Origin of the sequence: Acidiluteibacter ferrifornacis, from assembly GCF_009909615.1 — a bacterium.
Taxonomy (GTDB): Bacteria; Bacteroidota; Bacteroidia; order Flavobacteriales_E; family Vicingaceae; genus Acidiluteibacter; species Acidiluteibacter ferrifornacis.
In genome coordinates this window covers 230,687-288,357 of sequence record NZ_WWNE01000004.1, presented here as the reverse complement: position 1 = coordinate 288,357, position 57,671 = coordinate 230,687, and the positions used below count along the sequence as shown (strand labels likewise).

Below are 57,671 nucleotides of genomic sequence, written 5' to 3'. Positions count from 1 at the left end.
AAGCATAGTCGTTAGACATGTCTTTAAATACTACCATTCTATAGTTGTCTGGGTGGATATCATTCTTCATCTTATTCCTCTTTAAAAATTTTAAGGACGCAAAGATATGAATAATCTATTTTTTACAAGTCTTTTTTAATAAAAAAATGAATTATATATATTTTATAATTATTTAATCCTTAAATGGCTTTTCTAATTCACTTTGTGCAAAATATTTTGCAATTTTGAAGGAAATATAAAAACAACTCATCATGACTAAAGTTCACAATTATAGTGCAGGACCTTGTATACTGCCACAAGAAGTATTAAAACAAGCATCTGAGGCTGTAATCAACTTCAATAATTTAAACCTATCTATTTTAGAGATATCTCACAGAAGCAAAGATTTTATTGAGGTAATGGACAATGCAATTGCATTAGTGAAGGAGTTATTAAATGTTCCTAGTGGATATAGCGTGTTATTCTTGCAAGGTGGTGCAAGTTTAGGTTTTTACATTTCCGCAATTAACGTCATGAAAAAAGATGGAAAAGGCGCCTACCTTGACACAGGTGTTTGGAGCGCGAAAGCCATTAAAGAAGCAAAAAGGCTAGGATCCGTTGAAGTGATCGCTTCTAGTAAAGACAAAAATTACAATTCTATTCCAAAATCATTTGAAGTTCCTGGAGATGCAGATTACTTGCACTATACTTCTAACAATACCATATATGGAACACAGTTCAAAACTGTTCCACAATCCAGCATTCCTTTGATTTGCGACATGTCTTCTGATATTTTCAGCAAAGAAATTGATGTCAGCAAATACGACATGATCTATGCCGGAGCACAAAAAAACATGGGTCCAGCTGGAACAACCTTATATATTGTAAAAGATGAATTGCTAGGTAAGACAGGAAGAGACATCCCTTCAATGCTAGATCTACAGGTGCACATTGAGAAAGAATCTATGTTCAACACCCCACCCGTATATCCTATTTATGTTTCTATGCTGAACTTACAGTGGTTGAAGAAAAACGGTGGTGTAAAATGGATAGAAGGAATCAATAATCAAAAAGCTGAATTACTGTACGCAGAAATCGACAGAAACCCCTTATTTAAAGGTATTGTTGAAAAAGAAGATCGTTCGAATATGAACGTAACATTTGTTTTAACTGACGAATCTAAAAGCGAGGCTTTTGATGCAGCTTGGAAAGCAGCGAACATTAGTGGTATTAAAGGTCATCGATCTGCAGGTGGTTATAGAGCATCTATGTATAATGCATTGCCACTAGAAAGTGTACAAGCATTAGTTGATGTAATGCAAGCATTTGAAAAAACTAATGGTTAATTATAAATAGACACCCAAAACTATAAAAATGAAAATTTTAGCAAACGATGGAATCGCTCCATCAGGCAAAAAATTATTAGAGGATAACGGATATACAGTCATCACTGAAACAGTTCCTCAGGATCAATTGGCAGATGCTATTAACAATGAAAACTATGAAGTAGTATTGGTTAGAAGTGCTACTACCGTTAGAAAAGAAGTGATTGATAATTGTCCAAATCTAAAAATGATTGGACGAGGTGGTGTTGGAATGGATAACATTGATGTCGCATATGCTGAAAGCAAAGGTATTTATGTATTCAATACTCCTGCAGCATCTAGTCAAAGTGTAGCTGAATTAGTTATGGCTCACTTATTTGGTGCTGTAAGATTTTTAGACGCCTCTAACCGCGCTATGCCAACTGAGGGAGCCGAAAATTTTAAAGGCTTAAAGAAAGCCTATGCTAAAGGAATAGAACTTAGAGGCAAAACAATAGGAATCATTGGGTTTGGCAGAATTGGCCAAGCGGTAGCTTCCTACGCATTAGGTTGCGGAATGAAGGTGATGGCATCAGCACCAGGACTAGAAACTACTAATGTCAGTATAGTGATTGAGGGACACGGAACAGTGTCTGTTGCAATTGCTCCTTCAACAATGGAAGAAGTTTTGAAAAACAGTGATTTCATCAGTATGCACACCCCTGCTCTAGCAAAACCAATTATTGGAAAAGCACAGTTTGACTTAATGAAAAGCGGTGCGATTCTAGTAAATGCAGCAAGAGGTGGTGTAGTTGATGAAAATGCACTAATCGAAGCACTTGACAATGGTAAATTAGCACACGCTTGCTTAGACGTTTTTGAAAACGAACCCAAACCTAGAGTTGACTTATTGCAACACAACAAAATTTCACTAAGCCCTCATATTGGAGCTGCTACAGTGGAAGCCCAAGACAGAATAGGCACTGAATTGGCAGAATTAATCATGGCTAAAAAAGCGGAACTAGTTTAATAACTAGTTCCCTTACTGTTACATTTTAATCTTCATCAATTGGCAGAAGTAATTCCTTTTCGCGCCTTCAGACCAGTGCGCGACAAAGTTCATTTAGTAGCATCACGTTCTTATGTGTCCTATAAAAAAAGTGACCTTAAGAATAAATTGGACGAAAATCCTTTTACCTTTTTACATGTTATTAATCCTGAGCACACCTTAAAAGTAGGTACAAAGGCAAATAGTGCAGCTCGCTTTAGATTAGTAAAAACAAGATTTGATCAATTTGTTGCGGAAGAAACCATAAAGCAGGATGACAAGGCCGCTTATTATTTGTATCGACAAATCAAAAATGGTCATCCTTATATTGGTATTATTGCTTGTGCCAGTGTTGCTGACTATTACAACAATGTGATAAAGAAGCATGAAGCAACCATAACCAAAAGAGAAAAACTTTTTAAAAACTACTTGGGTTATGTAGAAATTAATGCAGAGCCGGTTTGTTTTACCTATCCAAACGAACCGAAAATTGATGAAATTTCAGCTAGAAAAATGACACATACTCCTGAATATGACTTCACGACCACAAATCGTGTACGTCATACGTTTTGGGTGATTGATAACGAAAAAGAGGTTTCTGAGATTAAGTCAGCTTTCACACATTTACCCGCAGTATACATTGCCGATGGACACCATCGCTCTGCTTCATCGGCACTTCTTGGAAAGGAAAAAAGAAAAAAGCACTCGGGTGGAGCAATTCCAACCGATTATTTTATGGGAATTTTTATTCCTGAAAGCAACTTAAAGATCTACGAATTCAACCGCCTTATAACCAACATTGGAAACCATACAAAAGACACATTAATCAATGCTATTGAAAAACAGTTTATAGTTTCAGCAAAGGGATGTGAACAGTATCAACCTCAAAAGGTACATGAAATTAGCATGTACATTGAAGGCGAGTGGTATTGTTTAGAGCCTAAAGAGGGCACCTTCCAAGAGGCAAACCCTGTAGAAGTTTTGGACGTATCAATTTTATCGAATAATATTCTAGAACCAATTTTGGGTATTAATGACTTAAAAACTGACCCAAGAGTATTGTTCATGGGAGGACTGGAAGGTTTACATCGACTTCAACAAGAGGTTGATCAAAAGCGAGCCAAAGTAGCGTTTGCTCACTACCCTGTTACTATAGAACAATTAAAAGCTGTGGCAGATGCCGATCTGATAATGCCACCCAAAAGTACTTGGATCGAACCAAAACTAAGAAGCGGATTGACTGTTTATAGTATTGAAAACAGAATGGAATGAGCATAGCAGAAAATTTATCATTTTATAAAGAAGAAGTTGGTCCGGAGGTGACTTTAGTTGCCGTTTCAAAAACAAAGCCCAATGAAGACATTTTAGCAGCTTACGCAGCTGGACAGCGGATTTTTGGTGAAAACAAAGCGCAAGAAATGACAACGAAGTATGAAGCGCTGCCAAAAGACATTGAATGGCATATGATTGGCCACTTACAGCGAAATAAGGTGAAATATATAGCTCCTTACGTTTCCCTTATTCATTCTGTTGATAGTCTTCGACTTTTAAAAGAAATCAATAAAGAAGCTCAGAAAAATAATCGCACCATCCCTTGTTTGTTACAGGTCTACATTGCTAAAGAAGAAAGCAAATTTGGTTTAGACGAGACAGAGGTGGTTGAACTTCTAGACAACCACTTACTCGAGTTACCCAACATCAAAATTGTTGGTCTGATGGGTATGGCCACCAATACAGACAACGAAGCAACAATAAAAAATGAATTTATTTCGTTGAACGTTTTTTTTAACCGATTGAAACAAACCCATTTTAGTAATGATCAAGGCTTTCAAGTTCTTTCGATGGGAATGAGCGGAGATTATTCTTTAGCAATTTCTTGCGGATCTAACATGGTACGGATTGGAAGTGCTATATTTGGCAGTAGAAACTATATCAATTAAATAAGCATAACGACTATTCGTTAACTAAAAATTATCATGAAAGAAGAAAAATCAGGAAGCAAAAAGTTAGAGCATTTAAAAACTCAATTGCTTTCTAATAGTGAACACACCGTTATTGAAGCCTTAGACGAAATCAGAACGGAAGGGGAAGCAGAAATTTTGCCAACCGTATTGGAATTACTTGCTGAAACCGACAATCCAGACATAGAGGCAGGAATTATTCAGCTATTGTTTGACTTACAAAGCGAAGACGCAGTTCCTTACCTTGTGGACGGCCTCAATAATCAGCGACTAAAGTACTTTCACAATTTTCTAATCTCTGCATTTTGGCAATCTTCATTAGATGGATCTGAGCACCTTACTTTGTTTGTGAACAAAGCTGTAAAAGGCGATTATATGATTTGTCTGGAAGCTCTTACAGTCATTGAAAACTTTGATTCGGTGTTTACCGTTGAAGAAGTCCAACATTGCGCCTCTATCCTCTCTGAAGGAATTGATCGTGAGAAACAAAAGGAGAAAAAAGAGTTACTGAAAAGTATGTTGGAGGTGGTAGAACAACTTGCAACAGAATAACAATGGAGAAAGATTACGATAATTTAAAGAACAAACTCGAAAAAGACTTCAGTTGGCCAAGCGTATACATGTTCAAATTTATTGTGCCGAGTGACAATCAAAAAATAGCCTTAGTAGAGAAAGAATTTGGAGATGAAGCCACTATCAATATTCGCCAATCCTCGGGAGGAAAATTCACAAGTATCACTGTAAAAGAATTGATGCTTAACCCAGAAGAAGTTATCAAGCGCTATCAAAAATTAGATGGAATCGAAGGAATCATGTCGTTGTAAAACGATGTGATTTTTTTTTGACAGCTAAAATTATTTCAATTCTTGTGTTCTTTTGGTTTGATTGTGGGTATTTAATACCGCATCATTAAATTTTCAAAAAATATCCTCATCCAATTAAAAACTCACTCCAAATCTCGAATCTTAGATTTCAATTGTAAATTCTTCCCTTCTATGCCATTAACTCTAGCCTTAATGGAACCCACTAAAATTGGTGTATCAATTAGTAATGGAATTTTATCCGCATCATCTGTCACCCAGACCGTCATGTCTTCGCCGGCGTTAAAAATGGTTCCTTCAATTAGCAAAGGCTTAAACTTAATGGTGCGAAAGACTCCCATACCTTTTACTTCTAACTCTTCTCGACCTAAAAAACGGATATATGACGAATGTTCTTCATTGTCCAAGAAAATGGTAATGGGAATGACATCGTTTACTTTCAGGCCAGAATAATCAATGTTTCTCGCGTGATAAATCATACTCAACACATCAAATGCACACTTTGAAAAATTAACAGTGTCTTTTTGTAATTCCGATTTTTTATCTGGCTTCCTCAAAGTAATGACTTTCCCACTTTTGTGATTGAAAACATAGTCTTCATAAATTTCATTGCTCCCCTCCTTCACATCCCGCTTAAACCGAATTGGTCGAAATGGAGCAACCTCAGCAATCACTTCATAGTTATCTCTCACTTTATATAGCCAATCGTATTTTTTGAAGGTCTGACCAACTCCTGAAATTTTAAAAAATGGCTTGGAATTTATGGCGGTAGAATCCACTCTAAAAGTAACGCTCCCAGCAGCCACCCACATAGCTCCCCAATTGCAATATATGGTGTAATCTACTTTTTCTCCATATGTGAATACATTGGACTTGTTTTTACACTCAATTGTTCGCGCTTGCCCATGAGCAAAAAAACAGCACATGATTAGAATAGAAATGAGACCAACTTTTAAAGTTTGCATAGCTTTACAAAATAAACAAAACCAACTGATGGAATTTAAAATAACCACTGAATACATAGAACTCATTAAACTCTTAAAAGTTTTAGGAATTGCAGAAACTGGTGGTCACGCCAAAGCTATCGTTGACGATGGTGAAGTTAAGTACAATGGAGTTGTAGATTATAGAAAACGACTAAAAGTTAGACCAGGCGACAAAATAGAAGTGGACGGAGAAACTATCAACGTTGTTTAATGCACTAAAAACTTTTTCAACGTATTCAATTCCTTCTCGGACCAATCATTTGACAAAATCACATTTCGGATCATCAACTGATACATCGTTTGGTTGTAGAAATGTTTAACTGTTCCATTCAACGGACCTCTTAAACGCGAATTTGGACTAAACAGTCCATCAATCAAATGAGTGATACCTTGCTCATTCATCACATTCATTCGCTCTAAAGCAGCTGCTGCATTTGTTCGTGTAATAAACTCATAAGAGTTGGATAAATACGAAATCAGCTCATCCAAATGATCTTCGTTTTGAGTGGTCATATAACTCCACTCCAACCACTTTATTCGGACATTCTTACTTCTATTGCCGATCCTACTTTTTGATAATTCCAAATATTTATCGACATCCTTTAAGCGATAAAAACACAACAAATCCAATGCTTTCTCTGCTATTATATTAGAAGAACTACTCAATAATGACACATATAAATGCTCCCTCACTTCATCAATAATAATCGTATTATTCAAAATGGTTTTATGAACTTCTACATCATCCATACTAAAAGCCTTGGAGAAAACCTCATAATTCTCAGGAAACGACAAATCCATCATGGCGTGAATCACCAATTCCGATTTCACATCTGTTGACGTTTCTTTTTCGAACATTCTTGCCACTTCTGCAGGAGTCAAAACACCTCTGAGCTCAATCAATGCTTCGTATCGATCTACTGCGTTGGGAGCATTTGTAGCTTGCGCTTTCAATTGCTCTAATGGTTTGTTAAAAGTAACTGCCTTGATGATCTCATTGTTTGGATCAAATAAGACAAAATCCACTTTCTTGCTCTCCTCTTTTGGTAAAGAAATAGAATGACTTTCATTTTCGATCCATTCTGTCTTTACTACTTTAGAACCATCTTTAAAATGAACTTCAAATTGAATCGGCATCTTAAACAACCCTACCAATTCATTTCGTTCATGAATTTGCTTCACCTCAAAGCGATACTCATTTTCTAATTCTTCGAAGTTCACTTTGTAATGCGGCTCTCCACCTTTCATCACCCATTGCTCCCAAAACCAGTCTAACGACAGTCCTAAATTTTCCTGAAAAGCAATCAAAAAATCTTCCGTATCAACAGTGCCGTATGCATGCTTTTTCAGATAGTATTGAATAGTACTAAAAAATTGCTCCTCGCCTACTACATTCTTCAACATATACAGTACTAAAGCGCCCTTTGGATAATGACGAACAGTTCCTGCTTGAGAATGAGCAATAGGCCTTAAATCTTTATTAGAAGCATCCAAGGATTGTTGAATATATCCCCTTCTCACAAAATCGAAGTAATCTTTTCCAAAAGCCTCTCCTTGATAGGTCATATCAAAATGTGTAGCGAAGCTTTCTTGCAACCAAGCATGAGTAGTTGTTCTTGCCGTTACCATATCTCCAAACCATTGGTGGGCCAATTCATGAGCATTCACTCTAACATAGTTCCGATCTAAAAACTCATTGCTATCCACTAAGTAAAAATCACCAAATATGGTAGCGGTTGTATTTTCCATGGCTCCATACATAAATTCCTGAACTGGTATTTGCGCATACGTTTCCCATGGATAGGCTACACCAAATTTCTCCTCAAAAAAATCGAACATGGCTACACTGTGGCGATAGGTTGGCTCTACTTTATTTTGCTCCCCTTTGTAATAATACAAACTCATCTCAACGCCAGAGGTAGACTTTCGTTTTTCAATCTCGTATTCACCAATACCCAACATAATTAAATATGGCGCATGCGGATGTGAAATTTCATAATTCCACAACTTATTGCCACCTTTCAGGCTTTTACTTTTCTTCAATATACCATTGGATAGCACCTGATATTGCTCCGGCATCGTTACTAGCATTTCGCTAATTACCTTGTCTGTCATGTCATCAAACATCGGTATCCAGTGGCGATTATCTATCCCTTGCCCTTGCGACCAAATTTGCTTTTTACTTAAGTTGTTTGGATCATTCCAACCTACGAAATATAATCCTTTTCTTGGGGTCGCTTCATAAGTAATGCTTAGGGTATGATTTGATTTCCAAACCAAAGCAGTTTCAAACTGAATCGTAATGATTTTATCATTGTACTCGTATTTCAAATCCTCTTCGCCCATTTTTATAGATTTTATATCCATATTGATGGCGTCCAGTTCGATGTGATCTACTGATTTTTGCAGCACAGTAAATTGGTGTTCTACTTTTCCTTTTACTAGTCCTTTTTCGGGTTCAAAACTAACCTCCAACTTCAGGTGCTGCATGTCTACAAAACGTTCGCGAGGCACTCTATTTTCATCTTCTAAAAAAGTTCGCACCACTACTTGTGCAAATGCAGAAGAAATTAAAAGTACGGCAGAAAGTGTTAAAAGGAATTTTCTCATCTCATATCATTTTAAATCACTGCTGTAAACAGCTATTGCTTTATCTCTCAAATTATAGGCAGAACTCATCACTTCACCATAAGCTCCAGCACTCCTAATCGCGATCAAATCATTCCTTTTAGTTAAAGGTAGCACCACGGCTTTTCCAAAACAGTCTGAGGATTCGCAAATTGGCCCTACCACATCATACTTCTCTGAAGATTGGGCGCCTGCTTGAGTTATGTTTTCAATTTTATGATAGGATTGATAAAGCGCTGGTCGAATCAACTCTGTCATTCCTGCATCTAGAATAGCAAAGTTGGTTTTCTGTCCATTCTTGATATAAAGCACTCTAGAAATCAAGGATCCGCACTGAGCTACAACTGCTCTACCCAACTCAAAATGCACTTGTTGACTCGGTTTAACTTCTAAAAAGTCAGCAAACAATTGAAAAAAGGCAGCAAAATCTGCAATGGGATTCTCATCCACATTTTCATAATCAATTCCAAAACCACCACCTACATTGATGTGCTCAACCAAAATTTGTTTGCTAATGAACCACTCCTGAATTTCATTTACCCGCAAACACAAACTTTTAAAAACATCTAGGTCTGTAATCTGAGAACCAATGTGAAAATGCAATCCAACTAGTTTTATGTGGTTACATTCCTCAAGGACTTTCAGCACTTCTTCGAATTCCCACGGATTGATTCCAAACTTATTTTCTTCAAGCCCTGTTGTAATGTAGTGATGCGTCTTTGCATTTACATTTGGATTTATTCGCAACGCAACTCTTGCCGTTTTATCTCTTTTTTCGGCCAACTCATTGATCACAATCAACTCTTGTAATGATTCGCAGTTGAAACTAAAAATATCGTAATCTAAACCAATGTTGATTTCTTTATCACTTTTACCCACACCTGCAAATGCAATGTTGTTGGATTCAAACCCAAGCTCTACGGCCTTCAACACTTCGTTTCCGCTGACACAGTCGGCTCCTAAACCGGCTTGCTTTACTAATTCTAGAATACGATTATTGGCATTCGCCTTCAGCGCATAATGCACATGAAATTGATGCTTATCAGATTCTGATTTTATTATTTTTAGCGTTTCCTTTAGTAAGGATTCATCATAATAGAAAAATGGTGTTTCTATCTCTTTAAATTTCTGTAAATCAAACTGCGCCATCCCTTAAAATAAATGATTATTAAGCGCTTGTAACGCATTTTTAGTTTCGCTTTTATTCACCAATACCGAAATATTATGGTTACTTCCTCCATAAGAAATCATTCGAATAGGCACCTCTTTTAGTGCTTCAAAAACAGTGTGTGCAATTCCTGTTTTAGGACTTGTAAAATCTCCTACGATACAAATAATACTCTGATCTTGATCTACCTCGACAGCTCCATAATGATTCAATTCAGAAATTATTTTTTCTAAATTTTTGGTATCATCTATCGTCACAGAGACTGCTACTTCAGAAGTAGTAATCATATCGATAGGTGTTTTATAACTCTCAAAAATCTCAAATACTTTTCTTAGAAATCCATACGCCAAAAGCATTCTTCCCGATTTGATATTGATAGCGGTAATTCCATCTTTAGCAGCTACTGCTTTTATGCCCGAACCCTTAGACTCTGAAGAAATTAAAGTACCAGTATTTTCTGGCTGCATGGTACTTTTTAGTCGTACTGGAATATTCGCCTCTTTAGCAGGACGAATACTGGAAGGGTGTAAAATTTTGGCTCCAAAATAAGCCAACTCTGCAGCCTCTTCAAATGACAAGTGCTCGATTGGACGTGTTTTGTCGACCACACGAGGGTCGTTGTTGTGCATACCATCAATGTCCGTCCATATTTGAACTTCACTTGCATTGGCTGCAACACCAATAATAGAGGCTGTATAATCGCTGCCACCCCTCTTTAAATTATCAATTTCACCATATGCATTTCTGCAAATAAAACCCTGTGTAATATAGCAAGTAGCTTCAGGGTATTGATTCAACTCCCGTTGTAAATTTTCTTTGATATAGTAATTGTCAGGCTCTTCTTCCTTATCGATTCTCATAAAATTAAGAGCTGGTAATAGCACCGATTTAACTCCTATTTCAAGTAAATATAGATGAAACAAGGCGGTGGATATTAATTCACCTTGAGCCAAAACAGCCTTTTCTTCAAAAATAGTGAAAGAGTCTAATGTAAATTGTTTCAAATATTCAAAGTGAGAATCAATAAGCTCCTCACCTTTCTGTTTATAATCTGGAGTAGAGAAAAGTTCTTCCACTGTGATTTTATACTTGGCTTTCAAGCCCAACAACAAATCATTCGCTACTTCACTATTCTTCTGGTGCAAATAATTAGCAAATTCTACTAAACTGTTGGTTGTCCCACTCATAGCCGACAGCACAACTATCTTGCTCTCAGGCTGGCTAACCAACTCTGCTACCATTTTCATTCGCTCAGCAGATCCAACTGAGGTGCCTCCAAATTTTAATACTTTCATGTTAGTTTTTATTGAACGGGCAAAGGTAATGTTCTCCTTACAAAAAGTATATTTTTTTAGGCAGGCAACGCTATACTATTATTAAGGTTCTTTAACGCATGAGAATTTTTAAAATAGTTATTTTTGATGCCTTTAATCAGATTGTAATCCTACTTTTTATATGATAAGCCTATTAAAGAAAGAGATACAGAGTTTTTTAGGTTCGCTTATTGGTTACATTGTTATCTTGGTTTTCCTGACGACAATTGGATTAATGATGTGGATTTTTCCAGGAAATAATAATGTATTGGATAGTGGTTATGCAAGTATTGATACCCTTTTTGCAGTTGCACCATGGGTGTTTATGTTTTTAATTCCTGCTATTACCATGCGCTCTTTTTCAGATGAGAAAAAGGCGGGAACCATTGAGTTTCTCTTAACTCGCCCATTGACAGATGTTCAAATTATTTTAGCTAAATATCTAGCAGGAGTTATATTAGTTGTCATTGCATTATTACCAACCCTAGTTTACTTTGGAAGCGTTTATTATTTAGGTAGTCCTTCTGGTAATATTGATTTAGGTGCCATGTGGGGATCTTACCTCGGTTTAATATTCTTAGCATCAGGCTTTGTTTCAATCGGGATATTTTCATCTTCTATCACTGAGAATCAGATTGTGTCTTTCATTATCGCGATTTTTTTATGTTTCTTCATTTTTATAGGATTTGACTTTATAAGTTCATTATCACTTTTAGGAAATATTGATCTATTCATTCTTAAACTTGGTATAAGTGAGCACTATAACTCAATGAGCAGAGGTGTAATTGATACAAGAGATGCCATCTATTTTGTAGGATTGATCGCATTATTTATAGTTCTAACAAAAACTGTTTTATCTAGTCGTAAATGGTAAGTAATATGTCTAAAAAAACGTCCAATAAAACAAGAAGTAACAAAGCGACAGATCTCACCAACTTATTGATGTGGATCGTCCTAATAGTACTCTTTAATTACATAGGATCATATTTTTTCTATCGCTTTGATTTAACGTCAGAGAAACGATACTCCATTTCGGAACCATCTAAAAAGTTGGTTCAAGAACTAGATGATATTGTATACTTTAAAGTTTATTTAGAAGGTGACTTCCCTGCAGGTTTCAAACGCCTTAGGGATGAAACCAAAGAAATGTTAGATGAGTTTAGAGCCTACTCTAATGATAAAATTGAATATCAATTTATTAACCCTTCTGACAATCCTGACGAAAAAGAAAGAGACAAAATTTACAAGCTGTTGTATGAAGTAGGCTTGAGACCTACAGATTTAGAAATAAAAGAAGAAAGTGGAATTTCAAACAAACTAATTTGGCCTGGTGCATTAGTTTCATACCGGGGTAAAGAAACGCCTCTGCAGTTGCTCAAGAGCTCAACAGGTGCAAGCCCCGAAGTGATGCTCAATCAATCAATCGAAGCGTTAGAATACGAAATAGCAGCGTCTATTAAAAAGATTATTGCGATAGAAAAACCCAATATAGCATTCATCGAAGGCCATGGAGAGCTTGATAAATATCATACAGCAGACATCACAAAAACGCTAGAGGACTACTATGACATTGAGCGAGTTAATTTAAAAGGGAATTTAAATGCTTTAAGTAGTAGGTATGGAGCTGATACAGTCAATATATTCATGATGAATACTTATGATTTGTTAATCATAGCTAAACCGGACTCAACCTTTTCGGAAAAAGATAAATACTTGATTGATCAGCACATCATGCATGGAGGAAAAGTGTTGTGGGTAATTGACCAAGTGAAAGCGGAGATGGATAGCTTAAATAGTAAAAACAATCATGTTTTTATGGCCTTAGGTAATAACCTCAATTTAGATGATCAGCTGTTTAAGTATGGAGTAAGAATTAACAAAGACCTTATCCAAGATATTCAATCGGCTCCAATCCCTGTTGTAACAGGAATGATAGGCAATCAAACTAAAACCGACTTGTTTCCTTGGAATTTTTTCCCCATGTTTCTGCAGCAAAACAGGCATCCTATAGCGAAAGGTCTGGATGCAATACGCGGGAAATTTGTAAGCTCTATCGACTTAGTTGGAAACCCGGATATTAAGAAAACCGTTTTATTGGAAACTTCTCCATACACTAAATTAGTAAAAGCGCCTACACGCGTAAGCCTAGACATGGTTAAGTTTGAACCTCAGAAAGAACAATACAATAGAAGAAATGTACCGGTAGCCGTTTTATTGGAAGGTGAGTTTGAGTCAGTGTTCAAAAACAGATTAACCTCTCGTATCGCAGACAATGAACTGATGAAATACAAGGAAAAAAGCGAACCTAATAAGATGATCGTTATTTCCGATGGCGATATGATTGAAAACTACGTCAAAGAAAGCACAAAAGAATATTATGCTTTAGGATATGATCGTTTTACTAAAAAGCTCTTCGCAAATAAAGACTTTATCCTAAACTGTGTCAACTATTTAATTGATGATTCAGGACTTATGCTAACCAATTCAAGAACTTTAACCATCCGATTACTGGACAAGGAAAAAATTAAGGGTGATCGTATGATATGGCAGGTTATTAATATCGCGGGTCCAATTATTTTAATCCTGCTAATGGGCGGTGTTATTTTCTTAATTAGAAAAAGGAAATACACCAATAACTGATTGAACTATGAAAAAAACGATTCTACTTTTAAGTGCTGTAATAGTATTAGCCGGAGTGGCTTACTACATTTCATTAAATGATAAGAAATCTACTATTCGAGAAGAATTTACCGACTTTGCAGTAAAAGATACAGCTGATGTTGTGAAATTTAGGATAACCTCCTTAAATGAATCAGCAACTTTAGCTAGAGAAGGCAATCATTGGAAGGTAAACAATAAGCATATTGCACGACCCGATGCGGTAAATCTTATTTTAAAAACATTTAATCAAATTGAAGTCTTGAATCCAGTATCTGATCTTGAGATGTCTGCCATCATCAAATACCTTAGTTCATCGGCTGTTAAAGTTGAAATTTTTACGAATAAGTCAGGTGACAAGCCAGTTAAAGTATGGTATGTAGGGATGGCAACGGAAAGTAATATGGGAACATATATGCTCTTAGAAAAAGGGGGGCAAAAATCAAGTAGACCAATGGTAACACACCTCCCTAGTAATTTTGGTTATTTATCTAGCCGCTTTTTTACGAAAGAAAGCTTATGGAGAAATCCTATAGCAATGCAAATGCCTGCAAAAGAAATCAAATCAATCATTATAGAGAGCCCTTCAAAAGAGCATCCTGAATATAAATTTGAACACTTTGGAGATAATCAATTCAAATACACCGACCTCCTAACAGGAGCTGAAGTTAAGTTATCTCCTGAAAAAGCAATTCCCTATTTTAAACGCGCCTCTTCATTAGCATACGAATACGAAGATATCAATACAGAAAAAGAGATCATAGACTCTATTTTTAATTCAACTCCTCAATACTTGCTAACTCTTGAGCGTATGAATGGGGAAATTCAAACCTTGAAAACGTTCTGGATGCCTGTGAAAAAAGACGCCAAAGACCTACAAGGAAGAGCCTTACAACACCACAACGAAAGAATGTACGCTCAAAGCTCTATAAATGAGGGTCGTGCACTAGTTGTTCAAAATTATTTATTTGACCAAATTCTTAAACCGTTTGACGGAGTCGACAGCTTAGCTGTTGATAAGTAATTGTAAGTTTTCGAGGTCAATTTTACTGAAACTTATAAATTTGTATCAAGTCAATAACTATAATTTATTTACATGAAATTTATTGTTTCCAGTTCGGCATTGCTAAAACAACTCCAGATTATATCAGGAGTATTGAATAGCAATAACTCATTGCCAATTTTAGATAACTTTTTATTTGAGATTAATGAAAATGAAATTACAATTTCTGCTTCTGATCTCGAAACTACTATGACTACCAAGTTAAAAGTAGAGGCAAAAGATAGCGGGCTTATTGCAATTCCAGCGAAATTACTTTTAGATACTTTAAAAGCATTTCCGGAGCAACCATTAACTTTTTCTATTGATGAAAAATCCTTTGCGATAGAAATTAGCTCTGACTTTGGTCGTTATAACTTAACTGGACAAGACGCAATTGAATTTCCAAAGACTCCATCTATTGAAGATCCATCAGTGATGAAGTTAGAGGCTTTCATGTTGGCGAGTGCTATTGAGAAAACAATCTTTGCTTCTGGAAATGATGAATTGAGACCTGTAATGTCAGGTGTCTTTTTCCAACTTTCAAAAGATGGAAGTATTTTCGTTGCCACTGATGCTCACAAACTAGTAAAATACTCAAGAACAGATGCCATTAGTGATAAAAATGCATCGTTCATTATGCCTAAGAAATCATTGAACTTGCTGAAAAACGTACTTGGTTCAATAAATGATGAAGTTACTGTAGAGTATAACGAAACAAATGCACTATTCTCTTTTGCAAGCACGCAATTAACCTGCCGATTGATAGATGGAAAATATCCAAATTACGAAGCCGTAATTCCAAAAGAAAACCCGAACAAATTAACAGTTGAGCGAACCACTTTCTTGAATGCCATCAAAAGGGTTTCCATCTTCTCTAGCAAAACCACTCACCAAGTAAGACTAAAAGTTACTGGCAGCGAATTGAATATTTCTGCTGAAGATGTAGATTTTGCGAATTCCGCTACAGAGCGATTGACATGTCAATACGAAGGTGAGGACATGGAAATTGGATTTAACTCAAGATTTTTGATGGAAATGTTGAACAACATGAGATCAGAGCAAGTTAATCTTGAGATGTCTGCACCAAATAGAGCAGGAATTTTAACTCCTGTAGAAAAAGAAGACGACAATGAAGACGTGTTAATGTTGGTGATGCCTGTAATGCTGAACAATTAAGAATATTTTTTTTCACAATAGTCCCGTTCTGAGGTTTAACTCAAAGTTCGGGACTTTTTTATTTTGTAAAAATGTATCAACTTCTAAAAGAAATGTGTTCTGTAAGAGCAGCCTCAGGTGACGAAGCGCCAATGAAAGAATTTCTATTAAATTATATTAAAGAAAATCAATCAAATTGGAGAGTTCAACCAAAAATAATTGAAGGAGAAGATTTTCAAGATTGTCTAATCTTAGTATTTGGTCAGCCTAAAACAGCTATCTATGCACACATCGACTCTATCGGATTTACAGTAGGGTACGATAACGAATTGATAAAAATTGGTGGTCCTCGAATAATCGCTGACACGATTTTAGTTGGTAGCGACAGTCAAGGTGAAATTGAGACAAAGCTAATCATTGAAGAAACCGAGGATGAAAAAACAATTCGGTGCGATTTTGATAGAACGATTGACAGAGGCACCAACCTGACATTTAAATGTAATTTTAGAGAGTCTGAAGAATATATAGAGACTTGTTATCTAGATAACCGATTAGGCGTTTGGAATGCTTTAAAAGTAGCAGAAACATTAGAAAATGGTGCCATAGTATTTAGCTGTTGGGAAGAAACTGGTGGAGGAAGTGTCGGCTATCTTGGAAAGTTTCTTTATGAAAATTTCAATGTGAGGCAAGCCTTGATCTCAGATATTACTTGGGTAACTGATGGGGTAAAACATGGAGAAGGAGTCGCAATTTCTTTAAGAGATTCCGGACTACCTAGAAAAAAATACCTCAATCGGATATTAAAAATCGCCAGAAACACAAATATTCATTTTCAATTGGAAGTAGAAAGTGCGGGTGGTAGTGATGGAAATGCTTTGCAACGCTCGTCTTATCCCATAGACTGGTGCTTTATTGGAGCACCTGAAGATGGGGTTCACAGTCCTGATGAAAAAGTGCACAAAAATGATATCTTATCAATGCATAAAATGTATAGTGTTTTGATGAAAGAGTTATAAAAATAAACGCCGTTCAATTGATTGAACGGCGTTCTTCTTATCTTTTATATTTATCGTTTACTCTCCCATCATCATATCACCCATTGACATCACGTTGTATTCTTTTGGTGAAAACTTAGTCGATTTATTAGGATTTACTTCAACCACTTCTAACATGCTCTTATTCCCATCTTCATCTATTGAAGTGGCTTCCATAATAGTACCTTCTGGCATATCGTTAAAACCAGTATCCTTTGTTTTAAACAATTGCTGAAAAGCATCTGAAAAATTCATTTTTAAATCGTTGGCTACCCAAAATTCTGAGCTCGAATCACTTGACTTTCCAACATACTTTGTGCATGTATAACCTTGAATCACTTTTGTTTGAGAAGTTTTGGTTATGGAGCCGTTTTCATTTTCAGATGTTTCCATCCCCATCATATTTACTCCATCTTTTGGCATCTTCATAGCCACCCCAGATCGCTCCCCAGACTTATCTTCCATCAAGGTAATCATAGCCTCTCCTTTAACATCCATCAGCATGGTCATTTTTTCCTTCACAGGTTTGCCATTTTCTTCTTGTAAAACAACTCCAAACTCTTCTCCATTTTCAGAAAAAAGCATTTCCATTTTACCTGTATTCTTCTTTGCACCCGAAGTAGTTACTTCAGAAGTGGAATACACGATGGATTTAGAAAAAACATAAGTGTCCTTATATTTTACATCTCCCATCATACTGCTCATCATACTTTTTAGTTGAGCTTCTGTCATTTCATTTTGACCAAAACTTAGCAAAGTCACTAAACTAGCTAAGCAAATTCCAATCATTTTTTTCATTTCAGTTCGTTTTAAGATTTGAGACTTCTAAATTAAAACTTTAGTTTTATATTCCACTAATTTTCAAACATGACCATCCATCAAATTCTTCTTAAATATTGGGGTTATAATAGCTTCCGCGAAAAGCAAGAAGACATTATTCTGTCTGCTATAGAAGGAAAAGATACGCTTGCGTTATTGCCTACGGGTGGAGGAAAGTCCATTTGCTTTCAAGTGCCTGCCTTGTATAAAGAAGGATTGTGCATTGTAGTTTCACCTTTGATTGCCTTGATGAAAGACCAAGTGGAGAATTTGAACAGCAGAGGAATCAAAGCCATAGCATTAACTTCAGGAATGCGTAAGAGAGAGATTGACATCGCTTTGGACAATATGGTTTATGGCGATTATAAATTTCTTTACGTTTCCCCTGAGCGTCTAGAAACTGAATTATTTCAAGAGAGGGTTAAGAAGATGACGGTTAATTTAATTGCCATTGATGAAGCCCACTGCATCTCACAATGGGGTTACGATTTTAGACCATCTTATTTAAAAATTGCTGCATTAAGAGATTTATTGCCTAATGTTCCAGTTTTAGCTTTAACTGCAACTGCTACACCTGAGGTGGTTGAAGATATCCAAAAACAATTGGGCTTCAAATCTAACCACCTGATTCAAAAAAGCTTTGAACGAAAAAATGTAGCTTATATCGTTCAGATGGAAGAAGACCAATACGGTCGTTTAAAGAAAGTTCTGGAAGGAGTAAAGGGAACAGGAATAGTATACGTCAATAGCAGAAAAAGGACACAAATGATTGCTCAATACCTACAGCGCAATGGCTATTCTTCTGATTACTATCATGCAGGCTTGAGTCATCATGAAAGAAATGTAAAGCAAGAACAGTGGATGCAAAACCAAACTAGAGTAATTGTGGCAACTAATGCTTTTGGAATGGGAATCGATAAACCTGATGTTCGATTTGTAGTGCATTTAGATTTACCTGAAACGTTGGAAGCCTATTTTCAAGAGGCTGGCAGAGGGGGTAGAGATGAAAAGAAAGCCTATGCTGTTTTACTAGTAAGACCAGCTATGACGGATGAACTCCAAAAAAGAATTGCCCAAAATTATCCTGAAATACCATTTATTAAGAATTGCTATCAAGCCTTAGCAAATTATTTGCAGATTCCGATAGGCTCGGGAGAAGGAATGTCTGTCCACTTTGATATTATCAACTTTAGTCATCGATTTAATTTTAGTCCTAGCGATGCTTATCACGCTTTAAAATTTCTAGAAAAAGAGGGATACCTCATTTTATCTGAAGGATTTCACTCCCCTTCTCAAATAATGATTTCCTTATCCAAGGAAGATTTGTATCAATTTCAAGTATCCAACATTAGTTATGATGGGTTTATTCGGATGTTGCTAAGAAGCTATGAAGGGCTTTTTGATGGATATGCTAAAATCAATGAATATGATATCGCTAAAAAAGTGAAAGCCCCAGTTCAAAAAGTATTTGAGGTATTAAAAAAGTTACATCAATTAGAAGTAATAGACTATATCGAACAGAGTAGTTTGCCTCAATTAACGTTATCAATGCCAAGATTAGAACAAGCGGGATTACGTATCTCAAACGAGAACTACACCAAATTAAAAGAGAATGCTTTTAAAAAGATGAAAGCAGTCATCCATTATATAAACACACACACAGAATGCAGATCTCAGATGCTATTATCCTATTTTGGAGAAAAAAAATCTCATCGCTGTGGTGTTTGTGATGTTTGCTTGGAGCAAAACAAATTGGACCTAAGCGAGCTTCAGACTAAAGAAATTACTGCTGAAATATTTAAAATTATTCAATCAGAAAAAATATCTATTGCTCATTTAGCTGATAAAATTAAGCGGTATAAAAAAGTTGATGTGATTAAAATTGCTCAATACTTAATTGACAATGAAGAACTGGAGGTGGATGAGAATGGTTTTCTTCAAAAGTCATAATTACCCCACCATCTCAATAAAATCATCTTCCGAAATAATTGTCACGCCCAACTTTTCCGCCTTTTCCTTTTTCGCTGGCCCCATTTTATCTCCGGCTATTAAATAATTCGTTTTAGCAGAAATTGAGCCTACATTTTTTCCTCCATGGTCTTCGATAGCTTGCTTTAAATCATCTCTAGAGAATTTTTCAAAAACCCCGGAAACGACAAAGGTCTGACCTTCTAATTTATTGGAAGCTTGGGTAGATTCAGTCTCCACTATTTCAAACTGAAGTCCCTTTTCTTTTAACTTTTTAATCAATTCACGATTCTTCTCTTCCGCAAAAAAGTGGTGAACACTCTCCGCTATTTTATCGCCAATTTCATCAATGGCAACCAACTCTTCTATGGTTGCATTTTGAATATTCTCAATATTCTTCAACCCTTTTGCTAACTTTTTGGCAACCGTTTCTCCCACAAATCGAATCCCGATAGCGAATAACACGCGTTCAAAAGGAATCTTTTTAGAAGCTTCCACTCCATCCACTAAATTGTTCGCCGACTTTTCAGCCATTCGCTCTAATGGCAACAGCTGCTCTACCGTTAAATCATAAATATCACTGATGTTTTTAATCAAACCCGATTCATACAATTGCTGAATCGTTTCTTCCCCTAGACCATCGATGTCCATGGCTTTTCTAGAAATAAAATGCGCCATTTTCCCTTTAATCTGAGGCGGACAAGCCCACTCATTTGGGCAATAATGTTGCGCTCCCCCTTCCAAACGTCGAAGTTCGGTTCCACATTCAGGGCATGCTGTAATGTATTGATGTGGTTGGCTATCAGCAGGCCGTTGATCTATATCTACTCCCACTATTTTTGGAATAATTTCTCCACCTTTTTCTACTAAAACCATATCTCCTACACGCACATCTAGTTTCTCGATTTGGTCTGCATTGTGCAAAGAAGCCCGTTTTACCGTAGTTCCTGCCAACAATACCGGTGTTAAATTAGCAACTGGTGTAATAGCACCCGTCCTTCCAACTTGATAAGTAATCTCCTCCAATTTGGTTTTAGCTTGAGCCGTTTTGTATTTATATGCTATTGCCCAACGCGGACTTTTCGCAGTATATCCCAATTCTTCTTGCAAGTGATAATCATTCACTTTGATTACAATTCCATCAATTTCAAAATCTAACTGGTGTCTATTGTTTTCCCAATAATCAATAAATTCAAAAATCTCATCAATGGAATTGCACTTTGCAATCATGTTTTTTTCCTTCGGAGGCGCTTTAAATCCCCACTTCCTAGCGTTGTTTAAACTTTCAAAATGCGTTTCCATTGGCAAATTATCGCCCAACACATAATACAAATAACTGTCTAAAGTACGCTGAGCAACAACAGAAGAATCTTGCATTTTCAAAGTACCAGATGCCGCATTTCTAGGATTCGCCAAAGTAGCTTCTCCTGCTTCTTCTCGCTCCTCATTAATGCGTTGAAAAACTGAAAGTGGATAGAATATCTCCCCTCGAATTTCAAATTCCTTTGGATAATCTTCTCCTTGCAACTGCAATGGAATACTTCGAATTGTTTTTACGTTCGCAGTAATGTCATCTCCCTTGCTTCCGTCACCACGAGTAACTGCACGCTGCAACTTCCCATTTACATAAGTAATTCCAATAGCTACACCATCATATTTTAATTCACAAACATACTCAACTGCTCTGCCCGCTAACTTTTGAACCCGCTCATCAAAATCAGTCAAATCCTCACGATTGTAGCTATTGCCCAATGAAAGCATTGGATATTTATGAACAACCGTTTCAAACTTTTTCGTAATCTGTCCGCCTACCCTTTTTGTTGGAGAAAGCTCATCAGCATATTGAGGAAACGTCTCTTCCAATTCTTGCAACTCTTTCAAGAGCATATCAAAATCATAATCACTTATCGTTGGGCGATCTAACTGATAATAATTATAATTATGTTGATGCAGTACTTTAGTCAGTTCCGAAATTCTAGCTTGTGCTTCTTTTGCTTGCATGGAAAGTATATTTGAAACCACTAATTTATTCAATCCAAATTTTAGTCACTATCTTTATTCAAAATAATTCACATGCGTTTTACAGAAAAATACAGCCGATTTTTCAATTATTTTTTACCTGCACCTTTCACCATTGCAATTCTACTTTTTATAATCACCTATTTGATTGCCATTGTATTTACAACCCCTGCTGAATCAAGTAGGATTGAATATAGCCTAGAATTATTAAAATTTTTTGAATCCGGATTCTGGAACAACGGACTTTTGGTATTTGCCATTCAAATGATGCTCATTTTAGTCTTAGGACACACCTTAGCGCTTAGTCAACCTTTCGATCAATTCATTCATTTCTTTGTAAAATACTGCAACACTACAGCAAAAGCTGCACTTTTAGTAACGTTTTTCACCACTTTAATGGCGTTGTTTAATTGGGGCTTTGCACTCATCTTTGGCGCTATCTTCGCTCGGAAAGTTGGAGAATACGCCACTAAAAATAATATCTCAATTAACTACCCGCTGATTGGTGCTGCAGGCTATGTGGGTTTGATGGTATGGCACGGCGGGTTTTCAGGTTCTTCTCTAACCAAAGTTGCAGAAGTTGGGCATATCCAAGAATTAATGAAAGACATTCTTTCGCCAAATCAACTTTCAACATTACCAGACCAAATTAGCTTTAGTCAGACTGTATTTTCTGACATGAATATCTATGCCTCTATCGGTGTGTTGCTGCTTGTTCCAATAGGGATGTATTTCATTGGTAAGAAATCGAAGAAGAATAGGATTCCTGATATAGCAATTCAAAAGAACGAAGAAATTAGTAAAGAAAAAATAGAAGGAGCTGCTCGTTTTGACGAGTCCAAAATATTTGCAACGCTCATAGGTTGTATATTTATTTTCTATTCTATTTACAGTGCCATTTCAAACTTCTCAGAAACTAGTTGGGGATTTATAAATTTGAACTACATCAACTTTTTACTTTTTGGAATGTGTTTGCTTTTTCATCAAGGAATCAGCTCATTCTTGAAAGCTATAGACGAAGCCATTGGTGGTGCAGCAGCCATACTCATTCAATTTCCTGTGTACTTCGGCATTATGGGAATTATGAATAGCTCTGGATTGATCGACCAATTCTCTTCGTTTTTTATCTCCATCTCCAACCCCACCTCCTTTCCGATATTCACTTTTATTAGTGCAGGTATAGTAAACGTATTTGTTCCTAGTGGCGGTGGACAATGGGCGGTACAAGGTCCAATAATTATTCAGGCTGCACTTTCACTAGGTGTGGATCTTCCAAAAAGTATTTTGGCTTTGGCTTACGGAGATCAAATTACCAATATGTTACAGCCTTTTTGGGCGATACCCCTTTTAGGAATTACAGGATTAAAAGCCAAAGAGATTCTGCCATACACCCTAATGATGATGGTATTGGGATTGATCATTTACATTTCTGCCTTATTGATTTTCTAAGTTTAGGCCTTAGTATCAAGCGCATCGCGAAGGCCATTTCCCAAAAGAACAAATGCGAATACTAAAAAGAATATTGCAACTCCAGGTAGGATTGCCAGATAAGCATCTCCAGTAATGACATAACCTTTATGTTCACTTATCATTTTTCCCCAAGTTGCTTGAGGTGGTTGGGCTCCCAAACCTAGGAAACTCAATCCGGCTTCCACTAATATCGCAGAAGCAAAATTAGCAGCTGAAATCACGATTACTGGTCCTATTACATTAGGTAAGACATGCTTTTTAATAATCCTAGAATGGGTATATCCCAAAGCCTTTCCAGCCTCAATAAACTCCTTTTCTCTTAAACTGATTACCTGCCCTCTTACTACTCTAGCAACTTCAACCCACATGGTTAAACCTACGGCAACAAATACTTGCCAAAATCCTTTACCCAATGCCAAAGCAATAGCGATAACTAAGAGTAATGTAGGAATACTCCAAACCACATTTATCAACCAAACTAAAAGGTCATCGACTCTACCTCTATAATAACCTGCAATAGCTCCAACTACAATTCCTATAATTAATGAAATTAGAATTGAAATTGCGCCTACAGTAAAGGAAACCCATGTGCCGGCCATTAAACGACTCAATACATCACGTCCATATCGGTCTGTTCCTAACCAGAACGTAGTATTCGATATCAATTCCTTTTTTATTTGCTCCCGCAAATTAGAAGGATGTAGTTCTAATTGATTTGATGATACTAAATCATTGTAAGCATAGACTAAGAGTTCACCATTATTGACATCGTCTCCTGTATATCGCTCTACTAAAATTGAATCTGTTAATAATTCATATCTATAAATAGGAAATGATTGGGAAGTTTTCTCTCGTCCGTATAACCACTGACTCCATAATGATTGCTCAGACACCTCATTTGCTACTTGAAAAAATAGAACTTTAAATCCAGGCCTTTTGATGGACAATTCCAGATACTGATCGTTAGCCTTGGGAGTTTTATCTAATCGTATAAATGGCCCAGCTATGGCAACCATTAAATATATTAAAATCATAGTAAAGCCGGCCATCGCAATAGGATTTCTCCTCAACCGGTGGATTGATAACTTAAGCAATGATTTCGACTCCTGGTCCTTCATCAAATAGGATACGTTCTTTTTTTCCAACTAAATCGTCCGAACTGCGAACTAATGGCTACAAAAATAATGTAGAAAGGGTGAAGAATTTCAAGGATTACAAAATAGTTTAATAGATCCACTTGCTCTATAGTACGTAAATATTTCTTTAGCAATAAATAATCGACAACTCCTTTCAGTAGAATAGGAAATAACCAAGCTAGAAAATATTTCCCAAGTAATAATTGAACAAATCCATACACCACGAATACATTGGTGAAAAATACAAGTAGAGATACTAACCTTATTTCGTTATCCACATAATATTTTGATTTTGAAGCCCACCTACGTCTTTGATTGATAAAGTGAGCGAAAGTTGGTTCAGGTTGTGTTTCTACATAACTACCTTTACTATTCAAAAAATAAAATCCTCCAGGATAATACTTTAAGCAATATTGAAGTAAAAATATATCATCCCCACTTGGAGAAGGCAATGCTTTCATTTTTGAATTGACTTTAGTAAACAGTTGCTTTCGGAAGGCCATATTTGCAGCATTTAACATAATAGGCTTATTATTTTGAGCAGCAGCTATTGAACTAGCTATTAAACTTGAAAATTCTAACGCTTGAAGTTTCTCAAACCAATTACTGTATTTCATTCCTACAGTTGCACCGACAAGTTGTATTTTTTCATTTTCAAAAGGTACCGTCAGTTCATAAAGCCAACTATCATGTGCTGTACAGTCTGCATCAGTGGTCACAATGATTGAGGAATTAGACCTTGAAACACCAAACTCTAAAGCCGCTTTTTTCCCCTTCCCATTTAATAATTGATAATACTTAAATCTTGAGTCCAATTCCAATGTTTTAGCAATTGATTTATAGGTATGATCAGTAGAATCATCATCAATGAGCAATACTTCAAAGTTTAAATGGGTTTGATTTTGAAGTGACTTAATTAATTCCGGAAGGTGATGAGCTTCATTTCTAAATGGCACAATGACGGAAACCATTTCTGGTTTAATAAATGAATCGTGTTTATTGTTCTCCTGCTTGAGAACCAAATAGTTTTTAAGGGTATAGAAAACATACCAAAAAAGAATCACATAAAAGAATAGGATTCCGCTCATTATTTATCCCGATTAAATATGATGAGAGTTGTACCGATTAACGAAGGTAATACTAAATTTATACACCATACTAAGGCAGTTATTACTAGAATAATCTCTTCTGATTCAATAAAGGTTCCTAAAATCACTAAACTAATTGCACCTCTTAAAATAATATCGGAAACCGTAGAAGTAGGAACAATTGTAGTTATCAAATAAATTGTAGAAATTGAAGATATTACCAATATAAAAGAAGACTCGATAGGGAATGATATGATGATTAAATAATATTGAAGCATAAAAACACAGTATCGCAGTAATGCTAAAAAGAAAACTCGTTGAAGTACCTTTCTTTCAATTGATAGAAACCATCTAAATCGATCAGCAAAATAGGATAGAAATCGAAGACCAATTATTTGCGAAATTATCCATTTCATTCTAAAAAGAAGTAGTACAAAACCCAATGATATTATTAGTAAAATCAAATAGATTAAACTTACTTGATGGGTAGAAAGAATTTCTTGATCCAACCAATAGGCTAAACCAACCCCTCCAACCAACAAGGTAACGGCGGTTTGATATACGGAAGCTACGAAGCTAGCATGAATCGATTGCATTCGATTGGAAGGAGAGATAAATCTCAATCTACCTGCATAATCACCAATTCTATTTGGAGTTAGAAAACCGATTGATAAACCCATTAAAACCGATATTAGTTTTTTAGAGAAACTTAACGATTGAAATCTATCCACTAGAGCCCCCCATTTATAAGCCTCAAGAGACCAATTTACTAACATTAAAATAATACTAATAAGAATAAAGAATAGGTTGATAGAGGAGACTTCTAACTTGTTAAAGTCAATTGCTGACAATCTTTCAGATAGCTGAAAATAAATGACGCATGCGATGGTTAATCCGACCAAAGGAAAAATAGAGGGCAAACATATTTTATATAGCTTTGTTAATCGATACACCGAATACAAATATAGTGGAAGATAAGATTATTTTAGGGATAGACCCTGGTACAAATGTGATGGGCTATGGGATAATTCATATAAAAAATAACACCATTTCACTAGTTGCAATGGGCGTTATTCAATTGACTAAATTAGGAGATCAACAAGTACGTTTAAAAAGAATATTTGATCGTACCATTCACCTTATAGAAGAATTTAAGCCCGATGAAATGGCCATCGAAGCCCAATTCTTTGGAAAAAATGTCCAATCTATGTTAAAGTTAGGTCGTGCACAAGGAGTTGCCATTGCTGCTTCATTGTCACGAGAAATACCTGTTGAAGAGTATTTACCAAAAAAAGTGAAGAAATCAATTACTGGAAGAGGAGATGCCACCAAAGAACAAGTAGCAGCAATGCTTAAAAATCACGTACCTTATGAAATTGATCCCAAATTCTTAGATGCTACAGATGCATTAGCTGTAGCGGTTTGTCACTATTTTCAAGCAAAAAATCCAATTAAAAAAACGGGAGGTGGAGGTTCGGGTTGGGACGCATTCCTTCGTCAGAACCCTGACCGCATAGGATAGTTAAATAGACTGATTTATCAAGGAAGAGATAGCCATCATTTCATCTTGAGGTAAGTTTAATTTAGGAGCCGCAAAGTTAATATCACTTACCTTATTAATTGGTACCAAATGAATGTGAGTATGCGCCACTTCCAAACCTATAACTGCAACTCCAACTTTTTTGCAAGGAATGACTTTTTTTATAGCGATAGCTACGTCCTTTGCAAAGGCCCATAATTGAAGATAATCATCGCTTTCCATGTCAAAGATATAGTCTACCTCCTTCTTGGGAATAACTAAAGTATGTCCTTTAGCTAAAGGACTAATATCTAAAAAAGCCAAGTATCGCTCATTTTCAGCGATTTTATAACAAGGAATTTCTCCTGCCAATATCTTTGAAAAAATTGTACTCATCGTTATCTACTTATCTCAATTATTTCAAATTTCATCAATCCAGATGGAACTTGCACTTCTGCAATTTCACCAACCTTCTTACCTAACAACCCTTTACCAATTGGGGAATCAACGGAAATTTTCTTCTGTTTAATGTCAGCTTCCTTTTCGGAAACTAATGTATACTCCATCATTGCCTTATTGGCTACATTACGAATTTTTACCTTACATAATACTAATACCTTGGATGTGTCCAGTTGACTTTCATCAACAATTCTTGCATTACCGATTAAAGTTTCAAGTTTAGAAATCTTCATTTCTAATAGACCTTGAGCTTCCTTAGCTGCGTCATACTCGGCATTTTCAGATAAATCTCCTTTATCTCTTGCTTCCCCAATTTGTCGCGATATACTAGGACGCTCAACAGTTCTTAAGTGCTTTAACTCATCTTTCAACTTCTGCAATCCCTCTTCTGTAAAATAGCTAACGTTTGACATTTTTCTATGTGTTTATAAATTCAAAAAGAGAATCCCGAATAATCGAGATCCTCTTCAAAATTAAATATCTTTTTAAATAAAGTACTATAGTCCTAAACGAACTCCAATGGTATGTGTTCCGTCAAAACTTCTTGTAGCACGGTAAGAATAATCAAAACCAATCGTCGTTCCACCTTTACCTAACGGAACCTCAATTGACGCCCCACCTGCAGGTCCGATAAAAGCAGTACGAGTTAAGTCCTCATCTAAAGCTTCTTCCTCATATACATAACCACCTCTTATCATAAACATTTCTCTAAAAGCATATTCGACACCAATATTTATTTGGTCTCTTGTAAATGAATTAGAAGTAAAGTTTCCCGCAGCAGTAAGTCTATGCATAGAGGTTAATTTATCAGCTATAGTATCTACTCCCGATAAGAAAAAATCATAGGATAAACCAATCATAATTTGAGAAGGAATTTCGTAATCAGCAGACCTTTGATTTAAGGTTCTCTGAGTTTCATTCTCTGGTAAACTTGTTCTAATCGATAATCCGTTCCCTTGATATCTCATTGGGGGACCAACGTTTCTTAAAGTTATACCAAATTGAATTTGATCGTATTTACCGGTTACGTATTTAACACCTGCATCGATAGCAACACCCGTTGATTTAACGGTTGAAAGTGATTCGTTGATAACTTTTACTGTTAATCCTCCATAAATACTGTTGGAAAAGGTTTTAGAGTATGAAACTCCAATGTTTAAGTAAGAAGGACTAAATGTACCAACACCACCACTAGGTAGTTCTACTGTTGTAATATCATTATCTCCAAAGTTCATTGCTGCAACAGTCAATCCTAATACACCAGACTCACCAACCTTCTGTGCTAAACCAAAGGAATTGATTTTAATACCAGTTCCACTAAGATAATTTGTGTTTGCAAAAAGTATCTCAGTTCTATCTATTTGAGCCAGACCTGCAACATTCATACTAACTGCTTCAAGTCCTCTCATAGAAGTAGTGTTTGCTCCTCCAAAACCTGAACTTCTAGCCCATGGATTTATTAATAAATGGGGCGATCCTGCTTCACCTGCTCTATCTTCATTTCCTGCAACTGCAATTGCAGTTACAGAAAGGAATAGGAAAGTAAAGGAAAATATTTTAGTTAACTTTTTCATAAGTATATAAATAGAAGTCATTAATGTATTAGAAATTGTTTAAATCTATTGGTCGCATTACGCCAAACCATTTTATAATCTTTTCACCAACGCCTGGAACCTCCACATGAACAATATAAACTCCACTAGCAATGGAGATGTTTGCTGCATTCTTCAAATCCCAATCTACATATTGAACATCAGAACTAGATTTTGAATAAGATCGAATTAAAGTACCCGCTAGATTATAAATCTTAATGTTGGCAACATCCGGCAGATTTGTAATCTTCACTACATTATCCAATTGACCTCTTTCGTATGCAGAGTATGCATAATAAGGGTTAGGAACAACTCTAATTTCATTTAAAGCTTCTTCCACAGCAGACTTAACACCCTTAGTTACACCAAGGCCATAAGTATTAAACTCATATACAGGTCTTCCTTGGTTTCTTAAGTACTCATAATCATTTGGCAGTCCTTCTAGTGGAGTATAATAGTTCCCAAGTGGTCTGTTAACTTGAATTGTTACAGTCGCATCAGTTGCTAACAACTCTTGACCTTCTAGCAACATAGGAATAGCAACATAGTTACAACTAGCCCACGCTAAATTCTTGTCAAATGAACTATTGCCTTTAAGTACGTTCACAATTTTTTGACCCGCATCATAAGATGGATATCTATAATTTGGAGATACATTATACAACAACTCTTCAGGTCTAGTTTTTCTAAACACATACACGTAATGTTTTCCACCCCAAACTAGGTTCTCAGCAAACTGAATACCTGTTGTTTCAGTAGAAGTAGGGTTCCACAACATATCAGAACCATTATCTCTTCCATACCAGCTATCTTCACCAAAAGCCATATTCAAACGCTCACCGGTTTCTAAATCCACTGCATAACCAGGGAACCATCCCATTCCTGTTGAACTAATATAATTAGGATCTTCTGGATTTGAAGAAACAGGATCAGAAGGATTTGCAAAATTACCGTTCTTATCAACTGAAGGAGAGGCACGTAAAGCATGTCTTTCGGCACCACCTTGTGCCTTCTGAGCTTCCTCTTGTAATTCTATCACAGGACAACGAGTCCACTTAGATTTGTCTTTGGTTAGCACTATAGAAGTTGAGCTTAAGAATCTTATTTCATTATAATCCATTACACTTTGAGAAGTAGCAGCAGGAGCATTATAAACTATCCCATCTGTTGAATTTCCTTTTCTGTATTGAGTTAATGTATAAGGAGCAATTATTCCTCCTAAGATATTTTCATAATCCTCATTAGGATCGGCAAAATCATTTCCACTCGCATTGATAATTAATTTATCACTGAAGAACCTGTTAAATGCAGGGTCATCATCTGAAGCGGCAATTTGTCCTGATAAAATCCAATTGTAAAAATTATAACCGTCTTGATCGGCAATACCACCAAGCCAAGCTTTACTTGGATCATCATAAGTCAAACTCGCTCCAATATAACCATTGGCATTACTAGTAACTAAACTTCTATCTCCCGGTATTGAACCGTAGTAGGTAGAAACTGAAATACCCCATTCTGGAATAATTTGCTCATTATTAACAGACAAAGTATTATCAGAAGTGATAGAATCATTAAAATCATTAGCATTATAAATAATCCAAGACGATTGAGCTGTCACTACAGTATCTGTTGAGTTTGGTTTCTTCATTTTTAGGAAAAACTTCTGCTCAGTTACAGATAATGGATCTATTATTTTAACTTCAATTGGAGCCTTTCCGACTTTATAAGTTAAAGTATCAGGATAATCTCCATTCATAGTTGATCCAATTCTATCTAGTGTTGATTTGGTTAACTCAATCCCAAAATCTCCATTACCCGAACCTTGAAGTCTAGAAATTTGTACTAAATCTCCATAAGATGAATTAGCAACTGTACCGCCTAGCTCTGAAAATGGTTTATGCGGAATAGCAGATACAGCTTGTATAGAACCACCTCTTCCATTCTGTCTACTAGCTAAGTATGGCTTAGTTTGACCAGTATAATCTGCTCCAAAATAGTCACCAGGAGTAGGGGCTACATCTTGAGCATAAGGTTTGAACTGATTAAAACCATAAGCTATTGCTACGAAATAATAAGTTTTAAAATTAACAAGCCTATTATCACCACTTGCGAATAAGTCTGTAGTCACTCTAAAACTATGTTTAATTCCTTGATTCTCCCCAACTACCTCAACAGTAGGAACGTTAGCCTTTATTTCTTCGTTGTATTCAAAATTTACTATGGTTGTAATATCATCTTTAATATCAACTTGGTAAATTAACCTAGCCTTACTATCATCATTAATATCACCAACCGAAACATCAACATCTTTTAGCTGATAAATTTTATACCCTTGAAAACGATATTTGTTATCATAAAATAATTGTTGATCAATCATTTCCTGTGGAGTTACTATATTCGGATCTTCCTCTTCATATAACTCTTTGTAATTGTTAGATGTAACAGGATTTGTTAAATACAATAATATTTCTCTGTCTAATTCTTGAACAGAAACATCAGGTGCATCAGGGCCATTTAAAACTTTAAAGCAGTTATCAAATAAGATTTGTGCCTTGTCATCTGCATCAAAAAGCTTTTCTACTGAAGCTAATCTACCACCTGATAGAGCACGCGCATAAACTACTCCAACAGTAATGTCATTAACGTTACCTGGTTCTAATGTAAATGGACCAGCAGATTGCAAAAATCTTCTATCACCTACACCATTTGGTTGTCCACCATCAGCATTATTCTCAGTCCAGTTAGTATTTGAAACAGGAACACCGTTCGTACCCCACAATAATGGGTCAGAATCTCCGGGGAACATAAAGTCTGTAGGAATTCCTTCTACACCAGTTCCTCTGAAACCATTTCCACCATGACTCATACGCTGTCCATTCTTCCAAATACCTCTTAAATAGTTATAGTAATGAGCAGATGCTGAAGGATCCCCATTATCTGCAGTTCCAAGATTGTAGTAAACAAATCTTCTCATCCCGAAACGCTCATTATCTGGTATAGTATCAGGTTCAGCATCGTTTGGATTGTAATAACCCAAGCCATTTAATGCCTCTCCAGGTCCTGTTCCATAATTGTTATTAATCCCATCTAGATCTTGATATGGTCCTTCAAAATAATCAATCCCAATAGCGGGTGGATTTGCACCATAACCTTGCTGCCCGGCAGCAGTTTCATCATCTTCATCACCATTATAACAGTATCCTAAACCTCGGTTAACATCACATCCCACATAATCATCTGCAGAGTAACCTAGATCAGGATCAACCCAGCTACCAAAATAAGTATTTGTTAAAGTAAACGTTGATCTGTTAATCAATTCATAATTATAGAATGTCATTGAATTAATTTCATCATTGGTAGAGAAAGCAAACGCTTGCGCATGAATTTCCATACCAATTCCGGGAGCATTAGACTCTGTATGGATATTTCCCTTATCATTAAATACCCACCATATAGTGTAATCTCCGAATAAAGGTCGACTAGAAGTCAAGCTTCTACTAGATCTTTGTGCACGACAATCTACTTTACCTGTTAAATCATAATAAGGATAATCTCCTGCAACTTCAGGTTGATATCGTTTATCTCCATCTACGTCAACAAAAGGGGCTAATCTAATGGATTGAGAAAGACTTGGATCACCATTTCCAGGCCATAACTTTATCGGCTCTGGAATTGAGTATTGAGCAAAAGCTAAATCATCATTTAAGTCCGGTGAATTTACTGCTGCCCAGTAAGCTACAAACTCTCTAACAGAAGATTTTGTAAGGGTATCAAATTTATCATACTGATCACAAACCGCAGGAGAAATCTCAGCATTTCCTGTTGTATCCAATGGTCCGGTCCAAAAATCATTACCATTTCCAAAAGTTGAAACCGCAGCTTTCAATTGACCATTCACATCTGTCCCCCCAAGCCATAAACCACCAGAATATAAAGCATAGTTTCCTGATGACGCTGGCACTTCATATCCAGCAGCACCATTCGCCCTATTTTGCCAAAGCAAACCATTTGATAGAATTGGAGTAGTAACATTGTTATACTTTAGTGAAATAACCTTTTTAGAAGGTGTACAGTTGGCGGCCAAACCCGGATTCTGTCCAACACTTTGGTTATTGTTATTCGATTTTTGACCTTCAGGTTTATACTCCCTTGCAAAAGAGGAAGTAGAAACAAAGATCGCGAATAAACCTATTCCTATATTTTTAATAATTCTTTTCATAATTCGTATATTATTATCCAATTAGAAGTCCTTTTAATTAAAAGCTAAGTGAAAGACCTAATCTTATTCTACGAGGCAACTCATAGTTATAAGCATTATTCAATTTAATATTATAATGAGTTTTGTATGACTCCGGATCAGTTGTTTCAGCAATCTGGTTGGCATATAAAGAAGACGCTAAATAACCATCATTTTCAGCATTCCCTGTGTACCCATATACGTTACTCACATTACTTCTATCTAACAAGTTTAATATTTGAATGTATACGTTTAAGTTAGATGTTTTTGCTTTACTTGCTTGAGATTCTGGCTTCCATGTAATTAAGAAATCTTTATCGATTCTTGCATCAAGACGGTAAACAAATGGTAACCTTCTACCATTTACATCACCCACAACATTAGAGTTTCCACCACCAGAAAACAGTTGTGTTCCTGTAGCTACGTTTCTACCCGTATATGGTGTTCCAGATCCTGCAATAGCAGTTAAGTTTACACCAAAATTTTCCAATATTGGGGTGCCGTTAATTACAGGACCATTGTAATTTTTACCACTTCCATATCTATAATCAATTGCTGTAGTAATGGCGTGTCTTTGGTCATAAGTATAAGGCAAAATAGTTCTAAGGTTAGGTTGACCAGTATTTACAAGGTTAAAGGCAGTAGTAGAACCTGAACCTGTACCATTAGCAAACTGTATGGTATAACTAGCTCTAAACTTCAAATTCTTGGTTCTTCTATAGTCGTATGATAAAGTTGCCCCCTTTACCGTTCCAAAATCAATATTTGCATATGTAAGGTAATCAACCGGGAATGCTCCAGTCAATCTTCTAACCTGTATCATATCTCTTTGTTCTCTATAAAACGTAGAGATTGTTAATGCAGAGTTCTTGTTCAAAGCTTGCTTAAACCCTAACTCATAGTTAATAGTCTTTTCAGGCTTCAAATTCGGGTTATTAGTAATATTAGTAGACTGGAAACTTGGTAAATACAAATAGTTTATTAATTCAATTTGATTACCTGTAGAAGGTCGTTGAGTTAAGATATCATAGTTTGCAAAGAAAGTTGCCTCATCCGATATTGGGAAAGAGAAAGAAATTCTTGGCATTACATTTACCTGAGGAGTATAATCCTTAAATGAATTTTCGTCTAAAGAACTTGAAATATTCTCCGAAAACTTTGAAGGGTCCTCTAACCAAGGAGCAATTCCTTCTACCGAATAAATTGAACGAGGATCATTAATTTCTATACCGTTTGCATTATAAAAATCATCTCCTTGTCTATACCCTGTAATGTTAGTAACATCTGGGCTATTTCCATTTGAAGTATAAACTACGAAGTCGTCTCCAATATTAGATGGTATATCATTTTCTTCAAACTCAGATCGAATTGACCCTGCCGTCCGTATTGGTATCAAAGAAAATTGGTCTTTTAAAACAGGCTGATTTGCATCAAATCGGTCAACTCTAAAACCAACTCTCAAAATCAAATCATCAAACTTAAATTTATCTTGAATATAACCAGCAACATAAATAGGTTGATATGGAGCAATCAATCTTGTTTTGAAGGGGTTTCCATCCAGAATCTCTTCTCCATTAAAAAAGTCATTCAATGTAGCCTTATTAACCTTATCTCCATATGCATCAAAACCATAATAAGACATGGAGGTACCATTTAAAGGATTGATTAACTCATCAGCACCAAACCACTTAATGTCATAAGTATTGATGTCATAAGAATCAAAATCGATAAAATCCTTACCGTCAGCAGGTAATCCTAATGCATTTCTCATGTTAATTGCAGAAGCAGTTCTACTTTCTCCGTTATAGTTTCTCTCATAAATTACTCTAGGCAAATCAGGATAACTATAATCAATGGTATAATTTAAGGTATCTATTTCAGTAATGTGAACATTTACTGCATTTCTACCTAAATTCCACAAACTGTTTGGATTAAATGAGTAAGATCGCTCTATTCGTTGTTCGTACTCAAAACCTACCAACAATTCATGGTTTTTAATTTCCGCCGAACCATAACCAGAAACTCTATACTGATCTCTTTCAGTTTTAAGATAAGTACTCTCTACATCTCCAGGGGCACTATACATAGTATAGATATTATTTGGCATTCTTCCGTTTGATAAACCTCCATTTTCCACCAAATTAATTACAGTATTAATGTTGTCTCCGTATATCCTATAGGCATCCACATTGTAGTTAGATAATATTGGATTGACATCACTAGGGGTAAACTTATATGCTAGTGGAGCTGTAAAACCATTTAAATAAAATGCTTCTAAAGGGGCTAAAGGATTTCCATTCTCATCATACAAAGTTCTAATCTCAGGTAAAGCTCCAAAAGAAGGCTCAAATTCTGACTCAAATTTCCCTACATAACCATAGTTAAAGAAGTTATCTTGATGATTCTCATTCTGTCTAACTCTATTAGCTTTAGTATAATCAATTTGAACACTAAAGAAAGCATTCTTAATCAAAGATGCAGACTCTGACTCTTCTTCAGCAGTAGCATTCTTGAAACTTTGTTGAAACCTAGCAAATGTTCTAAAATCGTTTCTAATTTCTTGGGGGTTATTTTTCCAATTGTACAATGCATATGCATCATTTGTATTTCTAACATCTAAATTTCTAGTGTTATAATCAAACGATCCACCAACAGTAATTTTAGACGTTTCAGAGGTATTAAAATCCAACTTTCCTGACAAGTTAATTCTTTTAAGGGCTGTATTTTTCATAAATCCAACCGTTTCAAAGTCATTCTTATCAAGTAGCTCAGCATTATAAATAACCCCTCCTAACTCTTGAACTTGAAAAGGGTTAGCTTCCAATCTCGCTAACACATCATCCTTTACCTTATATATATCTTGTGTAGAACCTCTTGGATCTACAATCGAGCTCAACTCTGCAGAAAGTAAATATCCAACAGGCGCTGAAACCACCTTTCCAGACTCATCCTTTTTAGGAAATAGAGGACCACCTAAAGACAATCCAACAAGATTATAACCATAATTATCCAACCCGGTAACTGTATTCTCTCCCGTTTTAAAACCGGAAGTCAAATACTCAACAGACCCAAAAGTTTGTTTGATAGCTTCTTTCGTTGTAATAATTGTCAAACCTCCAGTTACATCACCATACTGTGCAGGAACACCACCAGTAATTACAGACACCTCTCCAATAGCATCTTTAGGTAAAGAAGTAGAACCTATCACTTTCACACCATCAATATAGGTGTCAGAAGAAGATGATCTAGATCCTCTAATATTCAATCCATCAGACCCATCATCTTTTGAATATACCCCACCTACAGTTTTAGCTACATCTGCAGCAGAACGAACCGCCATACTCTTGATTTCTTCGGCACCAACTTTTGTACCTGTTGCCCCTTTATCAATTTCTACTAATGGCTCCTTGTAGGAAATTACTTGTACTTCTCCAATTTGAATACCTGGCTGAAGCTTTACATCCTGTCTCTTCAATTGATCGGAACTAATAATTACTCCCGCAATTTTTTGAGTAGTATATCCCACGTATGATATAAGAAGATCATAAGTACCAGGTGGTATTGGACGAAGAGAGTATTTTCCATCAAAATCTGCTGACCCAGCAGCAATTTGATTTCCTTTATTCTCAATCACTACATTGGCAAATGGAAGCGCCTCACCTGTTTCGGCATCAGTAATTGTACCTTGAAGAGAACCTGAGCCCACTTGCGAGTATCCATAAGAAAAGGCACCAGCCACTAAGGCAAGCGCAAAGAATAATTTTCTTAGCATAATATTGAATTTATGTTAAATCTATTGGTCTTAAAAAACTACAGTGGCGTAAAGATATGCAATAAAGAAAAACATTTCAAAATTTTATCTTGCATCTTTTTTACCATTTTTTAATACTTTCTTAAAGAACGATTGGAGATTTTCTCCTTTTATTTTCGAAACCAACGACTCAAGAATGACTCTTTTCTATTATCGTTAATTCGTTTCGACTTTCTTTTACTTCTTTTCATTCTCTTTTGAACTTCTTTGGTCTGGATATCGATGTGTTTTTGCCTCCTCGCCTCCATTTGTTCAGCCGATTTTTCCTTTTTAATTTCTTCTTGTTTTTTTAGTTGTTCTTGGCGTTTCTCAACGGTGCGATCAACTTTCTTACTTTGCGCAAAACTATTTTGAGGTAAGACACACAACAAAACAAAAGTGATGCTTCCGATTATAAAAAAATTTTTTTCCCTTCTATTCATGGGTTCCTTTTATACTATTTTTGTAGAACACTTGATTTAGGTTGACAATGATATTAAAAAGTATTCGATTAACAACACTCCTTTTTATTCTAATAGCAATTGGTTGCGATGACAACACCACCAATTCAAACATCCCAAACGTAGCAGTCAATATATATATATCACTTCAAGATCCTGAATTTATTGACTTAACTGTTCCTTCAGGATCGGTGAATGTAACAGGTGGCTCAAGAGGAATAGTGGTATACAGGGTTAATGAGGACGAATTTAAAGCTTATGATAGACATTGTACTTATGCACCAAGCAGTAGCTGCGGAATTGTGGAGATGGAAAACTCTGGCGTTTCATTGCGAGACAATTGCTGTGGCTCTGTCTTTTCAATATTTTCAGGCTATCCAAGTCAAGGACCGGCAATGGTTCCTCTAAAGGAATATAGAACCTCTTTTGATGGAAATACTTTAAGAATTTACAATTAAAAAAGGTCAGTTGAATAACAACTGACCTTCTCTTTTATTTCCTATCTACTAAATCAACTATTAGTATCTATAGTATTCAGGCTTGTATGGACCTTGAACTTCCACTCCAATATACTCTGCTTGGTCTTTTGTAAGCTCTTCTAACTCTACACCAATTTTCATTAAATGCAAGTAAGCTACTTTCTCATCCAAGTGCTTTGGAAGCATGTAAACTTTATTCTCGTAGTTTTTGCTATTCTTCCAAAGTTCAATTTGAGCTAATGTTTGATTCGTAAATGAATTTGACATTACAAATGAAGGGTGACCAGTTGCACAACCTAGGTTTACTAATCTACCTTGAGCTAACAAAATAATATCATTACCGTTTACATTATAAAGGTCAACCTGCGGCTTAATTTCATCTTTAGTATGTCCAAAGTTTTTATCTAACCAAGCAACGTCGATTTCATTATCAAAGTGACCGATATTACAAACGATTACTTTGTCCTTCATTTTTTCAAAATGCTTTCCTTGGATAATGTCTTTATTTCCGGTTGCTGTAACAACTATATCAACTTCTCCAACAATATTGTCCATTTTCTTAACCGCAAATCCATCCATTGCAGCTTGCAATGCACAAATAGGATCTACTTCAGTAACGATAACTCTTGCACCGGCACCTCTCAACGACTGTGCAGAACCCTTACCTACATCTCCGTAACCTGCAACAACTGCTACTTTACCGGCCATCATAACATCAGTAGCTCTTCTAATAGAATCTACTAAAGACTCTTTACAACCATATTTGTTATCAAACTTAGATTTGGTAACCGAATCATTTACATTAATTGCAGGCATTACTAATGTTCCGTTTTTCTCTCTTTCATATAAACGGTGAACACCAGTAGTAGTTTCTTCAGATAATCCTTTGATTGCATCAACTAATTCAGGATAGTTATCAAAAACCATATTAGTCAAGTCTCCACCATCATCCAAAATCATATTCAATGGATTTCTTTCTTCACCAAAGAATAGCGTTTGCTCAATACACCAGTCAAACTCTTCGGCAGTCATACCTTTCCAAGCATATACTTGAATTCCAGCAGCAGCAATTGCAGCAGCTGCATGATCTTGAGTTGAAAATATATTACAAGAAGACCAAGTCACTTCAGCCCCCAAAGCTACAAGCGTCTCTATTAACACTGCTGTTTGAATAGTCATGTGCAAACAACCAGCAATTCTTGCACCTTTCAAAGGCTGCTCATCTGCATACTCTTCTCTTAGTGCCATCAATCCAGGCATCTCCGCCTCAGCTAATCTAATTTCTTTTCTACCCCAATCTGCTAAAGAAATATCTTTTACTTTGTAAGGCAAGAATTCTACTTTTGTATCACTCATTCTATTATTGTTTTATTTTTAATGGAAGACAAAGTTCCTAATTAAATTCTTGAAATTCAAGAGCACCTAAATAACAATCCAAAATGGCTTTAGTTCATTCTTTCTCACCACAAAAAAACAGCATCATTGGCTATTGGAAATTTGAAGAGTCTGTTGATGATTTAATTGCTCGTGTCGAAGATCTCCATTTTAACTTAGAAAAGTTTTACCTTATTAATAGTACTAACCGAAAAATAGAATGGCTATCCACCCGACTTCTATTACACGAACTTCTTCCAGAAAATAATTGTGACATCTACTACAGTGAATTTGGCAAACCTCACTTATCTTCTACCAACAAACACATTTCTATCTCTCACTCTAAAGGAATGTGCGCCATGTACATTGGAGATCAGTCCAATGGGGTCGATTTACAAATATTAAACAACAACATTGAATCAATTGCCCACAAATACCTCGATAACAGCGAATTAAAGCTAATACAATCTCAACTTGAAGACTACCACATATTATGGTGTACCAAAGAAGCTGTATTTAAAGCCTATGGAAGAAAAAAAATTTTCTTGAAGAAAAATATTTTTGTTCAATCTATTAATAAGACCGAAAATAAAGTGGTTGCGCAATTAATAGACGAAAACTACACTCAGAATTACCTATTAAAATACCTATATTTTGAAAACTATTATCTAGTTTATACCTTGAATGTTTAATATTGCATTGAAATTCACTTTATGAATCAAGGAGAAGTATACCATACCATTATTCACAAAACAACTAAAAAGAAGAAGCAACTGGCGGTTTTAATCGATCCTGACAAGTCTACTTCCAAAAGTTTGTTGAAATTGATTCAATTGTCAAATGAGATGGAGGTGGATTACTTTTTTGTTGGCGGAAGCTTAATGACGGGCGGAGATTTAGACAAAACCATTGGATTCATTAAAAATAATTCCGTAATACCTGTCATTCTTTTTCCAGGTCACCATTCGCAGATTAACCCAAAGGCAGATGCCCTTTTATTATTGTCTTTAGTTTCAAGTAGAAATCCGGATATGTTAATTGGTCAACATGTCACTGCTGCACCATATCTGAAACAATCCAATCTAGAGATACTTTCTACTGCTTATTTATTGATAGACGGTGGAAAAATTACCACAGCTTCATACATTAGTAACTCCATGCCTATTCCTTCAGACAAGTCTGAAATTGCAGCTAGTACTGCTATGGCAGCAGAAATGCTTGGTATGAGATTAACTTATTTAGATGCTGGAAGCGGAGCGAATTCTCCAGTTCCCACTGAAATGATTCAAGCAGTAAAGTCAAACACTAATACCCCCTTAATTATAGGAGGCGGATTGACCACCACCAAAAAAGCAGTGGATGCTTTGAAAGCAGGTGCTGATATTGTTGTTGTTGGCAACGCCCTAGAAAAAAACCCTAACTTGCTCTCCGATATCGCTTCTGGAATTAGCAAACTCAACCAATAATTATCACCAATTGGCACTAAACTTCTTAGTTCCTGCGAAAGCCTAAACCTCAACATGTCCATTTTCGACAATTTTCTTTCTGAAGTTTCTAACTTCTCCATTTTAGAAATTATAGGCGTTGTCAGTTCCTTACTTTACATTTACTTTGCTACAAAAGAGAACAGACTGTGTTTCCTATTTGGGCTGATTAGCTCAACCATTTACGTTTATATCTGCTTCAGCTATCAATTGTATTTTGATACGATAATTAACCTCTACTACATTGTCATGTCATTTGTTGGATGGGCGATGTGGTCAGAAAACAAGAATAAAGTGGAGGAGAAAGTAAAATCAATCCAGAACAAAACTTTCTTACTTTATGCGACCATTGGTGGATTAGCAACTCTCGTATTTGGAGGAATTGCACTGAATTACTCCGATGCATCATTACCATTTGTTGATAGTTTCACCACAGTTTTTGCAATCATTGCGACTGTTATGGTGGTCAAGAAACAAATCGAAAACTGGCTCATTTGGATTATCGTTGACGGTGTAGGAATTGGCATGTATTTCTACAAAGAACTTTACTTCACTTCTTTTCTTTTCTTGATTTATACTATCATTGCTATCCAAGGATATCGAAAATGGAAAACACAACTGATCTAAAAATTGCAATTCTAGGTCCTGAATCAACAGGAAAGTCTGAGCTTGCCAATGCACTGGCTAATCATTTTGGTGTTACTTTCATTCCTGAATACGCCAGAACATTTTTAGCACAAAAAAGCAATTACAATTACGCTGATGTTACAACTATCGCAAAACATCAATTTAAACTGATTCAAAATCATACACCTCGCCCATTAATTGCAGACACTGAATTAATTGTGACTAAAATTTGGCAATTGTATAAATATGGTGAAGTTGACGCTTGGATTGAAGATCACATCCACCAACAAAATTTCGACTTGTATTTATTAATGGACACAGATCTTGAATGGACTTTAGACGATTTAAGGGAGAATCCATCATTGGATGAACGTCAAGAACTATTCGATCTATACAAAAAAGAGCTTCAGAAACGTAAACTCAACTATTCTATAATCAGTGGAGAAGGTAATACTAGATTATCGAATGCACTTTTAGCAATTAATACCGATTGCTTTATAAAATGTCGCATACGTCGTACCTAGTATACTCGTTTTATAATAGCTCGGCATTTACCATTTCAACAAACACAAAACATTGAATACATAATGTATTTACAACTAAATCATTAGATCTAAAATACATTAAATTGGTATAAAACCTTTAGCTAGAACTAGCTTCTTCAAATAAACTTTCTAATTTTGCAGCGTCTCGATTGGGGTGCCCAATTCCGTAAGGAAATAAGTTAGGGCTGAGATTATACCCTTTGAACCTGATACCGGTAATGCGGGCGCAGGGATTTGAAACAAACACATACCTAATTGGCCATAATGGTGTGCGTTCTATTTCTATCAAGGGTTACTTATAAATTTTTTATTGCATTGCCTCCCAGGGGAATGCTAAAACTTATTAGTAATACTTAAACAAAATGAAAAAAATGTACTGGTCATTAGTGATGCTATTTCCTAGCATATTAATGGCACAATTGAATGTCACAGGAACAGTAAAAAATTCCTCAACAAACGAACCTCTGCCCGGAGCAACCGTTCGAATCGAAAACAGCTACAAAGCGACTGCCACAGACCTCACAGGAAACTTTGCATTGCAAAATCTGAAGCAAAAAGAATACGCTATTATCATTAGTTATTTAGGTTATGAAACTCAAGAAATCGCCTTTAACTTAACCAAAGACACAACTTTATCTATTGCACTAAATGAGACATCTTTTCTTCAGGAAGAAGTGGTGGTTTCCTCTACTAGAGCGAAAAAAAATTCAGCGACGACTTATACAGAGTTAGACAAAGAAGACATTGAGAAAAATAATTTAGGTCAAGATTTACCTATTTTATTGAATCAAACACCTTCTATCGTAACCACCTCTGATGCAGGAGCAGGTGTCGGATACACAGGTTTGAGAATTAGAGGAAGCGATGGTACACGTATTAATGTAACTGTCAATGGGATTCCAATGAACGATGCAGAATCACATGGCGTATTTTGGGTAAACATGCCTGACTTGGCTTCTTCAACAGAAAGTATCCAAATTCAGCGTGGAGTGGGAACCTCCACTAATGGAGCGGCGGCCTTTGGTGCGAGCATTAACATGCAAACGACTACCTTAAAGCCGAAAGCTTACGGTGAAATCGCTAATTCATTTGGCTCTTTCAACACGTTTAAGCACAGTGTTCAGATGGGTTCTGGATTAATCGATGACAAATTCTCATTTGAAGGTCGTTTGTCTAAAATCCGTTCAGATGGTTACATCGATAGAGCGAGCTCAGATTTGCAATCTTATTATTTATCGGGAGCCTACTATGGAAAGAAAACCATTGTAAAAGCCATCGTATTTGGAGGAAAAGAAAAAACCTACCAATCATGGTATGGAACACCTCAATCTCGAATAGAGAACAACGTAGACGACATGTTGACCCATGCTTCTAACGAAGGTTATTCCCAAGAAAGAATCGACAATTTGTTGAATTCAGGAAGAACCTACAACAACTATTTGTACGACAATCAAACAGATAATTACAATCAAGACCATTATCAATTGTTGATCTCTCGAGAGCTTCATCCGAAGTTAAATGCGAATCTTAACTTCCACTACACTCGTGGATTGGGTTATTACGAAGAATTTAAAGACGATGAAGATTTTGTGGACTATGGATTACAAGATGCAGTTGTAGGAGCAGACACTGTAACTTCTACTGATTTAATTAGACGAAGATGGTTGGACAATCACTTTGGTGGATTGACTTATAGCTTAATCTACGATGCTACTGACAAATTAAACTTAACCCTTGGTGGTGGATTTAATAAGTATGAAGGTGGACATTATGGAGAAATAATCTGGGCAGAAGTGGCAACCAACAGCTCTATTAGAGAGCGATATTATGACAACGTTGGTAAGAAATCAGACTTCAATAGTTATTTGAAAGCTGAGTATAAATTCACCGATAAATTGACTGCTTTTGGAGATATCCAAGTTCGATTGATTGACTACAGCACTTATGGAATTGATAACGATCAACGACCAATTGATGTAGAAGAAGACTTTCAGTTTATCAACCCTAAAGCGGGATTGAACTACCAATTCAATGACATTACGTCTACTTATGTTTCTTATTCGGTTAGCAATAGAGAACCCGTAAGGAATGACTTTATTGATGCAAAGGTTGGAGAAAAACCAAAGCACGAACAGCTAAACAACATTGAGTTGGGCTACCGTGTGAATACAGAAGACTTCTTTGTTCACACCAACTTTTTCCACATGGATTATAAAAACCAATTGGTACTAACAGGTGCTTTGAACGATGTAGGTTCTTCAATCAGACAGAACGTAAAGGAAAGTTACCGAACAGGTATTGAAGTAGTCATTGGGATGAAGTTGAGCAAAAAAGTGACTTGGAATGGAAATGTAACGTTCAGTAAAAACAAGATCAAAAGCTTTGAAGACAATGTTGCAGACTACCTAACCGGAGAAACCATTGTTACTCCTATTGAAGATGCAGACATTTCTTTTTCTCCAAATATGATCGCAGGTTCTGAGTTGCAATACGAGCCAATAAAGAACCTTAAGATTGCTTTATTGAGTAAATATGTGGGTCGTCAATTTTTAGACAACACCTCTAACCCTGATCGAGTGATCAATGAATATTTCGTAAATGACATTCGATTGAGCTACAGCCTGAAGAATGTATTGTTCAAAGAAATGAACTTTAGCTTATTAGTGAACAATGTATTGGATGTAAAGTATAGCTCTAACGGATATACCTACTCATACGCTTATGGTGATGTAACCACTGAAAATTTCTATTACCCTCAAGCAGGAATTAACTTCTTAGGTGGTGTGACCTTGAAATTTTAAGATTTAAAAACTACTTCTAAAAACGCCAGAGGAGAAATCTTCTGGCGTTTTTTTGTTTGCTTGATTGTTCGACCACCTACGGGGTCGATTTGTTTTACATTACTCTCTGCTAATAATCTCTCACCCATACAGGGTGAGAGATGGAAGAAATAATACATTCTAAATTTGATTCAGTCACCACACAATGAACCTGTAGGGTTCACACATCATTAATAACATGGATTAATGAATTAATTCCGACCCCGTCGGGGTCGCACATGATTTATAACAATCTACCTATTAGATTCATCACTTCTTAATCAACTTCCCACTTGCGTAATTGCCTTTTTGATCGGTTAAATGATAGATAAAGGTTCCTGAACTAAGATTAGCGGTATTAATGGTTTCATCACTTGAAAACAACTTCCTCTCTAGCACTTTCTTTCCTGAGATATCAAACAACTCCAGATTGTAGTTTCTCAACTGATTAACTTGACGAAAGTGCACCTCACCGCCAACAGGATTGGGATAAAATACAAAATCAGTTGATGGAATTTGTTGATCAGCAATTCCTGTTGTTTGATAGTTACCATTGCTGTCTACTTTAACTATCCAAACATCTTGCTCAAAACCATCAGGCCCGGCAGGATCATAAGAAGAACCGAACATAATGGCTCCGCCATCAGAAGTGGCCAACACTTTATACATAAACAAATAAGTATTGTTACTGTAATAACGGGTCCAAATTTCATTGCCCATTAAATCAGCCTTAGTCAGCATAAATAAGGTAGTATCTTGTCCATATCCTCCGAATGTAACTACAAAATTTTCTGTTCCGCCAACAAATACATAAGGAAGGGTATCATACCTGGATAAATTACGATTTGCTTCTACCGCGTTAGAATCAGGTAAGCCATAAAAATTTAGGGATAGCTCATTGTAATTGGTATCCATTAAAATTACAGCTAAATCTTCTGCATTTTGCATTGAAGTACCTCTGGGGTTTCCTGCTCTTGAAGCAACCATGAATTTTTCTTCGTCGATTTTAGCTAAGGAAGCATTAAATGAAAACATCCGATAGCCAGGAGTATAATGTGAATGTGAAATATCAAAAGCAGTATCCACTTGAAAATTGTGATCTAATTGTATTATTTCTGCAGAACTACCCCAAGAAACAGGGGGTCCCGCATAAGTACCAATTGCAGTAACTATGTATTTATTGTTGAGTTGAATGATGTCAAAGACATTTTCATAACCAGGACTTTGTGGATCTGATAAATTGACAAACTTATTCATTGATGTATCGAGCATATTCACCACCCATAATCCCGCATTTGGAAATGGTGTACTATCATAAAAATATCCCAATGCAACAAAAATGGAATCATCCAATTGCCTAAAATGCTCTGCAAAGAATTGTTTATCTCCATCTTTCAATTGTATAATTCTATTGTAACCCAAGCTATCCACCAATATAACACAAGAAGAATCTCCTTTCCTCACCCCTGCTTGAGTTACCAATTCATAATCCTTCCAATTAATAATTCCGGTAAACATTGAATTTAAATTACTAGAATATAAACTATCTGAGATAAACACTCCCGTTTTAGAAATCTTTAGTCGATAGGGAACCTCTAAATTATTTACTCGTTGACGACCAACAAAATCATAACTATTGGCATTCTCAAATACATCCACCAGGTTTTGTTCTGAAGAATTATTCAAATAAAAATCAAACTGCTGTGAAAAAACCCCAATGCTAAAAAGCATTGAGGTCATTGTGAATATCAGGTGTTTCATAGGTTGGTTATAAATTTTCATGAGAACGTAAACAAATAACTACATATTGTACGTTATAAGCAACTTAAACCTAAAACGGTCCGCAATTACACCCGTTTGTAAAATAGATTTTAGAATTGGGAAGGTATTCTTCAATCAATTTCTTTTGTTCGTCTTCAATTTTGATACCTCTCAACTCTAACAACTGCAAATTTTTCAACTCCTTCAACTCCGAAGGAAAAATTCGAATCTCTGTATGAATCAAGTCCAACTGAACTAAGTTTTCTGCACCTTTTATGGTGTATGGTATACTTTGCAATGGATTATTCCCGGCCTTCAACACTTTTAAGTTGCTAGCTTTTTCAACAGAAAATGGCAAATCAATCAGCTTGTTCTGAGAAACATCTAATTCTAATAGGAAAGGCAATTCAAAAACAAAATCAGGAATTTCTTCCAACTTATTTCCCGAAAGGTCGAGGTATTTTAGATTTTTGAATTGTGCTAAATCAGATGGCACTTCCTTTAATTTAGATCGACTTAAATCCAATCGAACAACTGCCATTGGATTACTTAATGCTGAGGATAAGGAGGAATAAGTCGTAAAGCGATCCACTTCTGAATTATAAACACCACTTTGAGCCAACACAACAGTAGAATAAATAAAAAAGAAGATTAGCCCCCACTTTTTCATTGTAGTATTTTAAGGGTATTCACTTTATCCTTTCCCATATTCTCAATTAACTCATCCAAAGAGTTGAATTTTTTCTCTTCTCTAATTCGCTCTATTAGCTGAATAGTGATGGTTTCACCATAAATCTCTTCATTGAAATCAAAAATATTGACTTCTATAGTTCTGCTTCCGTCTGCATTTTCAATGGTAGGACGAACCCCGATATTGAGCATCCCTTTATAAGTTCCTAGAGCGGTTATTATTCGGGCAGCATAAATTCCATTTGCTGGAATCAATTTAAACGATTCTTCAATTTTGATGTTTGCTGTGGGATAACCTAACTTCCGACCTAACTTTTCTCCATCCACCACCACTCCACTTAGTGAAAAGGGGTGGCTTAGGTATTCGTTTGCTGTTTTTAAATCGCCATTTTCCAACGCTCTCCGAATTTTCGTAGAACTTACATTTACATCGTCAATGTCTTGAGCCGGAATCTCTTCCACTTCGAAACCATACAATGGACCAAATTCCATTAAATGCTCGAAAGATCCTTCTCGGTTTCTTCCAAAATGGTGATCGTAACCGATTACCAGCTTCTTTGTTCCAATTTTATTGACGATTAAATCTCGCACAAACTCTAATGAAGTCATTCTAGAAAAAGCCTTAGTAAATGGTTGGATAATTAAATGGTCAACACCAGCTTTTTCGAGCAAATCGATCTTTTCTTGAAGTGTATTGATCAATTTTAAGTCATTATCTTCTTGCAAAACCATCCTTGGATGCGGGAAAAATGTTAATAACACCGTTTCACCATTTTCCTTTCTAGCAATTTCTTTCAGGCGATTAATAATGGTTAAGTGTCCTAAATGCACCCCATCAAAAGTTCCCGTAGTCACTACGGGGTATTGAACTGGCTTGAAATTTTCTATCCCTTGATATACCTTCACTCCTCTCCTCTGGTTTGTGTAAAATTTGGTTTCAATTATGAAACTCAAAATTAGCAAAATAAAAATATCAACAATGCTTCCTAAACTTGTCAATTTATTTTACTTTTGCAGCCTAAATTTCAAGGAAGAAATTTTACATTTTTAAATAACCAAATTTTAAGAAATGTCTCAGAACAGCGGAAAAATCGTTAAGATTATTGGACCAGTAGTAGATGTTAGCTTTGATGGCGAAGGAAGCGTGCTTCCTAACATTTTAGATGCTATGGAAGTAACTAAAACTAATGGCGAGAAAGTTATTTTAGAAGTTCAAACTCACATTGGTGAAGGAGTGGTGAGAGCCGTTTCCATGGATTCTACTGAAGGTTTGCAAAGAGGTGCGGTAGTAACTGCAACTGGAGCAGCAATCAAAATGCCAATCGGGGATGAAATCAAAGGACGTCTTTTCAACGTAGTTGGAGATGCCATTGATGGATTGGGTAACCTTGACAAAAGTAACGGATTAGGTATTCACCGAAATCCTCCAAAGTTCGAAGATTTATCTACAGCAACTGAAGTTTTATTTACAGGAATCAAAGTAATTGACCTTATTGAGCCTTATGCAAAAGGTGGTAAAATTGGTTTGTTCGGTGGTGCTGGTGTTGGTAAAACGGTATTGATTCAGGAGTTGATTAACAACATTGCAAAAGGACACGGTGGTTTGTCAGTATTTGCTGGTGTTGGTGAAAGAACTCGTGAAGGAAATGACTTGTTGCGTGAAATGTTGGAGTCAGGAATTATCAAGTATGGTGACGCCTTTATGCATTCTATGGAAGAAGGTGGATGGGATTTATCTAAAGTTGATAAAGAATTGATGAAAGATTCGAAAGCAACTTTCGTATTTGGTCAGATGAATGAGCCTCCTGGTGCAAGAGCTAGAGTAGCACTTTCAGGATTAACATTGGCTGAATACTACAGAGATGGAAACAAAGAAGAAGGAGAAGCTGGAAAAGACATCCTTTTCTTTATCGATAATATTTTTAGATTTACACAAGCAGGTTCTGAAGTATCAGCTTTATTAGGTCGTATGCCTTCTGCGGTAGGTTACCAACCTACATTAGCAACTGAGATGGGTGTGATGCAAGAGCGTATTACTTCTACAAAATCAGGATCTATTACCTCTGTACAAGCGGTATACGTTCCTGCGGATGATTTAACTGACCCTGCTCCTGCAACTACGTTTGCTCACTTGGATGCAACTACAGTATTGTCAAGAAAAATTGCTGAATTAGGTATTTATCCAGCGGTGGATCCTTTGGATTCTACTTCAAGAATTTTAACTCCTGAAATTGTTGGAAAAGAGCACTACGATACAGCTCAAAGAGTAAAAGAAATCCTACAACGATACAAAGAATTGCAAGACATTATTGCTATCCTTGGTATGGACGAATTGTCTGAAGAGGACAAATTGGTTGTTTCTAGAGCAAGACGTGTACAGCGTTTCTTATCTCAGCCATTCCACGTAGCAGAGCAATTTACAGGTTTAAAAGGTGTATTGGTTGATATTAATGACACTATCAAAGGATTTAATATGATCTTAGATGGTAAAGTTGACCAGTATCCTGAATCAGCATTTAACTTAAAAGGAACCATCGAAGAAGCAATTGAAGCAGGAGAAAAAATCCTTGCTGAGAGCAAATAATTATTTTTGTTTCGACGATCGTTATAACTAAAAATTATGCAATTAGAAATAGTAACACCAGATAAACAAGTCTATAAAGGAGACATCACTTCCGCCTCATTTCCAGGTACTGATGGTTCTTTTGGGATTTTACATCGTCACGCTCCTATGGTAGCTGTACTAAAAAAAGGTAGTATTAAAGTATTGGAAGTTAATTCCAAAGAAGAACTATTTTTTGAAGTAGATGGTGGAGTTTTAGAGGTAAAACACGATAAAATAATTGTGTTAGCTGAGTAAAATTAGCTTGCATTAAAGTACAAAGGCCCTTGTTAGTTTTTCTAGCAAGGGCTTTTTTTATGCTCAAAAAACAATAAGACTTTACATTTCATCGGCAAATCCGATTTCTTCATTTGCTTTTAAGCCAAATTTCTTCCGGAATAGATAAACCGATAAATACAACAGTGGTGTATCGAATAAAGCAATCAATACCTTGTATAAAAATCCATTGATCAATAAATCTCCAAATCGGATCCACTCGATGGACCCAAACAAACAAAGTAGCGCCAATACACTAGCCGTATCCACTAACTGAGAAGTAATGGTGCTGAAATTATTCCGCAGCCAAAGGTGCTTTCCATTGGTTTTCTTTTTCCAAAAATGATACACTCTAATGTCGATGAACTGTGCCAATAGGTATGCAATCATAGAAGCACTCACGGCTGCTCCTGTCAACCCAAAAACTTTGGAAAAAGTAGCATTATCCACAGGAGACCAAGAAGTAGCAGGTACGGCATCAGCAATAAGCACTAACAAGAAAATAAAAACTGTAGCAACCAAGCCAGAAACCACTACAAAATTGGCACGCTTTCGCCCATAAATTTCTGATATCAAATCAGTAATCAAGAAAGTCAGTGGATAAGGTAAAATACCAACCGACAATTCAAAGGTGTATGTATTGAAAAAATCCCAAGAAAAAAACTTCTGGAAAATTAGATTACCACTTACCAAGCAGGCGATAAAAATCCCACCAAAAATAAAATACCACTTTTCGGCTTTTATGGTTTGTTGGATATTCATTTTACGTTCACCCTCCAAACTCGCTCTGTGTTCTCTTCTACTTTAAATCGATTATCTACTCGATGTCCAACCACCCAAATGATAGCATCAACGGACCTTAATATTTGAACTTTCTCTTTTTGAAATAGCGATAATTTCTCATCGATAAAAAAATCACTCAGCTTTTTAAACGTTTTCATTCCAAAGGGCTGAAAAGCATCTCCTTTCTTCCAACCATCGAGCACAACAGGCAACGCTATTTTATCGGCATCGAAAACAGCTGTATTTTTCCCATCAGGAAAAGAATTTAATTCTTCCCGAGCAATAACTTCTCCTTTCAGCCATCGATTTTCAAATATTAAAGATTGAATGGTTTCTCGCGCTACCGACCGATCGCTTTTAGGTGCAATCACTAACTCTTGACGATTGACCAAAAGGGTGTGTGTTTCTGACTCTAAAATGCTTCCTGTAGTTATTTCAGGCGAATTAATGATGGATTCTATCTGAGCACCATTAAAACCAAAAGGCTTGAGCAATTCAAATGCTAGTAATTGAGGTGAAATAGACTGCTGCAACTTTTTCCAATCAATCTTACTTTCGTTACCCTTTACCTCCACTCCGATCGCCGTAAACCGCTTTACTTCTGCATCCAACAAACTCAGAGATTCCTGAATCAAGCTCATGCTCTTTTGTGCATTTTGTATAAAAGTAGGATTCAATTCTTCCAATTCAGGGATAATATCCAATCGAATCTTATTTCTTAAATATTTATCATCCTGATTAGATGCATCTTCTCTAAACTTGATATTCTTCTGGGCTGCATACTCCCGAACTTCTGCTTTTGTACTAAAACTCAAGGGTCGAGCGATCCACTCCGTTTTGATGGGAATGCCACTTAATCCCCTCAATCCACTTCCTCTAATTAGATGAATAAAAAAAGTTTCCACCTGATCATTCAAATGGTGGGCAGTTATCAATCGATCTAAACCATGCTCTTTTTGTAATTCCGCAAACCACTCATATCGCAACTCTCTTGCAGCCATCTGAATAGAAATCTTTCTTTCTGCTGCTATTTCTTTAGTTTCAAAAGAAGTTACAAAAAATGGGATCTGATGTGTCTCACAATACTCTTTTACAAATTCTTCGTCTAAATCACTTTCTCGAGCACGTAGATTAAAATTACAATGGGCTACATGGATGGAATAGTTTAATTGCCTCATTAAATCCAATAGCACCATAGAATCTACTCCACCACTTACTGCAATGAGTAATTTTTCGGAGTGGTTAAAAAGATTCTTCTCCTCAATATAACCTTTCAGTCTGTCTAACATGTTAATCTTGTTTTAAAACATTGAATACGGCTTTAGCTTTTAGCAAGCATTCCTGATATTCTTTATCTGCATCGGCTTTGGCGGTTATGGCCCCTCCAACTGTTAGTGATAAATAGTGAGTTGAAGCATTATACTGCAAACTACGAATTATCACATTGAAATCGAAATCTCCTTCAGGAGAAAAATACCCTACCGATCCTGAATACCATCCTCGCCTAGACTCCTCCAGTTCATCAATTAATTCCATCGCTCTAACCTTGGGGGCTCCTGTCATAGAACCCATCGGAAAAGCGGCCTGAATGACCTCTAAGGAGGAATAATCAATACTGACATCAGCGACAACTGTGCTAATCATTTGATGAACCTGAGGGAAAGTATAAATCCCAAATAACTCTTCCACCTCCACACTGCCCCTTTTTGCAATTTTAGAAAGATCATTACGCATTAAGTCTACAATCATTACATTCTCATTCTGTTCTTTCAGGTCTGTCTTTAAATTGGATTTAATCTGAATATCTTCTACTTCTGTTTTCCCTCTTCTAGCCGTACCTTTTATGGGTTGAGCAATAATTTTTTCTCCTCGTTTGCATAGGAATCGCTCTGGAGTTGCTCCCATTAAGTAAACAGAATTCCATTTAAAAAAAGTCGCAAAGGGCATAGGAGATTGACTGTTCAATGTCCGCATTACTTGTGAGGGCTCAATTAAAGCTTCATCGTCATAAAATTCTTGACAAAAATTGACTTCGTAGATATTCCCTAATTGTATATGACGTTGTAATGCTTTTATTTTGTCTAAGTAAGCAGATTTTTCTATACGAGGCCTTAAGTTTACAGCTTGACTTACTGATTGATTTTCAATGAGTGAACAACTCAACAATTCATCCAACTGCTTTTTACTCATTTTAGAACTAGACCATAACTTCACCTTTTGAGTATCCCTTTCTTTAAGGAGAATATATCGAGGTGTAAAAAAGTACAGTTCAGGAAAACCAATAGGGTTTGGGTGCCTCGAACTTAAATTTTCCAACTGATTTTTTAAATCATAAGAAAGTCCACCAAAAACCCAGCTATTCTCATTTATAAATACGGCTAGCTTCTCAAATGACGATTCATTGGCTTCCAACTCCTTTTCTACGCCATAAGCTGCAACCCACTCAAACTTTCCATACTTATCAGGGTAATCATTTGAATTAAAAACCAACGATACATCAAATTGATCTGCAATGCCAATTAATTGATCAAATGTAATTGCAGAAAGCGAGCTATTTTGGTAACACTGATACATGCAACAAATTTAAGGCGATATTAAGCGAGAAGAACAACAAAATAGATGAAATAGTTTAAAATAAATCAATTCTACGGCTTAATGGCTTATAAAATTGAAAGTGAATGAGTGCCGAATAATCATTTTAGTTTAGTTTTGTCGCGAGAATCAATTAACAACAGGTCAATGCTAAGTAGACTTTTATATTATCTAATCATTAAGCCCATTTCCTTATTGCCTTTCTGGGTAATCTACCGAATATCGGACTTGGTGTTCGTTATCATTTACTTTGTTGTAGGCTATCGCAAAAAAGTAGTTTTTGGAAATATTCAAAGATCATTTCCCGAAAAGAGTCCTAAAGAAGTAAAAGCCATTATGTTTAAGTTTTATCGTCACTTCTGCGATTTGATTTTAGAAAGCATTAAAGGATTTAGCATTTCCTCCAAAGAAGCACAAAAAAGAATGGGTTCTGAACATGTTGAGATTATTAACAATTTTGGCAAACAAGGTAAAGATGTTGTTCTTATTGGAGGTCATTACGGGAATTGGGAATTGTTTGCTATTGCCGTTGGGCCCACTATTAATATTAAACCCATAGCCCTTTTCACCCCTCTTTTGAATAAGTTTTTCGACAAAAAAGTAAAAGCAAGTCGATCTCGATTTGGCTTAAATTTGTTGCCCAGCAACGAAGTTAAAGTATTGATGAACAAGGATAACGACGGTAATAAAATGGTAATTTTCGGCTCTGACCAATCACCTAGAAAAACGCAACGAGCTTATTGGATGACCTTTTTAAATCAAGAAACAGGGGTACAGTTTGGGGCTGAAAAATTTGCAGTAACTCACAATTGCGCGGTGGTATACGGACATATCTATCGACTAAAAAGAGGTCATTATAAAATTTCTTATCAAACCATTTGTGACGATGCCAGCATGATGGAATATGGTGAGATTACAAAAGCACATACTAGATTGCTAGAAGCGGAAATCATCAAAGAACCAGCCTATTGGTTGTGGAGCCACAAACGATGGAAGCATACTCGTCCGGAAGGAGAGGTATTGCATGATTAGTTTCCCTTGGTGGATAACTGTTCCATCTTGCAATACTTCATAAAGATAAGGTAATTTTCGTTCTTTTGGTTTCCCGCCGTGTGAACTGGGACGGACAGGGTCCAAAATGAATCAACCTGTCTCGCCTCAGGCGAAAAATTCAAGGCTTTGACCAATTTATTTTAATAAGTCACTCGTTTTTTGTCCTGAGCTTTTTAAGTTTATACTGAGCCTTGCCGAAGTAAAGGGCTTCGGAGCTAGACGAATTTACTAAGGCTCTACTTCGAAAATCTCGAGAATCACTCAAGGCCAATCACACCAATTAACCATGATTAAAAAATGAACATGTGTTTTCGCATAGACGTTTTTGTCACATGGAGCAGAGAGTTCACACTGAGATTTGCCGAAGTAAAATTTATTAAAGTTTTGTCACATTGAGCGGAGTCGAAATGTAGGACAAAACCACAATTTACATTACTTCCCTACCACCACTTTCTCCGTACTCACCCCATGCTCTGAAATCACTTTCAGAAAGTAAATGCCGTTTTTTAAGCCATTGACAGAAATCGAATTCACCTTTTGATGAAACGATTGAACCACTTTACCTTGTAAATCGTAAAATAAAATAGAAGTAATGCGTGCATTGGGCAAAAACTCCAAATACAACTGCTCTTGCACAGGATTAGGATACACTTTTAGTAATACTGACTCTTGCTCGTTCTTCTTCAAACCAACGGTTTGCATTTCATGAATGCGAATAATGGGTTGGGTAGGCACTCCGTCCCAATGGGTCCAATCGCCCATTACATAATACCCTCCAAATTTTGATTCAACAATATTAGAAATACCTCCTTGAAATTGAAAAAGGATGGTGGTGTCAGGACCTCTTGAGGTAAAATACTGCGGCTCTATGTTGCCATTGGAATCCAACTTCACAATTGCATTCTTAACATATCCTTGTACTTGATTAAAAACACCTCCAACTAAATACCCATTGTCAGGAGTTTTGACCACACTTCCTATTTGTGATCCATTTGAGGCTGAATCTATTGGTCTTCCCATATTATTAAAGGTGGTATCCAGGCTTCCATCGGCATTGAGTTTCAGCATAGAAAACCATTCACTAGGGTGATTATACACCTGAAAATTTCCGATAATGAAGAATTTGCCGTCTTCCTCTACCAAATTAGGCCGAAACCCTCCGTTACCGGGAATAATAGGACTGTGGAAGGTAGTATCTAATGTGCCATCCAAATAAATGCGGCACAATCCATTAACGATATGTCCATCGTACTGCGTAAAAAGTCTTGGCAAACCAAACACCAAAATTCGGGTACTGTCGTAAGGCCAAAACCCGGAAACGGTGCCATCAGTGGTGTGCTGAAAAGTGGAATCATAATACCCTAAAGAATCTACCTTTACTATGGATTGTCCAAGATAAGTGTTGGGAGGGTTACTAATTAAACATCGGTTGGGGTTTCCATTCCAACTGTTGGTCATTAAAGAAGAGCCATTCGGAAAAAAGTAGGGCCAGTAAGCACGTGAGCAACTCACCGTTTGTTGATACATTTGCAACCAATTTTGCCACACAGGATTTCCGTCTATATCCATGGGAAAATAAAACCCACTCGAACTTGATATAAAAACACTGTCGTTTATCGGATAAAAGAACGAATGATTCTGAACATTAAACCCCTGAAAGCCAAAATTTCGACTTCCATCTCTGTGCATACTCATTAAAGAATAGAAGGGGTCGTTGCCTAAAAACTTTCTAAAACTGCCTGCTACATGCAACGTCCCTGTTACGGGGTTTTCCCATATCATTGAAACATACCCCTTTCCGTGGCCTTGATTAAAATTGAAAAATGGTTGAAAAGTGGTGTCCATTGCAAAAGAAGGCTGAGCACACAGCTCAGCCTTCGTTCCAATAAATTGGAAATTAAATAATATAAAAATAACGGTTAATCCCTTTTTCATTTTTGAATGATCAATTTTACTTTGTGAATAGCTGTTCCATCTTGCAATACTTCATAAAGATAAGGTAATTTCTTAATAATCCAACTATCCTTCTAATATCGAGTGCAATACAAACAAATTACTAGGTCTTCATTAGAATCAATCCAAAAAAAAGCGAGTATTAAACTCGCTCTATAATCATATCTTTTATGGCATCAACCCATACAGGGTGAGCATTTAAGCTTTCTACTAGCTGTAGTTTCTCGCCACCATGCTCCTCCCAAATTTCTTGATATTCTATTCCTATTTCTACCGTAGTTTCTAAGCAATCAGCGACGAAAGCTGGGCTGAAGGCTAACATCTTTTTCATACCTGACTTTGCCTTTTCTTCCACTACTTTATCAGAAAATGGCGTTAGCCACTTATTATCTAAACGAGATTGGAAAGCTACTGTATACTTCTCTTCAGGGATACCTAAACGCTCCGCAATTAATCGTGTAGTTGCAAAACAAGTCGCTTTATAGCAATATTTATTCGTGTCTGTCAGTTCATTTTCACAATTGTGGTCTGAACAAGGAGAGCCATCTAAATATACTTTATCGACATGCCTTTCAGGCACTCCGTGATAAGAAAATAAGAAATGTTCGTATTCATTCAGATCGTATTGCTTGGCTCGCTCTACACAAGCATTAATAAACCCCGGATGATCCCAATATTGGCTTATGAAAGTAACTTCGGGTATCACCCACCATTTGCTCATAATTTTCATTGCCTTTTCTATTGCAGACCCTGTACTGGCCGAAGCATAGTGCGGAAACATTGGGAACACGATTATCTTGGTATAATTCTGCATTCGCATTTCAGCTAACACATCGTCCATACTCGGATTCTTGTAGCGCATAGCTAAATGAACTCCAAATTGATCTCCTAGCCTCTCCTGAAGCATGTTTTTTACTTCCTCTCCATAATACAACAACGGTGACCCTTTTTCTGTCCACAGTTCTTTATAAATTTTGG

Annotated in this window: 49 protein-coding genes and 1 riboswitch (2 of these 50 running past the window's edge); of the genes, 24 read left to right on the top strand and 25 right to left on the bottom strand. The window is 36.3% G+C overall.

The genetic code is table 11. From position 1 onward, the window contains the following. Positions 1 to 70, bottom strand: partial view of a type B 50S ribosomal protein L31 gene (locus GQN54_RS04250; RefSeq protein WP_160632267.1) — the start only. It extends 188 nt beyond the left edge of the window; the window shows 70 of its 258 coding nt (coding positions 1-70); it begins with the start codon at positions 68 to 70; the stop codon falls past the left edge of the window. 181 nt (positions 71 to 251) lie between these two features. On the opposite strand from GQN54_RS04250, the gene serC reads away from it, so the two are divergent. Genes serC through GQN54_RS04220 form a run of 6 tightly spaced genes read left to right on the top strand, consistent with a single transcriptional unit; the run spans position 252 to position 5,116 of the window. After that, positions 252 to 1,325, top strand: a complete 1,074-nt coding sequence (gene serC / locus GQN54_RS04245) for a 3-phosphoserine/phosphohydroxythreonine transaminase (protein WP_160632266.1) — start codon at positions 252 to 254, stop codon at positions 1,323 to 1,325. A 28-nt stretch (positions 1,326 to 1,353) separates the two neighbouring features. Then, positions 1,354 to 2,313 (top strand): NAD(P)-dependent oxidoreductase, encoded by a 960-nt coding sequence (locus GQN54_RS04240; RefSeq protein ID WP_160632265.1) that lies wholly within the window; start codon positions 1,354 to 1,356, stop codon positions 2,311 to 2,313. A 39-nt stretch (positions 2,314 to 2,352) separates the two neighbouring features. After that, on the top strand, positions 2,353 to 3,603 hold the full coding sequence (locus tag GQN54_RS04235) for a DUF1015 domain-containing protein (RefSeq protein WP_160632264.1): 1,251 nt from the start codon (positions 2,353 to 2,355) through the stop codon (positions 3,601 to 3,603). After that, entirely contained in the window at positions 3,600 to 4,271 is a 672-nt protein-coding gene (locus GQN54_RS04230; protein ID WP_160632263.1) for a YggS family pyridoxal phosphate-dependent enzyme, read from the top strand. Before GQN54_RS04235 ends, GQN54_RS04230 begins: the two co-directional genes overlap by 4 nt. Before the next feature lie 36 nt (positions 4,272 to 4,307). Beyond that, complete coding sequence (locus tag GQN54_RS04225; RefSeq protein ID WP_160632262.1) at positions 4,308 to 4,844, top strand: HEAT repeat domain-containing protein; 537 nt, start codon at positions 4,308 to 4,310, stop codon at positions 4,842 to 4,844. A 2-nt stretch (positions 4,845 to 4,846) separates the two neighbouring features. Beyond that, positions 4,847 to 5,116 (top strand): DUF493 family protein, encoded by a 270-nt coding sequence (locus tag GQN54_RS04220; protein WP_160632261.1) that lies wholly within the window; start codon positions 4,847 to 4,849, stop codon positions 5,114 to 5,116. Between the two features lie 122 nt (positions 5,117 to 5,238). Here the strand turns inward: GQN54_RS04220 and GQN54_RS04215 are convergent, their stop codons facing one another. Beyond that, the gene (locus GQN54_RS04215) at positions 5,239 to 6,078 is read right to left on the bottom strand and encodes a DUF3108 domain-containing protein (RefSeq protein WP_235932961.1); all 840 of its coding nucleotides are present in this window, start codon (positions 6,076 to 6,078) and stop codon (positions 5,239 to 5,241) included. A gap of 28 nt (positions 6,079 to 6,106) precedes the next feature. On the opposite strand from GQN54_RS04215, the gene GQN54_RS04210 reads away from it, so the two are divergent. Then, positions 6,107 to 6,310 (top strand): RNA-binding S4 domain-containing protein, encoded by a 204-nt coding sequence (locus tag GQN54_RS04210; protein WP_235932960.1) that lies wholly within the window; start codon positions 6,107 to 6,109, stop codon positions 6,308 to 6,310. Here the strand turns inward: GQN54_RS04210 and GQN54_RS04205 are convergent. From GQN54_RS04205 to GQN54_RS04195, 3 genes are read right to left on the bottom strand one after another with little or no spacing between them, the layout of a single operon-like run. Beyond that, a complete protein-coding gene (locus GQN54_RS04205; protein WP_160632259.1) occupies positions 6,307 to 8,709 on the bottom strand; it encodes a M1 family metallopeptidase in 2,403 nt (800 codons plus the stop codon). The two genes, GQN54_RS04210 and GQN54_RS04205, sit on opposite strands and share 4 nt — an antisense overlap. Positions 8,710 to 8,715: 6 nt before the next feature. Next, positions 8,716 to 9,876, bottom strand: coding sequence for a diaminopimelate decarboxylase (lysA, locus tag GQN54_RS04200; RefSeq protein WP_160632258.1), 1,161 nt, complete (start codon positions 9,874 to 9,876; stop codon positions 8,716 to 8,718). Positions 9,877 to 9,879: 3 nt separating this feature from the next. Further along, positions 9,880 to 11,190, bottom strand: coding sequence for an aspartate kinase (locus GQN54_RS04195; RefSeq protein WP_160632257.1), 1,311 nt, complete (start codon positions 11,188 to 11,190; stop codon positions 9,880 to 9,882). 160 nt (positions 11,191 to 11,350) lie between these two features. Here GQN54_RS04195 and gldF point away from each other — a divergent pair, with 160 nt between their 5' ends. The 5 genes from gldF (at position 11,351) to GQN54_RS04170 (ending at position 17,079) form a co-directional block, all read left to right on the top strand. Next, positions 11,351 to 12,082 carry a gliding motility-associated ABC transporter permease subunit GldF gene (gldF, locus tag GQN54_RS04190; RefSeq protein ID WP_160632256.1) on the top strand — a complete coding sequence of 244 codons (732 nt, stop codon included), beginning with the start codon at positions 11,351 to 11,353 and terminating at the stop codon, positions 12,080 to 12,082. Positions 12,083 to 12,087: 5 nt separating this feature from the next. Further along, the gene (gene gldG, locus GQN54_RS04185; protein ID WP_160632255.1) at positions 12,088 to 13,848 is read left to right on the top strand and encodes a gliding motility-associated ABC transporter substrate-binding protein GldG; all 1,761 of its coding nucleotides are present in this window, start codon (positions 12,088 to 12,090) and stop codon (positions 13,846 to 13,848) included. Positions 13,849 to 13,855: 7 nt separating this feature from the next. Continuing rightward, positions 13,856 to 14,890 carry a hypothetical protein gene (locus GQN54_RS04180; RefSeq protein ID WP_160632254.1) on the top strand — a complete coding sequence of 345 codons (1,035 nt, stop codon included), beginning with the start codon at positions 13,856 to 13,858 and terminating at the stop codon, positions 14,888 to 14,890. A gap of 72 nt (positions 14,891 to 14,962) precedes the next feature. Continuing rightward, positions 14,963 to 16,084, top strand: a complete 1,122-nt coding sequence (gene dnaN / locus GQN54_RS04175) for a DNA polymerase III subunit beta (protein WP_160632253.1) — start codon at positions 14,963 to 14,965, stop codon at positions 16,082 to 16,084. Positions 16,085 to 16,155: 71 nt separating this feature from the next. Beyond that, on the top strand, positions 16,156 to 17,079 hold the full coding sequence (locus GQN54_RS04170) for a zinc-binding metallopeptidase family protein (RefSeq protein WP_207554817.1): 924 nt from the start codon (positions 16,156 to 16,158) through the stop codon (positions 17,077 to 17,079). Positions 17,080 to 17,136: 57 nt separating this feature from the next. On the opposite strand, the gene GQN54_RS04165 is transcribed toward GQN54_RS04170, so the two are convergent. Next, positions 17,137 to 17,895 carry a DUF4412 domain-containing protein gene (locus GQN54_RS04165; protein ID WP_160632252.1) on the bottom strand — a complete coding sequence of 253 codons (759 nt, stop codon included), beginning with the start codon at positions 17,893 to 17,895 and terminating at the stop codon, positions 17,137 to 17,139. A 69-nt stretch (positions 17,896 to 17,964) separates the two neighbouring features. Between GQN54_RS04165 and GQN54_RS04160 the strand changes: the two genes are divergently transcribed. Continuing rightward, positions 17,965 to 19,866 (top strand): RecQ family ATP-dependent DNA helicase, encoded by a 1,902-nt coding sequence (locus tag GQN54_RS04160; RefSeq protein WP_160632251.1) that lies wholly within the window; start codon positions 17,965 to 17,967, stop codon positions 19,864 to 19,866. On the opposite strand, the gene ligA is transcribed toward GQN54_RS04160, so the two are convergent. Continuing rightward, a complete protein-coding gene (gene ligA / locus GQN54_RS04155) occupies positions 19,867 to 21,885 on the bottom strand; it encodes an NAD-dependent DNA ligase LigA (protein ID WP_160632250.1) in 2,019 nt (672 codons plus the stop codon). Positions 21,886 to 21,957: 72 nt separating this feature from the next. Here ligA and GQN54_RS04150 point away from each other — a divergent pair, with 72 nt between their 5' ends. Beyond that, positions 21,958 to 23,352 carry a short-chain fatty acid transporter gene (locus tag GQN54_RS04150; protein WP_160632249.1) on the top strand — a complete coding sequence of 465 codons (1,395 nt, stop codon included), beginning with the start codon at positions 21,958 to 21,960 and terminating at the stop codon, positions 23,350 to 23,352. 2 nt (positions 23,353 to 23,354) lie between these two features. Here the strand turns inward: GQN54_RS04150 and GQN54_RS04145 are convergent, their stop codons facing one another. The 3 genes from GQN54_RS04145 to GQN54_RS04135 are packed head-to-tail and all read right to left on the bottom strand — an operon-like array spanning position 23,355 to position 26,550. Continuing rightward, positions 23,355 to 24,491, bottom strand: a complete 1,137-nt coding sequence (locus GQN54_RS04145; protein WP_160632248.1) for an ABC transporter permease — start codon at positions 24,489 to 24,491, stop codon at positions 23,355 to 23,357. Beyond that, positions 24,491 to 25,597: a glycosyltransferase gene (locus GQN54_RS04140; RefSeq protein ID WP_160632247.1), complete on the bottom strand. Its 1,107-nt coding sequence runs from the start codon at positions 25,595 to 25,597 to the stop codon at positions 24,491 to 24,493. The genes GQN54_RS04145 and GQN54_RS04140 overlap by 1 nt, the downstream gene beginning before the upstream one ends. Next, a complete protein-coding gene (locus GQN54_RS04135; RefSeq protein WP_207554816.1) occupies positions 25,597 to 26,550 on the bottom strand; it encodes a lysylphosphatidylglycerol synthase domain-containing protein in 954 nt (317 codons plus the stop codon). Before GQN54_RS04135 ends, GQN54_RS04140 begins: the two co-directional genes overlap by 1 nt. An 11-nt stretch (positions 26,551 to 26,561) precedes the next feature. Between GQN54_RS04135 and ruvC the strand changes: the two genes are divergently transcribed. Further along, positions 26,562 to 27,119: a crossover junction endodeoxyribonuclease RuvC gene (ruvC, locus tag GQN54_RS04130; protein WP_160632289.1), complete on the top strand. Its 558-nt coding sequence runs from the start codon at positions 26,562 to 26,564 to the stop codon at positions 27,117 to 27,119. Here ruvC and GQN54_RS04125 read toward each other — a convergent pair whose 3' ends face one another. The 6 genes from GQN54_RS04125 to GQN54_RS04100 all read right to left on the bottom strand — a co-directional run bounded on the left by GQN54_RS04125 (position 27,120) and on the right by GQN54_RS04100 (position 37,637). Further along, entirely contained in the window at positions 27,120 to 27,512 is a 393-nt protein-coding gene (locus tag GQN54_RS04125; protein ID WP_160632245.1) for an HIT family protein, read from the bottom strand. A 2-nt stretch (positions 27,513 to 27,514) separates the two neighbouring features. Continuing rightward, positions 27,515 to 27,988 (bottom strand): transcription elongation factor GreA, encoded by a 474-nt coding sequence (gene greA / locus GQN54_RS04120; RefSeq protein WP_160632244.1) that lies wholly within the window; start codon positions 27,986 to 27,988, stop codon positions 27,515 to 27,517. Between the two features lie 84 nt (positions 27,989 to 28,072). Beyond that, positions 28,073 to 29,149: a PorV/PorQ family protein gene (locus tag GQN54_RS04115; protein WP_160632243.1), complete on the bottom strand. Its 1,077-nt coding sequence runs from the start codon at positions 29,147 to 29,149 to the stop codon at positions 28,073 to 28,075. Positions 29,150 to 29,177: 28 nt separating this feature from the next. Next, on the bottom strand, positions 29,178 to 33,386 hold the full coding sequence (locus GQN54_RS04110) for a T9SS type A sorting domain-containing protein (protein WP_160632242.1): 4,209 nt from the start codon (positions 33,384 to 33,386) through the stop codon (positions 29,178 to 29,180). Between the two features lie 37 nt (positions 33,387 to 33,423). Then, the gene (locus tag GQN54_RS04105) at positions 33,424 to 37,176 is read right to left on the bottom strand and encodes a TonB-dependent receptor (protein ID WP_160632241.1); all 3,753 of its coding nucleotides are present in this window, start codon (positions 37,174 to 37,176) and stop codon (positions 33,424 to 33,426) included. Positions 37,177 to 37,325: 149 nt separating this feature from the next. Next, positions 37,326 to 37,637, bottom strand: coding sequence for a hypothetical protein (locus GQN54_RS04100; RefSeq protein WP_160632240.1), 312 nt, complete (start codon positions 37,635 to 37,637; stop codon positions 37,326 to 37,328). Between the two features lie 47 nt (positions 37,638 to 37,684). On the opposite strand from GQN54_RS04100, the gene GQN54_RS04095 reads away from it, so the two are divergent. Continuing rightward, positions 37,685 to 38,113, top strand: coding sequence for a Rieske (2Fe-2S) protein (locus GQN54_RS04095; RefSeq protein ID WP_160632239.1), 429 nt, complete (start codon positions 37,685 to 37,687; stop codon positions 38,111 to 38,113). Between the two features lie 60 nt (positions 38,114 to 38,173). Here GQN54_RS04095 and ahcY read toward each other — a convergent pair whose 3' ends face one another. Continuing rightward, positions 38,174 to 39,490 (bottom strand): adenosylhomocysteinase, encoded by a 1,317-nt coding sequence (ahcY, locus tag GQN54_RS04090; RefSeq protein ID WP_160632238.1) that lies wholly within the window; start codon positions 39,488 to 39,490, stop codon positions 38,174 to 38,176. Between the two features lie 83 nt (positions 39,491 to 39,573). On the opposite strand from ahcY, the gene GQN54_RS04085 reads away from it, so the two are divergent. The 5 genes from GQN54_RS04085 to GQN54_RS04065 all read left to right on the top strand — a co-directional run bounded on the left by GQN54_RS04085 (position 39,574) and on the right by GQN54_RS04065 (position 44,965). After that, positions 39,574 to 40,200 (top strand): 4'-phosphopantetheinyl transferase family protein, encoded by a 627-nt coding sequence (locus GQN54_RS04085; RefSeq protein ID WP_160632237.1) that lies wholly within the window; start codon positions 39,574 to 39,576, stop codon positions 40,198 to 40,200. 21 nt (positions 40,201 to 40,221) lie between these two features. Beyond that, entirely contained in the window at positions 40,222 to 40,974 is a 753-nt protein-coding gene (locus tag GQN54_RS04080) for a geranylgeranylglyceryl/heptaprenylglyceryl phosphate synthase (RefSeq protein ID WP_160632236.1), read from the top strand. 54 nt (positions 40,975 to 41,028) lie between these two features. Beyond that, on the top strand, positions 41,029 to 41,619 hold the full coding sequence (pnuC, locus tag GQN54_RS04075) for a nicotinamide riboside transporter PnuC (protein ID WP_160632235.1): 591 nt from the start codon (positions 41,029 to 41,031) through the stop codon (positions 41,617 to 41,619). Beyond that, on the top strand, positions 41,598 to 42,143 hold the full coding sequence (locus tag GQN54_RS04070) for an AAA family ATPase (protein WP_160632234.1): 546 nt from the start codon (positions 41,598 to 41,600) through the stop codon (positions 42,141 to 42,143). The genes pnuC and GQN54_RS04070 overlap by 22 nt, the downstream gene beginning before the upstream one ends. A gap of 161 nt (positions 42,144 to 42,304) precedes the next feature. Further along, a riboswitch (TPP riboswitch) is annotated at positions 42,305 to 42,414 on the top strand. 121 nt (positions 42,415 to 42,535) lie between these two features. Beyond that, entirely contained in the window at positions 42,536 to 44,965 is a 2,430-nt protein-coding gene (locus GQN54_RS04065) for a TonB-dependent receptor (protein WP_207554815.1), read from the top strand. Between the two features lie 288 nt (positions 44,966 to 45,253). Here the strand turns inward: GQN54_RS04065 and GQN54_RS04060 are convergent, their stop codons facing one another. From GQN54_RS04060 to GQN54_RS04050, 3 genes are all read right to left on the bottom strand, one after another. Then, on the bottom strand, positions 45,254 to 46,744 hold the full coding sequence (locus tag GQN54_RS04060) for a T9SS type A sorting domain-containing protein (protein WP_160632232.1): 1,491 nt from the start codon (positions 46,742 to 46,744) through the stop codon (positions 45,254 to 45,256). 70 nt (positions 46,745 to 46,814) lie between these two features. After that, positions 46,815 to 47,414, bottom strand: coding sequence for a leucine-rich repeat domain-containing protein (locus GQN54_RS04055; RefSeq protein WP_160632231.1), 600 nt, complete (start codon positions 47,412 to 47,414; stop codon positions 46,815 to 46,817). Next, positions 47,411 to 48,340: a bifunctional riboflavin kinase/FAD synthetase gene (locus GQN54_RS04050; RefSeq protein ID WP_160632230.1), complete on the bottom strand. Its 930-nt coding sequence runs from the start codon at positions 48,338 to 48,340 to the stop codon at positions 47,411 to 47,413. Before GQN54_RS04050 ends, GQN54_RS04055 begins: the two co-directional genes overlap by 4 nt. 163 nt (positions 48,341 to 48,503) lie before the next feature. On the opposite strand from GQN54_RS04050, the gene atpD reads away from it, so the two are divergent. Beyond that, complete coding sequence (gene atpD / locus GQN54_RS04045; RefSeq protein ID WP_160632229.1) at positions 48,504 to 50,018, top strand: F0F1 ATP synthase subunit beta; 1,515 nt, start codon at positions 48,504 to 48,506, stop codon at positions 50,016 to 50,018. Positions 50,019 to 50,054: 36 nt separating this feature from the next. Beyond that, positions 50,055 to 50,294, top strand: a complete 240-nt coding sequence (gene atpC / locus GQN54_RS04040; protein ID WP_160632228.1) for an ATP synthase F1 subunit epsilon — start codon at positions 50,055 to 50,057, stop codon at positions 50,292 to 50,294. Positions 50,295 to 50,375: 81 nt separating this feature from the next. Here the strand turns inward: atpC and GQN54_RS04035 are convergent, their stop codons facing one another. The 3 genes from GQN54_RS04035 to GQN54_RS04025 are packed head-to-tail and all read right to left on the bottom strand — an operon-like array spanning position 50,376 to position 53,669. Next, the gene (locus GQN54_RS04035) at positions 50,376 to 51,074 is read right to left on the bottom strand and encodes a queuosine precursor transporter (protein WP_160632227.1); all 699 of its coding nucleotides are present in this window, start codon (positions 51,072 to 51,074) and stop codon (positions 50,376 to 50,378) included. Beyond that, positions 51,071 to 52,384: a tRNA lysidine(34) synthetase TilS gene (gene tilS / locus GQN54_RS04030; protein ID WP_160632226.1), complete on the bottom strand. Its 1,314-nt coding sequence runs from the start codon at positions 52,382 to 52,384 to the stop codon at positions 51,071 to 51,073. Before tilS ends, GQN54_RS04035 begins: the two co-directional genes overlap by 4 nt. A 1-nt stretch (position 52,385) precedes the next feature. Further along, positions 52,386 to 53,669, bottom strand: coding sequence for an anthranilate synthase component I family protein (locus tag GQN54_RS04025; RefSeq protein ID WP_160632225.1), 1,284 nt, complete (start codon positions 53,667 to 53,669; stop codon positions 52,386 to 52,388). 165 nt (positions 53,670 to 53,834) lie between these two features. On the opposite strand from GQN54_RS04025, the gene GQN54_RS04020 reads away from it, so the two are divergent. Then, on the top strand, positions 53,835 to 54,719 hold the full coding sequence (locus GQN54_RS04020) for a lysophospholipid acyltransferase family protein (RefSeq protein ID WP_160632224.1): 885 nt from the start codon (positions 53,835 to 53,837) through the stop codon (positions 54,717 to 54,719). A gap of 453 nt (positions 54,720 to 55,172) precedes the next feature. On the opposite strand, the gene GQN54_RS04015 is transcribed toward GQN54_RS04020, so the two are convergent. Together GQN54_RS04015 and hemH are read right to left on the bottom strand one after the other, a co-directional pair. Further along, entirely contained in the window at positions 55,173 to 56,675 is a 1,503-nt protein-coding gene (locus tag GQN54_RS04015; protein WP_160632223.1) for a T9SS type A sorting domain-containing protein, read from the bottom strand. A 160-nt stretch (positions 56,676 to 56,835) separates the two neighbouring features. Further along, positions 56,836 to 57,671: the 3' portion of a ferrochelatase gene (hemH, locus tag GQN54_RS04010; protein WP_160632222.1), read on the bottom strand. The gene runs 178 nt beyond the window's last position; 836 of the gene's 1,014 nt are visible here — the last part of the coding sequence; the start codon falls outside the window, past its right edge — the gene reads right to left on this strand; the stop codon is at positions 56,836 to 56,838.

Excerpts from the sequence above, each read along its gene's own strand:
- serC (WP_160632266.1), top strand. The coding sequence starts at position 252 with ATGACTAAAGTTCACAATTATAGTGCAGGACCTTGTATACTGCCACAA.
- GQN54_RS04240 (WP_160632265.1), top strand. The coding sequence starts at position 1,354 with ATGAAAATTTTAGCAAACGATGGAATCGCTCCATCAGGCAAAAAATTA.
- GQN54_RS04230 (WP_160632263.1), top strand. The coding sequence starts at position 3,600 with ATGAGCATAGCAGAAAATTTATCATTTTATAAAGAAGAAGTTGGTCCG.
- GQN54_RS04225 (WP_160632262.1), top strand. The coding sequence starts at position 4,308 with ATGAAAGAAGAAAAATCAGGAAGCAAAAAGTTAGAGCATTTAAAAACT.
- GQN54_RS04220 (WP_160632261.1), top strand. The coding sequence starts at position 4,847 with ATGGAGAAAGATTACGATAATTTAAAGAACAAACTCGAAAAAGACTTC.
- GQN54_RS04215 (WP_235932961.1), bottom strand. The coding sequence starts at position 6,078 with ATGCAAACTTTAAAAGTTGGTCTCATTTCTATTCTAATCATGTGCTGT.
- GQN54_RS04210 (WP_235932960.1), top strand. The coding sequence starts at position 6,107 with ATGGAATTTAAAATAACCACTGAATACATAGAACTCATTAAACTCTTA.
- GQN54_RS04205 (WP_160632259.1), bottom strand. The coding sequence starts at position 8,709 with ATGAGAAAATTCCTTTTAACACTTTCTGCCGTACTTTTAATTTCTTCT.
- lysA (WP_160632258.1), bottom strand. The coding sequence starts at position 9,876 with ATGGCGCAGTTTGATTTACAGAAATTTAAAGAGATAGAAACACCATTT.
- GQN54_RS04195 (WP_160632257.1), bottom strand. The coding sequence starts at position 11,190 with ATGAAAGTATTAAAATTTGGAGGCACCTCAGTTGGATCTGCTGAGCGA.
- gldF (WP_160632256.1), top strand. The coding sequence starts at position 11,351 with ATGATAAGCCTATTAAAGAAAGAGATACAGAGTTTTTTAGGTTCGCTT.
- gldG (WP_160632255.1), top strand. The coding sequence starts at position 12,088 with ATGTCTAAAAAAACGTCCAATAAAACAAGAAGTAACAAAGCGACAGAT.
- GQN54_RS04180 (WP_160632254.1), top strand. The coding sequence starts at position 13,856 with ATGAAAAAAACGATTCTACTTTTAAGTGCTGTAATAGTATTAGCCGGA.
- dnaN (WP_160632253.1), top strand. The coding sequence starts at position 14,963 with ATGAAATTTATTGTTTCCAGTTCGGCATTGCTAAAACAACTCCAGATT.
- GQN54_RS04170 (WP_207554817.1), top strand. The coding sequence starts at position 16,156 with ATGTATCAACTTCTAAAAGAAATGTGTTCTGTAAGAGCAGCCTCAGGT.
- GQN54_RS04165 (WP_160632252.1), bottom strand. The coding sequence starts at position 17,895 with ATGAAAAAAATGATTGGAATTTGCTTAGCTAGTTTAGTGACTTTGCTA.
- GQN54_RS04160 (WP_160632251.1), top strand. The coding sequence starts at position 17,965 with ATGACCATCCATCAAATTCTTCTTAAATATTGGGGTTATAATAGCTTC.
- ligA (WP_160632250.1), bottom strand. The coding sequence starts at position 21,885 with ATGCAAGCAAAAGAAGCACAAGCTAGAATTTCGGAACTGACTAAAGTA.
- GQN54_RS04150 (WP_160632249.1), top strand. The coding sequence starts at position 21,958 with ATGCGTTTTACAGAAAAATACAGCCGATTTTTCAATTATTTTTTACCT.
- GQN54_RS04145 (WP_160632248.1), bottom strand. The coding sequence starts at position 24,491 with ATGAAGGACCAGGAGTCGAAATCATTGCTTAAGTTATCAATCCACCGG.
- GQN54_RS04140 (WP_160632247.1), bottom strand. The coding sequence starts at position 25,597 with ATGAGCGGAATCCTATTCTTTTATGTGATTCTTTTTTGGTATGTTTTC.
- GQN54_RS04125 (WP_160632245.1), bottom strand. The coding sequence starts at position 27,512 with ATGAGTACAATTTTTTCAAAGATATTGGCAGGAGAAATTCCTTGTTAT.
- greA (WP_160632244.1), bottom strand. The coding sequence starts at position 27,988 with ATGTCAAACGTTAGCTATTTTACAGAAGAGGGATTGCAGAAGTTGAAA.
- GQN54_RS04115 (WP_160632243.1), bottom strand. The coding sequence starts at position 29,149 with ATGAAAAAGTTAACTAAAATATTTTCCTTTACTTTCCTATTCCTTTCT.
- GQN54_RS04110 (WP_160632242.1), bottom strand. The coding sequence starts at position 33,386 with ATGAAAAGAATTATTAAAAATATAGGAATAGGTTTATTCGCGATCTTT.
- GQN54_RS04105 (WP_160632241.1), bottom strand. The coding sequence starts at position 37,176 with ATGCTAAGAAAATTATTCTTTGCGCTTGCCTTAGTGGCTGGTGCCTTT.
- GQN54_RS04100 (WP_160632240.1), bottom strand. The coding sequence starts at position 37,637 with ATGAATAGAAGGGAAAAAAATTTTTTTATAATCGGAAGCATCACTTTT.
- GQN54_RS04095 (WP_160632239.1), top strand. The coding sequence starts at position 37,685 with ATGATATTAAAAAGTATTCGATTAACAACACTCCTTTTTATTCTAATA.
- ahcY (WP_160632238.1), bottom strand. The coding sequence starts at position 39,490 with ATGAGTGATACAAAAGTAGAATTCTTGCCTTACAAAGTAAAAGATATT.
- GQN54_RS04085 (WP_160632237.1), top strand. The coding sequence starts at position 39,574 with ATGGCTTTAGTTCATTCTTTCTCACCACAAAAAAACAGCATCATTGGC.
- GQN54_RS04080 (WP_160632236.1), top strand. The coding sequence starts at position 40,222 with ATGAATCAAGGAGAAGTATACCATACCATTATTCACAAAACAACTAAA.
- pnuC (WP_160632235.1), top strand. The coding sequence starts at position 41,029 with ATGTCCATTTTCGACAATTTTCTTTCTGAAGTTTCTAACTTCTCCATT.
- GQN54_RS04070 (WP_160632234.1), top strand. The coding sequence starts at position 41,598 with ATGGAAAACACAACTGATCTAAAAATTGCAATTCTAGGTCCTGAATCA.
- GQN54_RS04065 (WP_207554815.1), top strand. The coding sequence starts at position 42,536 with ATGTACTGGTCATTAGTGATGCTATTTCCTAGCATATTAATGGCACAA.
- GQN54_RS04060 (WP_160632232.1), bottom strand. The coding sequence starts at position 46,744 with ATGAAACACCTGATATTCACAATGACCTCAATGCTTTTTAGCATTGGG.
- GQN54_RS04055 (WP_160632231.1), bottom strand. The coding sequence starts at position 47,414 with ATGAAAAAGTGGGGGCTAATCTTCTTTTTTATTTATTCTACTGTTGTG.
- atpD (WP_160632229.1), top strand. The coding sequence starts at position 48,504 with ATGTCTCAGAACAGCGGAAAAATCGTTAAGATTATTGGACCAGTAGTA.
- atpC (WP_160632228.1), top strand. The coding sequence starts at position 50,055 with ATGCAATTAGAAATAGTAACACCAGATAAACAAGTCTATAAAGGAGAC.
- GQN54_RS04035 (WP_160632227.1), bottom strand. The coding sequence starts at position 51,074 with ATGAATATCCAACAAACCATAAAAGCCGAAAAGTGGTATTTTATTTTT.
- tilS (WP_160632226.1), bottom strand. The coding sequence starts at position 52,384 with ATGTTAGACAGACTGAAAGGTTATATTGAGGAGAAGAATCTTTTTAAC.
- GQN54_RS04025 (WP_160632225.1), bottom strand. The coding sequence starts at position 53,669 with ATGTATCAGTGTTACCAAAATAGCTCGCTTTCTGCAATTACATTTGAT.
- GQN54_RS04020 (WP_160632224.1), top strand. The coding sequence starts at position 53,835 with ATGCTAAGTAGACTTTTATATTATCTAATCATTAAGCCCATTTCCTTA.
- GQN54_RS04015 (WP_160632223.1), bottom strand. The coding sequence starts at position 56,675 with ATGAAAAAGGGATTAACCGTTATTTTTATATTATTTAATTTCCAATTT.